Source organism: Stenotrophomonas sp. PS02298, from assembly GCF_029959445.1.
Taxonomy (GTDB): Bacteria; Pseudomonadota; Gammaproteobacteria; order Xanthomonadales; family Xanthomonadaceae; genus Stenotrophomonas.
Map to the genome: position 1 here is coordinate 1 of NZ_JASCOR010000020.1, position 41,896 is coordinate 41,896.

The 41,896-nt window shown below is 61.1% G+C and carries 32 protein-coding genes, 1 tRNA gene and 2 pseudogenes; 21 read left to right on the forward strand and 14 right to left on the reverse strand.

From position 1 onward, the window contains the following. Window positions 1-195 precede the first annotated feature (195 nt). The 5 genes from QMX78_RS05120 (at window position 196) to QMX78_RS05140 (ending at window position 4,100) form a co-directional block, all read left to right on the forward strand. Window positions 196-269, forward strand: a tRNA-Gly gene (locus QMX78_RS05120). A gap of 147 nt (window positions 270-416) precedes the next feature. Next, window positions 417-1,292: a 30S ribosomal protein S6--L-glutamate ligase gene (rimK, locus tag QMX78_RS05125; RefSeq protein ID WP_282267216.1), complete on the forward strand. Its 876-nt coding sequence runs from the start codon at window positions 417-419 to the stop codon at window positions 1,290-1,292. Between the two features lie 209 nt (window positions 1,293-1,501). After that, on the forward strand, window positions 1,502-1,963 hold the full coding sequence (locus QMX78_RS05130) for a hypothetical protein (protein WP_282267218.1): 462 nt from the start codon (window positions 1,502-1,504) through the stop codon (window positions 1,961-1,963). A gap of 126 nt (window positions 1,964-2,089) precedes the next feature. Continuing rightward, the gene (locus QMX78_RS05135) at window positions 2,090-2,767 is read left to right on the forward strand and encodes a response regulator transcription factor (RefSeq protein WP_057629745.1); all 678 of its coding nucleotides are present in this window, start codon (window positions 2,090-2,092) and stop codon (window positions 2,765-2,767) included. Beyond that, on the forward strand, window positions 2,760-4,100 hold the full coding sequence (locus QMX78_RS05140) for a HAMP domain-containing sensor histidine kinase (protein ID WP_282267223.1): 1,341 nt from the start codon (window positions 2,760-2,762) through the stop codon (window positions 4,098-4,100). Before QMX78_RS05135 ends, QMX78_RS05140 begins: the two co-directional genes overlap by 8 nt. A gap of 359 nt (window positions 4,101-4,459) precedes the next feature. Here QMX78_RS05140 and coaE read toward each other — a convergent pair whose 3' ends face one another. The 3 genes from coaE to QMX78_RS05155 are packed head-to-tail and all read right to left on the reverse strand — an operon-like array spanning window position 4,460 to window position 7,264. Beyond that, window positions 4,460-5,074, reverse strand: a complete 615-nt coding sequence (coaE, locus tag QMX78_RS05145) for a dephospho-CoA kinase (protein WP_282267224.1) — start codon at window positions 5,072-5,074, stop codon at window positions 4,460-4,462. A 56-nt stretch (window positions 5,075-5,130) separates the two neighbouring features. After that, window positions 5,131-5,997 (reverse strand): A24 family peptidase, encoded by an 867-nt coding sequence (locus QMX78_RS05150; protein ID WP_282267225.1) that lies wholly within the window; start codon window positions 5,995-5,997, stop codon window positions 5,131-5,133. A gap of 7 nt (window positions 5,998-6,004) precedes the next feature. Then, window positions 6,005-7,264: a type II secretion system F family protein gene (locus tag QMX78_RS05155; protein ID WP_282267226.1), complete on the reverse strand. Its 1,260-nt coding sequence runs from the start codon at window positions 7,262-7,264 to the stop codon at window positions 6,005-6,007. 477 nt (window positions 7,265-7,741) lie between these two features. Between QMX78_RS05155 and QMX78_RS05160 the strand changes: the two are divergent. The 5 genes and pseudogenes from QMX78_RS05160 to QMX78_RS05180 form a co-directional block, all read left to right on the forward strand. Further along, a pseudogene (locus QMX78_RS05160) lies at window positions 7,742-7,831 on the forward strand (prepilin-type N-terminal cleavage/methylation domain-containing protein); the annotation flags it as partial. Window positions 7,832-8,316: 485 nt separating this feature from the next. After that, window positions 8,317-8,409, forward strand: a pseudogene (locus tag QMX78_RS05165) (prepilin-type N-terminal cleavage/methylation domain-containing protein); the annotation flags it as partial. Between the two features lie 403 nt (window positions 8,410-8,812). Next, the gene (locus QMX78_RS05170; protein WP_282267227.1) at window positions 8,813-10,675 is read left to right on the forward strand and encodes a hypothetical protein; all 1,863 of its coding nucleotides are present in this window, start codon (window positions 8,813-8,815) and stop codon (window positions 10,673-10,675) included. A 150-nt stretch (window positions 10,676-10,825) separates the two neighbouring features. Beyond that, a complete protein-coding gene (locus QMX78_RS05175; RefSeq protein WP_282267229.1) occupies window positions 10,826-12,139 on the forward strand; it encodes a flippase in 1,314 nt (437 codons plus the stop codon). Window positions 12,140-12,280: 141 nt separating this feature from the next. Next, a complete protein-coding gene (locus QMX78_RS05180; RefSeq protein ID WP_282267231.1) occupies window positions 12,281-13,399 on the forward strand; it encodes a class I SAM-dependent methyltransferase in 1,119 nt (372 codons plus the stop codon). A gap of 14 nt (window positions 13,400-13,413) precedes the next feature. Here QMX78_RS05180 and QMX78_RS05185 read toward each other — a convergent pair whose 3' ends face one another. The 4 genes from QMX78_RS05185 to QMX78_RS05200 form a co-directional block, all read right to left on the reverse strand. After that, entirely contained in the window at window positions 13,414-14,169 is a 756-nt protein-coding gene (locus QMX78_RS05185; RefSeq protein WP_282267233.1) for a glycosyltransferase family 25 protein, read from the reverse strand. A 76-nt stretch (window positions 14,170-14,245) separates the two neighbouring features. Further along, entirely contained in the window at window positions 14,246-15,271 is a 1,026-nt protein-coding gene (locus tag QMX78_RS05190) for a glycosyltransferase family 4 protein (protein ID WP_282267235.1), read from the reverse strand. Between the two features lie 64 nt (window positions 15,272-15,335). Beyond that, a complete protein-coding gene (locus QMX78_RS05195) occupies window positions 15,336-16,445 on the reverse strand; it encodes a glycosyltransferase (protein WP_282267237.1) in 1,110 nt (369 codons plus the stop codon). A gap of 76 nt (window positions 16,446-16,521) precedes the next feature. Continuing rightward, window positions 16,522-17,379: a glycosyltransferase family 2 protein gene (locus tag QMX78_RS05200; RefSeq protein WP_282267239.1), complete on the reverse strand. Its 858-nt coding sequence runs from the start codon at window positions 17,377-17,379 to the stop codon at window positions 16,522-16,524. A gap of 174 nt (window positions 17,380-17,553) precedes the next feature. Between QMX78_RS05200 and galE the strand changes: the two genes are divergently transcribed. Together galE and pilB are read left to right on the forward strand one after the other, a co-directional pair. Next, on the forward strand, window positions 17,554-18,528 hold the full coding sequence (gene galE, locus QMX78_RS05205; protein WP_282267241.1) for a UDP-glucose 4-epimerase GalE: 975 nt from the start codon (window positions 17,554-17,556) through the stop codon (window positions 18,526-18,528). 121 nt (window positions 18,529-18,649) lie between these two features. After that, entirely contained in the window at window positions 18,650-20,380 is a 1,731-nt protein-coding gene (pilB, locus tag QMX78_RS05210; protein ID WP_282267243.1) for a type IV-A pilus assembly ATPase PilB, read from the forward strand. Window positions 20,381-20,508: 128 nt separating this feature from the next. On the opposite strand, the gene QMX78_RS05215 is transcribed toward pilB, so the two are convergent. Together QMX78_RS05215 and QMX78_RS05220 are read right to left on the reverse strand one after the other, a co-directional pair. Beyond that, window positions 20,509-21,909, reverse strand: a complete 1,401-nt coding sequence (locus QMX78_RS05215; RefSeq protein WP_282267245.1) for a sigma-54 dependent transcriptional regulator — start codon at window positions 21,907-21,909, stop codon at window positions 20,509-20,511. A gap of 58 nt (window positions 21,910-21,967) precedes the next feature. Beyond that, the gene (locus tag QMX78_RS05220) at window positions 21,968-23,593 is read right to left on the reverse strand and encodes an ATP-binding protein (protein WP_282267247.1); all 1,626 of its coding nucleotides are present in this window, start codon (window positions 23,591-23,593) and stop codon (window positions 21,968-21,970) included. 261 nt (window positions 23,594-23,854) lie between these two features. Here QMX78_RS05220 and sucC point away from each other — a divergent pair, with 261 nt between their 5' ends. The 5 genes from sucC to QMX78_RS05245 all read left to right on the forward strand — a co-directional run bounded on the left by sucC (window position 23,855) and on the right by QMX78_RS05245 (window position 31,653). Beyond that, window positions 23,855-25,024, forward strand: a complete 1,170-nt coding sequence (gene sucC / locus QMX78_RS05225) for an ADP-forming succinate--CoA ligase subunit beta (RefSeq protein ID WP_057629765.1) — start codon at window positions 23,855-23,857, stop codon at window positions 25,022-25,024. A gap of 21 nt (window positions 25,025-25,045) precedes the next feature. After that, entirely contained in the window at window positions 25,046-25,921 is an 876-nt protein-coding gene (gene sucD / locus QMX78_RS05230) for a succinate--CoA ligase subunit alpha (protein ID WP_282267250.1), read from the forward strand. Between the two features lie 594 nt (window positions 25,922-26,515). Further along, a complete protein-coding gene (locus tag QMX78_RS05235) occupies window positions 26,516-26,896 on the forward strand; it encodes an endonuclease domain-containing protein (RefSeq protein WP_282267252.1) in 381 nt (126 codons plus the stop codon). A 1-nt stretch (window position 26,897) separates the two neighbouring features. Continuing rightward, window positions 26,898-28,535, forward strand: coding sequence for an NAD+ synthase (locus QMX78_RS05240; protein WP_282267254.1), 1,638 nt, complete (start codon window positions 26,898-26,900; stop codon window positions 28,533-28,535). 508 nt (window positions 28,536-29,043) lie between these two features. Further along, the gene (locus QMX78_RS05245; protein ID WP_282267256.1) at window positions 29,044-31,653 is read left to right on the forward strand and encodes a TonB-dependent receptor; all 2,610 of its coding nucleotides are present in this window, start codon (window positions 29,044-29,046) and stop codon (window positions 31,651-31,653) included. Window positions 31,654-32,244: 591 nt separating this feature from the next. On the opposite strand, the gene QMX78_RS05250 is transcribed toward QMX78_RS05245, so the two are convergent. After that, window positions 32,245-33,129 carry an outer membrane protein assembly factor BamD gene (locus QMX78_RS05250; RefSeq protein ID WP_282267258.1) on the reverse strand — a complete coding sequence of 295 codons (885 nt, stop codon included), beginning with the start codon at window positions 33,127-33,129 and terminating at the stop codon, window positions 32,245-32,247. A 117-nt stretch (window positions 33,130-33,246) separates the two neighbouring features. Between QMX78_RS05250 and rluD the strand changes: the two genes are divergently transcribed. Genes rluD through QMX78_RS05270 form a run of 4 tightly spaced genes read left to right on the forward strand, consistent with a single transcriptional unit; the run spans window position 33,247 to window position 35,945 of the window. Further along, complete coding sequence (rluD, locus tag QMX78_RS05255; RefSeq protein WP_282267260.1) at window positions 33,247-34,236, forward strand: 23S rRNA pseudouridine(1911/1915/1917) synthase RluD; 990 nt, start codon at window positions 33,247-33,249, stop codon at window positions 34,234-34,236. Continuing rightward, the gene (pgeF, locus tag QMX78_RS05260; RefSeq protein ID WP_282267262.1) at window positions 34,236-35,015 is read left to right on the forward strand and encodes a peptidoglycan editing factor PgeF; all 780 of its coding nucleotides are present in this window, start codon (window positions 34,236-34,238) and stop codon (window positions 35,013-35,015) included. Before rluD ends, pgeF begins: the two co-directional genes overlap by 1 nt. After that, complete coding sequence (locus QMX78_RS05265; protein WP_282267264.1) at window positions 35,012-35,551, forward strand: DUF4166 domain-containing protein; 540 nt, start codon at window positions 35,012-35,014, stop codon at window positions 35,549-35,551. Before pgeF ends, QMX78_RS05265 begins: the two co-directional genes overlap by 4 nt. Beyond that, window positions 35,544-35,945 carry a thiol-disulfide oxidoreductase DCC family protein gene (locus QMX78_RS05270; RefSeq protein ID WP_282267265.1) on the forward strand — a complete coding sequence of 134 codons (402 nt, stop codon included), beginning with the start codon at window positions 35,544-35,546 and terminating at the stop codon, window positions 35,943-35,945. The genes QMX78_RS05265 and QMX78_RS05270 overlap by 8 nt, the downstream gene beginning before the upstream one ends. A gap of 259 nt (window positions 35,946-36,204) precedes the next feature. Here QMX78_RS05270 and otsA read toward each other — a convergent pair whose 3' ends face one another. From otsA to QMX78_RS05290, 4 genes are all read right to left on the reverse strand, one after another. Continuing rightward, window positions 36,205-37,572: an alpha,alpha-trehalose-phosphate synthase (UDP-forming) gene (gene otsA, locus QMX78_RS05275; protein ID WP_282267266.1), complete on the reverse strand. Its 1,368-nt coding sequence runs from the start codon at window positions 37,570-37,572 to the stop codon at window positions 36,205-36,207. Then, complete coding sequence (locus QMX78_RS05280; protein ID WP_282267268.1) at window positions 37,569-39,347, reverse strand: glycoside hydrolase family 15 protein; 1,779 nt, start codon at window positions 39,345-39,347, stop codon at window positions 37,569-37,571. The genes otsA and QMX78_RS05280 overlap by 4 nt, the downstream gene beginning before the upstream one ends. A 54-nt stretch (window positions 39,348-39,401) precedes the next feature. Beyond that, complete coding sequence (gene otsB, locus QMX78_RS05285; protein WP_282267270.1) at window positions 39,402-40,148, reverse strand: trehalose-phosphatase; 747 nt, start codon at window positions 40,146-40,148, stop codon at window positions 39,402-39,404. Between the two features lie 215 nt (window positions 40,149-40,363). Continuing rightward, on the reverse strand, window positions 40,364-41,695 hold the full coding sequence (locus tag QMX78_RS05290; RefSeq protein ID WP_282267272.1) for an OmpA family protein: 1,332 nt from the start codon (window positions 41,693-41,695) through the stop codon (window positions 40,364-40,366). Between the last annotated feature and the right edge of the window lie 201 nt (window positions 41,696-41,896).

Consider the following 41,896-nt stretch of genomic DNA (forward strand, 5'->3'; position numbering starts at 1 on the left):
GGTAAGCGCAGCGCACCCGGGGTTGTTGTCGCGTTGATCGAGTTCCCGGGTGCGCTGCGCTTACCCGGGCTACGGCCTTGTAATCGGCATTGGTCCGCATGCAGAAGCGCCGGAGAAGGCTTTCTTGAGCCGGAAACGCGCAGTCGTGGACATTGCTTTGTCCCAGCGTGGCGCATAGACTTCAGCCTCGCCAAAGCGGGCGTAGCTCAATGGTAGAGCTGTAGCTTCCCAAGCTACTGACGAGGGTTCGATTCCCTTCGCCCGCTCCATTCCTGGCGGTTTTTCGGGAATGCGTGTGGCACGGTGGCGGGTCTCGCGTAGCCTGTCGATGAAGGCCCTTCCAACGGCGCGATCAAGATCATCCGGGACCGGTTACGCCGCGATATGCTGCGCGCCTACCGACCACTCCCGCCGCGATGAAACTGGCCATTCTTTCCCGTAACACCAAGCTGTACTCGACCCGTCGTCTGGTCGAAGCTGCACGCAGCCGCGGCCATACCGTGCGCATTCTCGATCCGCTGCGCTGTTATATGCGCATCACCTCCAGCGGCTTCGGCATGCACTACAAGGGCAAGGCCCTGACCGGGATAGACGCGGTGATCCCGCGCATCGGTTCCTCCATCACCCGCTACGGCACGGCGGTGCTGCGCCAGTTCGAGATGATGGGCGCGCGCACCCCCAATCCGTCCGATGCGATCCTGCGCGCGCGCGACAAGCTGCGCGCGCACCAGCTGCTGGCGGCCAAGGGCATCGACATGCCGGTGACGGTGTTCGGTGACAACCCGGACGATACCGATGACCTGCTGTCGATGCTGGGGCCGCCGCCGCATGTGGTGAAGCTCAGCGAAGGCACGCAGGGCAGGGGGGTGATCCTCACCGAGAAGCTCAGTGCCTCCAAGGGCACCGTCGAGGCCTTGCGAGGGCTGTACGCCAACTTCCTGGTGCAGGAATTCATCGCCGAGGCCCAGGGCGCGGACCTGCGTTGCCTGGTGGTGGGCGACCAGGTGGTGGCGACCATGCGCCGCCAGGCACAGGAAGGGGACTTCCGCTCCAACCTTCATGCCGGCGGCGTCGCCGAGCGGGTGGTCTGCAGCAAGGCCGAGCAGCAGGTGGCGATTCGTTCGGCCAAGGCACTGGGGCTGGGCATTGCCGGCGTCGACCTGATCCGTTCCAAGCGCGGGCCCCTGGTGCTGGAGGTCAATTCGACCCCGGGACTGGAGGGCATTGAGGGAGTCTCGGGGGACGATATCGCCGGGCGCATGATCGAGTACGTGACCAGCCTCAAGCGCTGAAGCCGGGATGCGATTTCTTTGCATGGTTTTAACAAGCCTTTAATCCGGCTGGTCCTAGCCTGTTTCCACTGTACCCAGCCCTCCTCAGTGGGTCCGGTGATCGGGAATTTTTAAGGCCCTGGCGGTTTCCGTCGGGGCCTTGTTTTTGCGTGAGTATTGTTGACTTGGAGGGCTGGGGTTAGAGTGCGAAAGATCACATGGAGGCGGTAATGGTGCGGAAGCTGATATTGGTTGGCCTTATCCTGGTTCCTGTTGCCGCGCTTGCAGCCAAGCCGGACCAGAGCTTGAGGCCAGACGTGCCTTTCCAGGTGCAGCAGGCCAACGTGCGCTCGGATCTCTCTGCTGGCGAGGTGTATTCAGAGATTGCCGCGGCCGACCGCGACAAGGTGCTGGCCGCACTGGACCGTGTCTCCGCCGTGGTGGGTGAGGGCACCGTCGATGCACTGCCGCCGGAACACAAGGAGTCAGCGCTCAAGGATCAGGAAATGGTCAATGCGGTTCTGGACAAGGCGCGCAGTGACAGCCGCTTGATCTGTACACGTGAGAAGCCCATGGGTTCGAACATGCCTGTACGACAGTGCCTCACGGCTGCCCAGCGCGAACGCAATCGCCAGAACACGCTCCAGTGGCAGACGACGGGTGGTGGGCGAAACGCTACTCTGGGTAACTGACCGGTTGCTATGGGTGTATGTTCGGGCAACGGGGTCGTGGGGCGTTAACGCGACCTATGTTGTAATTCTTGGCATACACAGGCATCCAATGCCTGCTATTCCTACAAATCGAAGGTAATCGCACACGTGCGCATTCTTGTAATCGAAGACAACAGCGACATTGCCGCCAATCTTGGCGACTACCTTGAGGACCGTGGCCATACGGTCGATTTCGCCGCCGATGGCGTGACTGGCCTGCATCTGGCCGTGGTGCACGAGTTCGATGCGATCGTGCTGGATCTCAACCTGCCGGGTATGGACGGCATCGAAGTCTGCCGCAAGCTGCGCAACGATGCGCGCAAGCAGACGCCGGTACTGATGCTTACTGCGCGTGACTCGCTGGACAACAAGCTGGCCGGTTTTGATTCCGGCGCCGATGACTACCTGATCAAACCGTTCGCATTGCAGGAAGTCGAGGTGCGGCTCAACGCATTGTCGCGCCGCGGCAAGGGCGCGCATACCCGCGTGCTGGAAGTTGGGGATCTGGAATACAACCTGGATACCCTGGAAGTCCGCCGACAGGGCAAGCTACTGCAGCTCAACCCGACTGCGTTGAAGATCCTGCAGGCGCTGATGGAGGCGTCCCCTGCGGTTGTTACCCGGCAGGAGCTGGAGACCCGCGTCTGGGGCGAAGAGCTGCCGGACTCGGATTCGTTGCGCGTGCACATCCATGGCCTGCGTGCGGTGGTCGACAAGCCGTTTGAAGTGCCGATGATCCAGACCCGTCACGGCATTGGTTATCGTATCTCCGCACCCGATGCCTGAATCAGCATTACCTGAGCCTGTTCGCAAGCGGGGGCGGTACCGTCGCCGCCTGCGCAGCCGCATCATCGTCTCGTTTGTGCTGTTGGGCTTTTGCCTGACGGCACTTTTTGCGTTTGCCACGAACTGGGCGCGGATGCGCGTGGAGAACCAGCTCGTCGAAGAGGTGATGAATCGCAACATCGATGAGTATGCACGTCGTTACTACGTCGACCCGACCCGCAATCCTGATTTTCCCGTGCAGCAGATCCGCGGGTTCTTCTATCCCAAGGATAAATTCGAGCGGGTGCGCGAGGAGCGTCCGGAATGGGCGGCGCTGCCAAACGGCAACCACAACGTAAGCGGTATTGACGAGACAGGTGTGCCGTTTGCCTACAAATTAGCGGTTCGCAAGGCGGATGATGCGTGGTTCTTCCTTGCTTACGACATGACAGAGAGCATCCGTGGCGAGCAGCAGCTCAAGCGCGCGTTGTTCTTCTCGGTAGTTGTGTTCAGTCTGCTTTCCTGGGTGTTGGGATGGTGGTCTGCTTCGCGGGTGATGCGGCCGGTGTCCGACCTGGCGGCGCGCCTGCGCGCCTATCGTGGTGGCAACACGCACCCCGAGCCGCTCGCACCACGCTTTCCCGATGATGAGGTGGGGCAGCTGGCCGAGGCGCTTGATGATTATTCTGCACGCCTGACCGAGGTGGTCCAGCGCGATCGCGAGTTCAATGCTGACGTCAGCCATGAACTGCGCACACCGCTGGCGGTCATCCGCGGGGCTACCGAACTGCTGTTGGCGCGCCCCAATCTGGATGACAAAGTGCTGCAGCGCCTGCAGCGTATCCAGCGTGCAGAGCAGCAATGCAGCGATCTGATTGGCTCGCTGCTGCTGTTGTCGCGCAATGAACGTGCACAAGGCAGCAGCAACGTCGCCCGGGTTGCCGAGCAGTTGCTGGAGTCACACCGTGCCCAGCTTGGTGGCAAGCCGCTGGAGCTGGCGCTGGAAGGATCACGCGAGCTGGTGATCGACGCGCCGGAGTCGGCGCTGTCGGTGGCGTTGGGTAACCTGATCGGCAATGCCGTCAAGTACTCGCAGGAAGGCCGGGTGCTGGTGCGGGTGGGTAGCAATGCCGTGGAAGTGATCGACAACGGCCCGGGCTTGAGCGAGAAAGATGCTGCCAGCCTGTTCCAGCGCGGCTATCGCGGGACCCATGCAGGGCATTCGCAGGGCGGCGGTATCGGTCTTTCCATTGTCAGCCGACTTTGCGCGCTCTACGGCTGGCAGGTGGATATCCGTCCGGGCACGGAGCGCGGTGTGATTGCGACGCTGACATTCTCGCCAGAGCAAGCCTGATCAGTGGGATCGCGGAGATGTCGGCCCATCTTCAGCTAACGGGGCGGCGAACCGCTGGTTCGCTGCTACTCGAATGGCCTTGCGGTGTTGCAATGCTGCTCACTTCAGCATTTGAGTCACCCGGAAGCCGATGTCAGGCCGCTGGTATTGGCGTTTTGTGGGAGCGGCGTAAGCCGCGAAGCAAACACATCATCAGACGATGGTGTGTTGGTAACGCCAGTTTCGCGGCTTACGCCGCTCCCACATGCAGACAGTGGGCCGCTGCATCGACTGCTCTGGATGCTGGCAACGTGGTGGCGCCGAAGTGAACAGCATCAGCTACGCAGAGCGGTGGCTCGCTCCTCAGTTGGTTTGAGTCATCACCCTGCCGTGGCAAGCTGCCGATAGTGTGCATCCAGTGCTTCGATATGTGCCTGGAGCGCATCCGGATGTCCATCGTTGACGATCACATCATCAGCCAGGGCCAAGCGCTGCGCGCGGCTGGCCTGGGCCTGGATCATGCGCTCGGCCAGTGCGGCATCGATGTTGTCGCGACTAAGCAGGCGCGCGTGCTGTACTTCTTCAGGTGCGTCCACTACCAGAACACGTTGCAGCCAAGGGTAGGTCGCCCGCCCGCCGGCTTCAGTGAGCAGTGGAATGGCCGCAATCGCATAGGGGCTGGCGGCTGCTTCGCAGATGCCGCGTACACGGGCGCGGATGGCGGGGTGGGTGATGGCTTCAAGCGCGCGGCGTTCGTCGGGGTTGGCGAACACGCGTTGACGTAGGTAAGCCCGGTCCAGGCTGCCATCGGCCTGCAGGACCTCGCTACCAAACAGCTCGCCAATCGCCGCAAGACCTGGGCTGCCAACTGCAACAACCTCTCGCGCTGCGATATCCGCATCTGCCACGGTAATGCCCAGGGCCTCGAAACGCCGGCTGACTTCACTCTTGCCCGAAGCGATGCCGCCGGTCAGTCCAACGATGAAGCTGCTCATGCAATGACTCCAAAACGACAATGGCCCTTGAGGGGGCCATTGTCGCTTGTGCCTGCTTATTGCTGTAGCCCAGCCAGGCGCATGTATCCGCCGATCATCTGGTCGCCCCACATGAAGACCAGCCAGCCAGCGATGGCCAGATAGGGGCCGAACGGGATAGGCGTGGCGCGGTCGCGACCGCGCGTGTACAGCCAGATCGAGCCGATGATGGCGCCGACCAGCGACGACAGCAGGATGATCGGCAGGATGCCCTTGAGGCCACACCAGGCCCCCAGCGCTGCAAGCAACTTGAAGTCGCCATGGCCCATGCCTTCCTTGCCGGTAATCTGCTTGTACAGCCACCAGACTGTCCACAACGACAGGTAGCCAAGCGCGGCGCCTATCAGTGCGGGCTTGGTGGGCATGTAGAGGTTGTCCATGCTGCCGATCAGGCCCAGCCACATCAATGGAATGGTGAGCTGGTCGGGTAGCAGCTGCGTGCGCAGGTCGATGCCGGATAGCGTTACCAGGAAGCAGCTCAGAACGATCGCGCCAAAGCCCTGCCAGCCGAAGCCGAACTGCCAGACACTGGCCAGCACCATTAACGCGGTGACCAGCTCCACGATCGGGTACTGGATGGAGATGGGTGCTTGGCAATGGCGACACTTGCCGCGTTGGATCAGCCAGCTGAACAGCGGGATGTTCTCGTACCAGCTGAGCTTGTGCTTGCAGTGCGGGCAGTGCGAAGGCTCGACCACGATGCCGGGCGGTGGCGGCTCATAGATATCGGGTTGCTCGAGGATTTCGCGCGCATCGCGCTTCCACTGCCACTCCATGCGCTTGGGCAAGCGCAGGATCACCACATTGAGGAAGCTGCCGATCAGCAGTCCCAGTCCGGCCGCGGCGGGGTAGCCGAGGCCGGGATGCTGGTCGAGAAATGCCATTTGCTAATTATCCAACAACAGATGCGAGCTTGAAGATTGGCAGGTACATGCCGACGACCATGCCACCAACGACCACGCCGATGAACACCATGATCAAAGGCTCCAGCAGGCTGCTCAGGGCGTCCACCGAGTTGTTGACCTCCTGCTCGAAGTACTCGGCCACCTTGAACAGCATCGTGTCCAGGGCGCCGGCTTCTTCGCCGATGGCTGTCATCTGCACCACCATGTGCGGGAACAGGTTTACCTGCTTCATCGCCATGTTGACCGGGTAGCCGACCGATACATCGTCACGCATTCGCAGGACGGCGATTTCATATGTTTTGTTGCCGGTGGCGCCAGCAACAATGCCCAGTGCTTCCACCAGCGGTACGCCAGCCTTGAAGGTAACGGCAGTCGTGCGGGCAAAACGGGCGATGGAGCTGTTATGCATGATCTGGCCGATCACCGGCACCTTGAGGATCAAGCGATCAAGCGTGTGCTGCATCTTGGGTGAGCGCTTGTAAAGGAAGGTCGTTCCGCCAACAACAATGATCACAAGCAGCAATAGCGCCCACCACCACTTCACCATGAAGCGGGACGCCGCGACGATCATCTGGGTGAATACGGGGAGGTCGGTGCCGAAGCTCTTGAAGATGTCCTCGAACTGGGGGACAACCCACAACAACAGAACGGAGCTGACCAGAAGGGCTACAGCGATCACCATGGCGGGGTAGAACAACGCCTTCTTGATCTTGCCTTTCAGCGTCTCCAGGTTCTCCTGGTAGTTGGCGATCGTCTCCAGCACGGTTTCCAGTACGCCGGCCCCTTCGCCAGCGCGCACCAGGTTGCGATACAGCTCATCAAACTGCACCGGGTGCTTGCTGATGGCTTCGTACAGGGACGAGCCGCCCTCCAGGTCAGCCCGGATCGTGCCAACCAGTTTGGCCATCCGCGGGTTTTTGTGGCCGCTGCCGATGATCTCCAATGCGCTGACAATGGGTACGCCGGACTTCATCATCGTCGCCATCTGGCGACTGAAGAACGCAATGTCCTTCGCCTTGACGGGTTTTCCGGCGGCCCCGAACAGCGGCTTGGGCTTGGGTTTGACCACGGTTGGGGTGATGCCCAGACGACGCAGCTCGGCCTTAAGCAGGTTCGCGTTCTTGGCGTCCTGTTCGCCCTTCATCTTCACGCCGCGCTTGTCTGTTCCCTCCCAGACGAACGGCAACATCTGGCTGGTGTTACGTCCAGCCGGCTCTTTATTGATCGCGTTGCGGGTAACGGCCATTTTTTCTCCCCGTCCGGCCATCCCCAGGCCAGACAACATCGGCATGGTAGCTCGTCAAACGGCTGTAGGCACAGTCTGGGGCAAGCTTTTTTTGGGGGGGGGCACATTGCAGTCCGCCGCCAAATGTTGAGCTGGCATCGACTGGTATCCCGGAGGGCGATTGTTCCCTCCGTGGATATGAAGTGGTGCTCCTTTTCCTGGGTCTGCTGCGGCACGGCCACTTCGAGCGAAGGGCCGGGACCCGGTTTGGCAGGTAGGGTTGTGCAATTGCGTCACAAAGTGACGCAGCGGGTCACCTTGTGGTGCCGTTCCTGAATCGCGGTCGCGGGGCTTCCTTTCTTCGGCGATGCTGCCATCATTGTCCATGGGGAGCAGGGGGCTGTTGGAAGGTTGGCACGCAATCTGCTTTGTAACCCCATGCGAGCAGGCATCTGTCTGCAACCATGTTCACAATCCAAACCTCTAGGGGATGTACTCATGAAGAAGCAACAGGGCTTTACCCTGATCGAATTGATGATCGTGGTTGCGATCATTGCCATTCTGGCCGCCATCGCGCTGCCGGCTTACAATAACTATCGCGTGAAGTCGGCTGACGGCGCCTGCCAGGCAGAAGCCAAGGCCTACATGAACTCGGCCGTTGCTGCTGCCCAGTCCGACATGACCGTTGAGGCTCCGAAGGTCAAGGCTTGCAGTTCGCCGTCCGCTGCTCTGACCGCCGCCGATGTCAGCAATGCTTCTCCGATCACCTTTGTGCCGAAGGCTCCGGGCAAGGCTTCGACCATCTGTATGGCTGACACCGCTACCTGCGGCAAGCCGGGTGCTGCTGCGCCGTAATTGTCTGCGCTTGCAGTGATGCCGAGAGACCCCTCCGTAAAGGAGGGGTTTTTTTTGAAGAGTTGCCAAGCTTGGTGAACCTTGCGATTTTGTGCCAGAAGCACGGCAATCTGCTTGCTGTGAGCTTGTCATGGTGGTTGATGCGACATCATCACAATCGCGGCTGTCAGGTTACTTGTTGACTGGGGTTTCAATGCGTCTTTTTGGGGGAAGAGGCTATGTCTAGATCCGTGAAAGGTTTCACCTTGATCGAGCTGATGATCGTCGTGGCGATCATCGCGATCTTGGCTGCAATCGCGTTGCCGGCATACAACCAGTATCGGATCAAGTCGGCCGAGGGTGCGTGCCAGATGGAAATGAAGAATTATGCAAACTTTGCGCTGGCGGCGCTATACAACGAGCTACCTCCCAGCGCGCCGCCGCAAAGTGCCTGCTCTGCTGCTGATACTGCCACCAACATGACTACGCCGATCATTGGCACCCCGAAAGGTCCTGGCAGCCGGCAGACCCGTTGTGATATGCAGACGGCCAACTGCGAGATCATTCGCTAGTTGCCAATGTGTTCGATTGGGTGATTCGTCCGGAGCCGCTGGCTTCGGGCGTTGAGTTGCAATTGCTTTCAAAGAGCATTGGTCCGGCATGCGGGTGGCTATCGGTGTACGCTGTCCAATCCTTATCTGCGGGTTCAGGCTGCCTGTGCGCTTTTTCAACACCATGACCCCGCGCCGTTTCATTCTCCTGGGCTTGATCTGCGGTTTGCTGGCGGGGCTGCTGTTCGTGCCGGGATTAAGTGGCAGTTTCATCCTAGATGATGGTTCCAACATCGTCGACAACCCTGGGGTGCATCTTCAGGAGCTGAGTATCCCTGCAATTCAAGGCGTGATTCTCAGTCCGCAGCCCGGTGGTCTAAGCCGGATTATGCCGACGCTTACATTTGCATTGGATTACTGGCGCGGCGGCGGTGAGCCCGGGGCGTTCAAGGCCACCAACATCATCATTCATGTGGTGACGGTTTGTGGATTGGCCTTGTTCCTGCACCTGCTCTTGCTGGCGGCGGGAGCGCACGACAGTGTTGCCAGGCTTGTTGCATTGCTGGTTGCCCTGGCATGGGCTGTTCATCCACTCCAAGTGTCGTCCGTGTTGTATGTGGTGCAGCGTATGCAGACGCTCGCAACACTGTTTCTGGTGCTAGCGATGTGGTGTTATCTGCGCGGCAGGTTGGCACAAGTACAAGGGGAATCAGGGCGCCGGAGTTTTCTGGTCAGCTTTATGCTGTGGCTGTTGGCACTGGGGTGCAAGGAAGATGCGGTTCTTTTGCCCGTCTATTGCTTGCTGATGGAGCTGACGGTGATGCAGTTCCGGTCGGCCAGCCCTGTTTTTTCACGTCGACTGCGGAACTGTTACCTGATGGCGGCCGCAGCGGGGTTGCTTTTCTATGCGCTTGTAGTCGTGCCGCACTATTGGGAATGGGGTAACTACCCGGGGCGGGACTTTTCCAGCTACGAGCGTTTGTTGACCCAGGCGCGCATCCTGGTGATGCACCTCGGGCAGATTGTAGTTCCGCTGCCGGCCAGCATGCCGTTCTACTACGACTGGGTTGTCCCATCACAGGGGGTGTTGCAGCCGGTGACAACCTTGCCATCAGTACTTTTGATTGTTGCTCTGTTGGGTGCAGCTTGGGGGTTACGTTTGCGGCGGCCGTTGTTCGCATTCGGTATTCTGCTTTTCTTCGCCAGCCACTTCGTTACCAGCAATGTCTTGAATCTGGAGCTGGCATTCGAGCACAGGAACCACCTCGGCCTAGTTGGTGTCGTGCTCGCGATGGCTGACATGCTGATGGCTTTGGCGCGGCGCCTGCGGATCACTCCAGCGGTTGAGCTGGGTCTCTGCGGCTTACTGCTTGCGTTGATGGCTAGTGCTACCGCGATGCGTGCCCATGACTGGGGTAGCAGGCTAGGTTTGGCGTTGGCCAGCAGCGAGTTGGCGCCCCATTCGGCGCGTGCATGGAATAGCCTCTGCCTGACCTACTATGCGATGGGTGGTGGCAAGCTGACGGATAACCCAAGGCTGGACGATGCGATCGATGCATGCGGTAAGGGAGCGGAAGCGGCTCCTTATTCGCTGACAAGCTTCACGAATCTGGTTGTTTTCAAGAGCGCGCGCGGCGACATTGGAGGGCAGGACTGGTCGAACTACTTGGAGCGCTTGCGCTCAGTGAGCATGGGGCCGGAAAATCGACAGTCGCTGTGGATTATTGTCAATAACGTACGCGCCGGGGTGCGTTTGGACGAAGATGGGCTCTTTGAGGCCCTGAACATCTTTCAGAAGCGGTTGCCATTGGGAAGTGGAGAGTTGACCGCGCTTGGTTATTTCGTACTTGGCCATACTGGGCAGCCGGATCGGGCTCTCAGCTATTTCCTGCTCGCGATGCAGGTGGCTGCACCTTCCGATCTGCTTGCTGCTGAGACCATCGTGGAGATGAGGCTTCAAGGGCGGGACGACTGGGCTGATAAGCTTGAGGATGTTTTGCGGCAGCGTGCGGTTAATATGCACTCGCTTGCTACGGAAGGTCGGTGAGGCGACGGGGGGCGCAGCCCCGCCGCTTGTGTCTGAGCGGATGTCTTGACGAGTGTTTCATGCGGTCTGTGTTGTCTGCCCAATAGCCGCGGGTTGCGCGGATTGCTAGTCCAGCCGGGAGGCAGCGGTTCCAGTATGTTGAAGGGAGTGATGGTCAAGTTGTTTGAAGGGGCTGGTGTGCTGCGGCGAGGGCTGCACCAGGGTCCTGAGCGCGGATCAGTTTTACGTTCAGTGCTAGCGACAACGTTGATCAGGCTTGCGAGCATTTTTCTGTCTTTTGTGGCAAGCCTGGTGATGGCAAGGGTCTTGGGAGTGGCGGATTACGGCATCTACTCATATGTGATGGCGATAGCCGCACTGCTTGGAGTGGCTGTGGCGCTTGGCTTTCCGCAGTATCTGGTGAGAGAAGCGTCCGCTCGGCCTGAATGGGTGCTTGGGCTGTGGCGCTGGGCGGATCGCGGAGTGATGCTTGCCGGCGTTGGGGGGGCGGCTCTGATGTTGTTGCTGGCATGGCGCGAGGATAGTGCGCGTCGTGGAATGGCTCTTGCGCTGGCAGCAGTGATACCGATGCTGACTGCTTTGTCTGAAGTCAGACGGGGTCTGCTTCAGGCCAGCGGCTTGGTCGTTCGCAGTCAGGCTGCGTTGCTGCTTATCGCGCCTCTATTTATGTTGACTGGTGTCTGTTGGCTTTGGCAGGTTGGCAGCGTGGTTGATGTTTGGCAGGTGATGTTACTGGGTGTGGCTGCCTGTGCAGTATCATTGGTGGTTACTAGTGTCCTGTTGCGGAGATCAGTGCGTGGGACAGAGCCGGTAGATATTGGCGACTCACGTGTTTTGAAAGTGGCGACGTCCATACGCTTCATGTGGCTTGGAGCGTTGTACATGTTGCTCAGCCGCACGGATCTTATAATGCTTGGGTTGCTGTCGAATGATGAGGACGCAGGCGTCTACGCGGTTGCTTCGCGGGCGGCTGATCTGGTTCCATTGTTATTGATGGCGGCGAACATTGTGATGGCGCCCCGTATCGCCAGCCTTTACCGTGACGGGGAATTGAGTCGTTTGCAGGAATTCCTGACTTCGATGATGAGGGTGGTTGTGTTGTGCTCGCTGCCACTTGCGTTGTTTCTGTTCATTGGCGCCAATTGGCTGCTGCGTTTCTTTTATGGCGACGCTTACTTGGACGGGGTTCCGGTGCTGAGGTTGTTGGTGGTCGCGCAGTTCGTCCTTGTGCTCGGGGGGCCATTGGGAACTATGTTGGAGATGACTGGCAATGAAAAATCTAGCTTGGCGGTCATGACCTGGGTTGTGCTGCTCAACGTGGTCTCTAACGCTGTGCTGATCCCTCCGCTCGGAGCAAGTGGGGCTGCTTTTGCTACATGCATAAGTGTGGTGCTTGGGCGGCTGTTGCTTTTGCGCAAGGTGCGGGCGCTACTTTCGGTGCGCGTCACGGCGCTGGGTTTTTAAGTGATGGCTGTCGAGGCAGTTCTTATCCGAGGGCACGTCTGCGAAGGTCGAGGTCTGGCAAGCGGCCACCTCGCCAAATACCTTGAGCAAATCCATTGCATGCTATCGGCGCAACCCCGGCCAGGCTCCTTGAACATCATCATGGAACGCCCTATCAAACTTTCCAGCCTGGCTGGTACGTGGTTGGATAGGAATGAAGGGCGAATGGTATGGAAGGCGCGAATCAATGGGTACGACGTGTTGTTGTATCGTTGGCTGGATTGTCCGCTATCAGTGGTTGAGGTCATCAGTGATTTACATCTACGTACTGCCTTGAATCTCAACGAGTCTGCTACGGTGACATTGGATATAGCCTCCGATAGCCTTGATGATATCGAGATGCGCGAGAGGATTGGGTGGCTGTTCCTCTGGTGGGGGCGATCCAAACTGTACTACCGTGGGAACTATCATGACTGGACTGTGTCGCTGCAGAGATATTTTGATGGAAAGCTGGGTGCTTGGGGGGTGATGAAGGTGATGATCAAGAGAGTGATTAATTTATTTTCGCGCGGGATTGGGCGGCTCTACGCCAAGCCCAACGCGGATCAGTTCGGCTCCTTTGTCCGGAAGGTTACAGGCGAAGGCCCAGTTGGGCGGCTTGATCGTTTGCTCAACCTTCTCGCTTATACCAAGACTTCGGGGAGCCCATACTCTGCCCAGCAGTACCCGGCTGGTTATCACACGTTGACCTTGGGGGATGTTGTGGTAGCTGGTCAGCGGCTACCCGCGGCGCGGCTCGATTTGTTGCCATTATCATTGAGCGGTATGACGGTGCTCGATATTGGATGCAATCAAGGTGGCATGCTTTTCGAGGCACAACAGCGCGGCATCAATTGGGGGGTTGGTGTCGACTATGATCCACGGATGGTGAATGCGGCTAGCAAGGCGGCTCAATACCGCAGTGTCACCAACTTGGATTTCTTCGTCTTTGACTTGGAGAAGGAGCAGCTGTCCCTGCTGGCCGATTTTCTTCCCGAGGCGAAGGTCGATTTGGTTTTTTTGCTCTCGGTATGTATGTGGATCAAGAACTGGCGGGAAGTGATCGAGTTCTGTTCACGGTTCGCGCCTTATATGCTTTTCGAAAGCAATGGTAGTGACCAGCAGCAGGATGGGCAGTTTGATTGCCTGAAGAAGAACTTTAAAACGGTTACCACTCTGCAGGATACGTCCGAAGATGACAGTGGGCAGAAGAAGCGAAGGCTCTATTTCTGCGCACAGTGATTTAGCGTTTGCATTTATTCTATTCGTGTCAATCCAAGTTTGCGGTGTAGTGTTCTTAGTAGAATTTTTGAAAAGAGTCGATGCAAAATGGTAACGATTCCATCCTGGTATATTCTTGATAGTTCGGTTGCTGGCGCGGATCGCGCTCGTTCCCTTTCGATGTTGCTGTCGGATAGGTCAAGTGGGTGGGCAATGCGTTTGATGTAGTAGAAACTGGTCCAGGCGTGGAAGTATCGTCCCCAGTTGTCGGAAAGGTGCAGAGACTTGCGTTGCGACGTGAGTATTCTCTGTGCTGACGGTCTGGTGACGCAGTAGCAGCAGGCACGTGTAAAGAATTTCTTGGCTATACTTGGGATTTGATAGACGCTGGCAATCTGGGTGGATCGGCCATAGTTGTATATTTGGCCTCTCAATCCCTCCTGTCCGCCGCAGAGTAGGAAAGTATCGCTTGGAAGCTGCTTTATCGCGTTGGCTATCGCTGCGATATCGCTGTCATCTCCAATGGCGTCATCCTCCAGAATCAAGGCGTAGGGGGCTCCGGACGCAAGAAAGGCCTCAAGAGCCTTGGTATGGCTGATTGCACACCCCAATTCAGGTGTCGTGAGATTGTCATCGAAATTGCGGATGTCATAGATTTGCGAAAGCACGTTCCGGTTCGTGAGGCGGATTCCTTCTATATGCTCGAAATCCTCATAGCTGCAAGCAAAGCGCTTGCGCATCTGCTCGCGCCGATGCTGATCTTCTGCGAGTGAGATGAGATAGACCTTCATGACCTGCGATTCCATCTTCTAAGCGGCGCCTCGGTGCGCGTGCGTGAATTCATCGATTCTTGGCGAGTTGCCTGTTTTATTGACTGAAGTTATATTTCGATATCACTCGCGCGTAGATGTCAATGTAGGCATCCAGGCTGTGCTTATTGAACCGTTGTAGAATCTGCTCACGGCGACACTTCATTTGCTCTAGTGTGGGCGGGCTCTGCGAACGTAGATTTCTGGCTGCGTTCGCCAAAGACGCTACATCATCAACTGGCACAAGCGTTCCGGCGCCGGCCATTGCGACTTCGGTTAGGGCGCTGGTGTTGAAGCCCAGGAATGGCTTGCCGCAAACCGCCGCCTCCAGAGCGGTATAGCCGAAACCCTCGTAGCGTGAGAGTGAAACAACGGCGTCGCAACGCTGGAACTCGCCGACCAGTTGTTGATCGGTGACCCTACCCAACGGGTACAGGTTCGGTAGGGATCGGCAATTCGGTGGTGATCCCGTGCACCTGATCTGAAAGTCGGAGCCCAAGGATTTGGCGAACGTCGGGAGAAGGTCGGCGCCTTTGCGCCGGGAGTGGCATCCTGCCATGAAGAGGATAAATGGCTGGTTGTGCGCCGATGGCGCCAGTTCAGGGAGGCAGAAAGTCTCTTCCTCGATCCAGTTTTCTATAACCGAGACGTCGGCGCGTTCGGAGAAACTCTTCAACGTTTTTTTTACGTAGTTTGAGACGGTGGTCACCGCATCGGCACGCAATATGGCGCGGCGCTCTCTGGGGAGGATAACAAGTCGATGGTAGGCGGCTTGCGAACGAGAGCGGAAAGGGTCGTATGCTGCGTCGTGTACTAGATGATGGACGGTTGCGACGACTGGTAGTGCTTTGGGCCAGAACCGTTGGGGTAGCCAGCTGTTGATATGGCTCACGTTCGCCCATGCTGGTGGTTGAGCGATAGCTGTAAGCATAGGGAAGTATTCCGAGTGCAAGGGAAACCAGGTAATTTCGGTACGAATTCCTCTGGAGTTTAGTCCGTTGCACAAACGCAGGGTGAAGGTGTCAGAGCCTGTGCCGGTACGAATCGTTGGTAGCCACACCGCTGGAGTTGAGGTGGTACTCATGGTTGTCGCTTGTAAAAGGGCGGGCGCTGATGAAGCGTGGTTGAGTTCGATGGAGGCTTACTTTCTATTTGGATCTTTCGAGGCCTTCGAGGATATCGCCGTACCTGTGTGCTATGTTTTCCCAGTCGAAATCTCTCATTATTTGCTTGTGCCACTCAGGCTTGGTGTGCGTGAGGGAGGGGGGGCGCTGCAGGGCGGCCAGTAGAGCGATGGAAAGGGCGTCGATGCTGTCATTTGCGGCAAAATTGATTGGTGCTGTTGCCGGTAGAGCAACTTGCAGGGCAATGTTTGGGGCTGAGGCCACTGGGCAGCCGCAACCCAGCGCTTCTATTGCCACCAAGCCAAGGCCTTCAGGGGCGGCATCACTTCCTGACGGGCAAATCAAGGCGGCGGCTGCCCGGAGCATTGTTGCGATTTCTGTTGAGCCCCTTCGGCCGTGGAAACGTATTTTTGACTGAATCCCGAGCTGGGCGGCTATTCGTTCAAATCCTACCCGTGCGGGCCCATCGCCGACGACATCGAGTGTCAGTTCCGGGACTATCTGCAGTGCTTTGGAGAATGCGAGTAGGGCGTGATCTGGTCGCTTGGAATCAATGAGTCTGCCGACATAAATGACTCTTGAGGACCGGGGAATATGTGCGTCTGCGTGAAACGTGCGTGCCAGATCCACTCCCATCGGCAGTATTTTTACGCTTTGGATTCCTTCGGCCAGAAGGGTATCTCTTACACGGGCACCTACTGCGGTTATCGCATTCGCGTCTTTCGCGATAAGTCGTCTTAGACGCTGCCAGCAGAAGCCTCGCAAGCCCAGTACATCAGTGCCATGTGCGGTAATGCAGTAAGGGACGTTGCCGTGGGTAAGTGCTGCAACCAGTGCGCCTGGAACCAGCCAGTGAGCGTGGATGATGTCAGCGCCATGCCTACGCCTGAATCCCCAAACCTGCCACATCCAGGCAATTAGGTAGCTTGGGAGCAGTAACATTTTCCATGGTCTTGCCTTGATGTTAGCGACCAGACCTCCGCCGTACACCAGTGTCTGCAATGCCGATGGCGCGTAGCGGTAGCGAAAAACCTTGACGCCATCCATGTCTTCAATTGCTTTCGCGCCGGGGGCCATTGAGGTTGATACCACCACCTCAAATCGATCGGTCAGGCGAGATGCCAGTTGATGCACGAACGATGGCTCGGCATCTCCCCGCCACCGCGGATAAGTTGATGTCAGTACCAGTAGGCGAGGTTTGATCCTGCTCTCAGTCATTGCGGCGATAGGTCAGATTGGTGATCTGCTCTGAAATGAGCCCAATCATGAAGATGATTACTGCGGCGCTGAATAGCAGCGCGCTCATGTTCGTAAAACGATGCTCTACGGCGAAGGTATATGCGTAATAGCCGAGGCCGATAAAGAAGAAGGTCATGGCTACCGGCGCAAACAACTTGAGCGGCGAATAAAGCGTTGCGATCTTGAAAATGATCAGCAGGAACCGGATGCCATCCTTGATCGGGCGAATATGGCTGCCATTGCCCATCCGCTTGGCGACTGGAATCGGCACATAGGCAACAGGGTAGGCGCTGCGGAAGAATGCCATGGTGCTGGTGGTCGGGTAGCTGAAGCCATTGGGCAGCAGGTGCAGGAACTCGCGGAACCGGTCGGCTCTTACCGCGCGAAAACCCGAGGTCAGGTCGAGGATCTTGTGGCCTGTCATGTGACTGGCAAGCTTGTTATAGAACGCGTTGGCCAAACCGCGGTGGCGGTTGGCCTGGCCGGTGCTGTCGCGGGCGCCCACCACCATGTCGTAGCCGTCGTCCAGCTTTGCCAGCAATTGCTGGATATGCTCAGCACGGTGTTGGCCGTCCGCGTCCATGAATACCAGGATTCTGCCGCGTGCGGCGCGTGCGCCACGTTTGATGGCGGCACCATTGCCCATCGAGTAAGGGCTACTGAGTACGTTGGCCCCCAGTTCTGCCGCGATGCTGGCAGTAGCGTCGGTCGAGCCATCATTCACCACGATGATCTCCGCCGCTGGATACGCCGCTCGCAAGTCAGGCAAGGTGCGTTTCAGCCCCTCGGCCTCGTTCTTGGCAGGCAGGATGATGCTCAGTTCTTGCACGATTGTTTACCGGTAGTTCTCCCCGCGGCCATAGTAGCCGGGTTCGTGCCGCGTGGTGTGGCTTCGGCTGGGGTTGGGGCATGGGTAGTGCGTACAATTGGCTTGTTGGTCCGCTCTGGCGTGGGTTTGGCGCTGCGGGTCGGTTTGATAAGGGTGACCGCCCTGGGAGAGGCAATGCAGGTTCTGGTTTGTGGTGGGGCGGGATACATTGGCAGCCATATGGCTCGCTTGCTGGCTGAGCAGGGGATCACGGTGGTGGTGCTGGATGACCTGTCCACCGGGCATCAGCAGGCCGTGCAATGGGGTGAGTTGATCCAGGCCGATCTGCTGGACCAGGCTGCAGTGGACCAAGCCTTTGAAGGGCGCCGGTTTGAGGCGGTGTTCCATTTCGCCGCTCGTTCGCTGGTGGGCGAGTCGATAGCACAGCCGTATGGCTACTATCGCAGCAACGTGGTCGGGACATTGAACCTGCTCGATGCCATGCGGCGGCATGATGTGCGGAAATTCATTTTTTCCTCCAGTGCGGCGGTGTATGGCCGGCCGCTGGCTGGGCTGATCGACGAAGATCACCCGCGACAGCCGATCAACCCTTATGGCAGCAGCAAGCTTATGGTGGAGCAGGTGCTCACCGACGCCGCCCATGCTTACGGCCTGCGCTCGGTTGCGTTGCGTTACTTCAACGCGGCCGGTGCGGCGCGCGATGCGCGGATTGGCGAATCGCACGCCTGCGAAACCCATCTGGTTCCCAATGTGCTGCGCTCGGTGCTGGGGACGGTACCGCCGTTGATGGTATTTGGCGATGACTACGAAACCATCGATGGCACCTGCGTGCGTGATTACGTCCATGTGGAGGATCTCGCTCAGGCACACCTGACGGCGTTGCAGTTCCTTAGCTCGGCCGAAGGGGCACATGTCTTCAACCTGGGCAACGGGCAAGGTTTTTCTGTGCGACAGGTGATTGATGCGGCAGCTGCCGTCGTGGGCCGGGCGGTGCCGTACACGGTGGCCGCACGGCGTGCAGGGGATCCGGAGGTGCTCGTGGCTTCCAGCCGGAAGGCCAGTGATGTGCTGGGTTGGCAGCCGCGCTACACGGATCTGGCCGAGATCATTGAATCGGCTTGGCGCTGGCATCGGACCCAGCCGTGGTGAGCTGCTGACCGGGTGACTTCCTCGGCAGGCTTCGCTCCGATGACGTGTATTGGCTGGGGATGCGTGCATGAACGGCGGCTCTGGGTACAATTGACCCGTTACCGTCCGGCCAGGGGAAACCATGAATACTGCTGTCACCGCCAACTTGGTTGGCATCACCGGCATCGCCCGTCGTCTGGTCCAGGACGGGGCGCTGGAAGAATCGGTGGCTCGCACCGCCATGGCCCAGGCGGGTGAGGCCAAGGTGCCGTTGGCGCAGTGGCTGGCTGACAAGAAGCTGGTGAGTGCCTCGCATATGGCCGCTGCCAATGCGATGGAGTTCGGTATGCCGTTGCTGGACGTGTCGGTGTTCGATCCCAACCAGAATGCGATCAAGCTGGTCAGCGAGGAATTGCTGCGCAAGCATCATGTGTTGCCGCTGTTCAAGCGTGGCGGCAAGCTCTTCATCGGCACCAGCAACCCGACCCAGCAGCTGGATGAGATCAAGTTCCAGACCAACCTGGTGGTCGAGCCTATTCTGGTCGATGAGGAGCAGATCCGACGTACCTTGGGTCTTTGGTTGGCCAGCAACGAGTCGCTGGGAGAAGGTCTTGGTGGCGACGATGAAGGCATGGGCGACCTGGATATCGCTGCCGGCGATGAGGACATGGGGGGCGGTGGCGACACCGGAGTCGATGCCAAGGGTGATGACACTCCGGTCGTCAAATTCGTCAACAAGGCCCTGGTGGACGCGATCCGCAAGGGGGCCTCGGATATTCACTTCGAGCCCTATGAAGATGACTACCGGGTACGTTTTCGTATCGATGGCCTGCTCAAGACCGTAGCCAAGGCACCGGTCAAGTTGAACCAGCGCATCGCCGCGCGTCTGAAGGTGATGTCGCAGTTGGACATCGCCGAGAAACGCGTGCCGCAGGACGGGCGCATCAAGCTCAATCTGTCCAAGACCAAGCAGATCGACTTCCGTGTAAGTACCTTGCCGACCTTGTTCGGTGAGAAGATCGTGCTGCGTATCCTCGACGGCAGCGCTGCCAAGCTCGGTATCGACAAGCTGGGTTACGAGCCGGATCAGCAGAAGCTGTTTCTGGATGCCATCCACAAGCCTTACGGCATGGTGCTGGTCACCGGCCCCACCGGTTCGGGTAAGACGGTGTCGCTGTATACCGCGTTGGGCATCCTCAACGACGACACCCGCAATATCTCCACCGCCGAGGATCCGGTTGAAATCCGCCTGCCTGGCGTGAACCAGGTGCAGCAGAACAACAAGCGCGGCATGACCTTTGCGGCGGCGCTGCGTTCGTTCCTGCGACAGGATCCGGACATCATCATGGTCGGCGAAATCCGTGACCTTGAGACCGCCGAAATCGCGATCAAGGCCGCACAGACCGGCCACATGGTGCTGTCCACGCTGCATACCAACGATGCGCCGCAGACCATCGCGCGCCTGATGAACATGGGCATCGCGCCCTACAACATCACCTCGTCGGTGACCTTGGTGATCGCCCAGCGTCTGGCGCGGCGCCTGTGCAGCAACTGCAAGCGTCCGCAGCAGTTGCCGGAGAACGCGCTGCTGGCCGAAGGCTTTACCGCCGAGCAGATCGCCAAGGGTATAAATCTCCATGAGCCGGTCGGCTGCGAGGAGTGCACCGAAGGCTACAAGGGCCGTACCGGTATCTACCAGGTGATGCCGATGACCGACGACATTGCGGCGATCGTTCTGCAGGGCGGCAATGCGATGGATATTGCTGAAGCTGCGCAGAAGATCGGCGTCAATGACCTGCGGCAATCGGCATTGGTGAAGGCGGCGCAGGGCATTACCAGCCTGGCCGAGATCAACCGCGTCACCAAGGACTAAGCCCTGCATTGCCGAGCCATGCTCGGCAATGTTTGGCATTTGTAGTGCCGAGCCATGCTCGGCAGAGGCGTTGCCAGTGATGCTCTTGCCGAGCATGGCTCGGCTCTACCTGGCTTTCAGGGGCTTGCTTATTCCATGCCCAGCTTTTTCAGCTTGTAGCGCAGGGCGCGGAAGGTGATGCCGAGTTGGGCTGCGGTCTTGGTCTTGTTCCAGCGGTTTTCTTCCAGGGCCTTCTGGATCACCGTGCGCTCCATCTGCTCGATGTAGGAGGGCAGGGCAGCGCTGGCCGGGTCGATGTCGACAACGGCTTCCTGGGGGACGGCAGCAGGTGCCGGGGGCTCGCTGCTGGGAAGGCGTGGCGTGGCGCTTTGCGACTGTGGCAAGCGCAGGTCGCTGGCATCGATGCAGTCGCTGTCGGCCAGGGCCAGCGAGCGCTCAAGGATATTCTCCAGTTCGCGGACATTACCCGGGAAGGAGTAGGCATCCAATGCTTCCAGTGCCGACGCCGCCAGTCGCGGTGGTTTTTGCCCCTGTGCCAGCGCCAGGCGATTCAGGATGGTGCTCGCGAGCTGCGGCAGGTCACCGCGGCGTTCGCGCAGCGGTGGCACCCGCAATTCAATGACGTTGATGCGGTAGTACAGGTCGTGGCGGAAGCGCCCGTCCTGCACCAGGGTGCCCAGGTCTTTGTGGGTGGCTGAGAGGATGCGCACGTCCACGGTGACTTCAGTGGCGGCGCCTACCGGGCGTACCGATTTTTCCTGGATTGCGCGCAGCAGCTTGACTTGCATCTGCAGGGGCAGCTCGGCGACTTCATCCAGGAACAAGGTGCCGCCACTGGCTGCCTGGAACAGGCCGGGCTTGTCGGCGTGGGCGCCGGTGAAGCTGCCCTTGCGATGGCCGAAGAACTCGCTCTCCATCAGTTCGCTGGGGATGGCGCCGCAGTTGACCGGGATGAACGGGCCGGCTGCGCGCGCGCCCTGGTCGTGGATGGTACGGGCGACCAGTTCCTTGCCGACGCCTGATTCGCCCAGGATGTAGACCGGTGCCTGACTGCGTGCGACTTTGCTGATGGTCGCGCGCAACTCATCCATTGCCGGCGAGCTGCCGAGCAGGCGGGTGGCGTTTTCCGGCGGTGGCGGGGTGCTGGGACGGGCTTCGTTGTTCAACTCGATGGCATGCCGGACCAGGCCGCGCAGCACATTGATGTCCACCGGCTTGCTGACGAAATCGAAAGCGCCGGCTTTCAGGGCTTCCACCGCCAGGTCCATGCTGCCAAAGGCAGTGATCATCGCCACGGGAGTGGAGGGATGGTCGCGGTTGATCTCGGTGACCAGCTCGATGCCATTGCCGTCGGGCAGGCGCATGTCGGTCAGGCACAGGTCGAAATGGTTGCTGGCCAGCAGTTCCCGGGCTTCGGCGAGGTTGGCGGCGGTACTGATCCGTAAGCCCATCCGGCCAAGGGTAAGGACCAGCAGCTCACGGATGTCGCGTTCGTCATCGACGATCAGGGCGCTATGTGTTGCGTTCATGAATGGAACGATAGCCGAGGTGGAGGTATGTCTACAAACGATTGCATCCAGAAACCGCTCATTGGCGCTCGCCGCGGGTGAATGCGGTTTTCGGGATGCTCAGGGTCAGCCGGAAGCAGGCTCCGCCAGCGGGAATCGACACATAGTCCAACTGGGCCTGATTGGCCCGGCAAAGCTCGCGGGCGATGTACAGGCCCAGTCCGGTGCCATGTTCGGAGGTGGTGTAGAACGGCCGGAACAGCTGGCTGGCGATGGCATCAGGAATGCCCGGACCGCGGTCCATGATGTCGATGACCGCGTTGCGTTCGGCCGAGGCGACACGGATGCGGATACGTGCCGCTTCATCGGCGATCCGGCCATATTTGAGGGCGTTGTGGACCAGGGCCGTCAGTACCTGGTGCAGGTGCCGGGGGTCGATCATCGCTATCACCGATGGCTCGCGGATCACCGCTTCCAGACTGTCGTTTTCAAGTGACAGGGTCTGCCGGTACTCGATCACGAAGCGGCGGACGAAGGCGGCCAGGTCCAGATTCTCGGGATTTGCCCGTTCGCGTCGGGCCAGCGCCAGCACGCTCTCGACGATGCCATTGGTGCGCTGGCATTGCTGGTGGATGATCTGGAGCAGGCGCCGGTCGGCCTCGCCTATGTCCTCGGACTCCTCCAACAGCTGGGTGGCATAGTTGATGGCCGCCAGCGGGTTGCGTATCTCATGGGCAAGACTGGCGGAGAAACGGCCCAAGGTCGAGAGGGTCAGTGATTCGGCCCGGCGTGAGACCACCGTAGTGTCGTCGAGGAAGATCAGCGACATGTCGCTGTCGGCCAGCAGGCGCGCAAAGCGCGGCAGCACTTCGGCCTGCTCGGGGGCGAGCTGTAGCGGTTGTTCGTCTTCATGCCAGCCATTGCGCCAGCGCTGCAGGCGCCGCGCCAATTCAGGCGAAGCAATGCTCAGCGCGACACGCTCGGTGGCCAGCGCGCCCTCCATGTCACCGAGCAGGGCGGTCGCCGCCTCGTTGGCCAGGGTGATCTGGCCACTGGTGTCCACCACCAGCACGCCGGTACGCATGCGGCGGATGATCAGCTCGTTCACTTCGAACAGGTTGGCTACTTCTGCGCCACGTTGATCCGCCAACTGCTGGGTGCGGCGGGTGCGGCTGCCGATCTGGTAGGCGATGAAGGCCAGTGCAAGATAGCTGGTGACGAACATCGCCAGCTCGGCCAGCGTACGCAGGTTGTCGCTGCCTTCGAAAGCCTGCCACACATACTCGGTGACGCTGGCGGCAGCGGCCAGCAGCGCCAGCAGCATGGCGCGTGACAACGGCAGCAGGAGGGCGGCCGCGGCGATGTTGAACAGCAGCGACATCGAGATGCCGGCACTGGCGCCGGGCAGGGCATGGCTCAGCAGGGTGGCTGCGGTGATGTCGACCAGCAGGCTGCCGAACACGATCGGTTGCAACCAGCGCTCGTTGCGGCCCCAGGCCAGTAGTGCGAGGGCTACCAGCAGATAGAGGATGGTGACGGTTTCGGCCAACCGCAGCTGGTGCGCCTCACCTGCGAACGGGGTCAGCGGGCTGAAGACCAGCGCGGCCAGCAGGGTGGCGATCAGCACCCGGTACAGGGCGAAGAAATACAGCTCGCGACGCGGTATCGATTCGATGCGGTCTATGAGCGAGGTGCTGGGGGCCAAGCCGGAACTCCTATCCAAGCGTTAACCCACCAAGTATAGGTGCGCACGGGCTGCTGCACGACACGCGCGCGGCGCCCCCTATTCAGAGGCAAGTTGCTGAAAAATCGCCAGAAAACATGCCGGACTTGGCCATTTGTACAGACTTCTTTGCGCCCCGGCGCTGGCTCGGCCACAATAGTGGGCCCGCCGCAGTCCTTGCCGGCGCCCCCAAGCCGGGGCCCGAGGAGATGCGTGCGGTCGTTCCTATTCCCACGGTGACGCATGAATTTCCACGAGTACCAGTCAAAACAACTGCTTGCCGAATACGGCATCCCGGTCCCGGCCGGCAAGGTCGCTGCGACCCCGGACGAGGCTGTAGCTGCTGCCCAGTCGCTGGGCCAGGGCCCCTGGATGGTCAAGGCTCAGATCCACGCTGGCGGCCGCGGCAAGGCTGGCGGCGTCAAGTTCTGCAAGACCACCGACGACGTCAAGGCCGCTGCGGCCAAGATGCTCGGCACCAAGATGGCCACCTACCAGACCGCAGGCGTCGAGCTGCCGGTCAACCTGGTGCTGGTGACCACCGCCGGTGAGATCGTCAAGGAGCTGTACCTGTCGGTGCTGGTTGACCGTGGCACCAAGACCATCACCTACATCGCTTCTTCGGAAGGCGGCGTGGAGATCGAGCAGGTTGCTGCCGAGACCCCGGAACTGATCCACTCGCTCAACGTCGATTTCGTTGAAGGCGTGCAGGGCTACCACGGCCGTGATTTCGGCTTCAAGCTGGGCCTGACCGCCAAGCAGGCTGGCCAGTTCGCCAGCATCATGGTCAACCTGTACCGCCTGTTCAACGAAAAGGACCTGGCGCTGGTTGAAATCAACCCGCTGGCCATCCTGGACGACGGCAACCTGTACGCGCTGGACGGCAAGTTCGACAGCGACGACAACGCCGCGTTCCGCCAGAAGGCGCTGGTCGCCATGCGCGACAAGACCCAGGAAGACCCGACCGAAGTGATCGCTTCGGAGCTGGACATCAACTACGTCACCATGGACGGCAACATCGGCTGCATGGTCAACGGCGCAGGCCTGGCCATGGCCACCATGGACGTCATCAAGCTCAACGGCGGCGAGCCGGCGAACTTCCTGGACGTGGGCGGCGGTGCCAACAAGCAGCGCGTCATTGAAGCCTTCAAGCTGATCCTGTCCTCGGACAAGGTCGAAGGCATCTTCGTCAACATCTTCGGCGGCATCGTCCGTTGCGACATGATTGCCGAAGGCATCATCGCCGCCGTGAAGGAAGTTGGCGTCAAGGTTCCGGTGGTGGTGCGCCTAGAAGGCACCAACGTGGAAGAAGGCAAGCAGCTGCTGCGTGACAGCGGCATGGCCATCATCCCGGCTGACAACATCAACGATGGCGCCAAGAAGATCGTTGAAGCTGTCAAGAACGCCGCCTGATCCGACACCGAAGGAAATCCAATGTCAGTTTTGATCAACAAGAACACCAAGGTGATCGTGCAGGGCTTTACCGGCCAGCAGGGCACCTTCCACGCCACTCAGATGATCGAGTACGGCACCCAGGTTGTCGGCGGCGTGACCCCGGGCAAGGGCGGCACCACCCACATCGACCTGCCGGTGTTCAACACCGTGGCCGATGCCGTGCAGAGCACCGGCGCCAATGCCTCGGTCATCTACGTGCCGCCGCCGTACGCGGCTGACGCGATCCTGGAAGCCGCTGCTGCCGGCATCAAGGTCATCGTCTGCATCACCGAAGGCATCCCGGTGCTGGACATGCTGCGCGTCAAGAACGTGCTGACCCGTTCGCATCCGGACACCGTGCTGATCGGGCCGAACTGCCCCGGCGTGATCACCCCGGGCGAGTGCAAGATCGGCATCATGCCGGGCCACATCCACATGCCGGGCAAGATCGGCATCGTGTCGCGTTCGGGCACCCTGACCTATGAAGCGGTCAAGCAGACCACGGAAGTGGGCTTGGGCCAGTCGACCTGCATCGGTATCGGCGGCGACCCGATCAACGGCCTGAACTTCGTTGACTGCCTGAAGCTGTTCAACGAAGACCCGCAGACCGAAGGCATCATCATGGTTGGCGAAATCGGCGGCGACGCTGAAGAAGCCGGTGCGGAGTACATCAAGAACCACGTGAAGAAGCCGGTTGTCGGCTTCATCGCTGGTGCATCGGCTCCGGCCGGCAAGCGCATGGGCCACGCTGGTGCGATCGCATCGGGCGGCAAGGGCACGGCTGAGGGCAAGTTCGCAGCGATGGAAGCTGCTGGCGTTGTCACCGTCCGTTCGCCGGGCGACCTGGGCGCTGCCATCGCGAAGCTGGTCAAGTAAGACTGCGCTTCAGTGATTTGAGAAAGGCCACCTTCGGGTGGCCTTTCTTATTTCTGGGGGGCGGGGGTAAAAGCCAAGAACAAAAGCAACATCTAAGAGCCTGCCCTCACCCCTACCCCTCTCCCGCAGGCGGGAGAGGGGCCAGCCCAAGCCACACCCACAGCCAAAGCCAGAGCCCAAGCCAGAGCCCAAGCCAAAGCCAAAGCCTAAGCCTAAGCCTAAGCCACAGCCACAGCCACAGCCACAGCCGGGGCCAGGGCCAGGGCTGAATTCCAAGTCGACGTTAGACCACTGACTAAAGCTCATCTTTTGCACTGGCTGTAGCTTTGGCTTTGGCTTTGGCTTTGGCTGTGGCTTGGGCTTGGGCTCTGGCTCTGGTTCTAGCTCCGGCAGTTGCTTTCCCCTCTCCCGCCTGCGGGAGAGGGGTAGGGGTGAGGGGAAGCTCTGGCTTTTTGCCGTGAGCCTCTCCCATCGTTATCTGCCCGCTCGAAGGCAGCGCCCCAAAAGCCCAAAATCGTTACATCCAAAAGCGCGCTTTCCCTGATTTCAGCCGCCGCCTTGCCAGGTAATCGTCTCTTTGCAAAGGAGGCAACCATGCGTAAAGGCAGCAAAACCAACAGCGCCCGAGCCCTGCGCCGGCGTATGACCGATGCCGAGCACCGTATCTGGTATTTCCTCAGGGGCCGCCACCTGGTCGGCTTCAAATTCCGGCGGCAACACCCCATCGGGCCTTATGTCGTGGATTTCGTCTGCCTGGAGCAAAAACTGGTCATCGAACTCGACGGCGGCCAACACGCATCCGACCCCAACGACCCCCATCGCGACGCCTTCCTGCAACGCAACGGCTACCGCGTGCTGCGCTTCTGGAATAATGAGGCCCTGAGCCATACCGCCGCGGTCTGCGAAAGCATCCTGCGGGCGGCATCGGTAACACCAAGCCCCCGCAGGGTGCGGGGCCAAGCAGAAGGTTGTTGATATGTCCGAATCGCTACGCATCGCCCTGGCCCAGTTCGATTTCCCGGTCGGGGACGTGGACGGCAACGCCAGCCGCATCATCGAACTGATGCAGGAGGCGCGTGACGAATACGGTGCCGATGTGGTGCTGTTCCCGGAACTTGCCATCAGCGGCTATCCGCCGGAAGACCTGCTGATGCGCCCCGGCTTCCTGACCAGCTGCGAGCAGGCTTTGGCGCGGGTTGCCGCCGAAGTGCAGGGCATCGTCGCCGTGGTTGGTTGGCCGCAGACTGCCGGTACGGTGGTCTACAACGCCGCCAGCTTGCTGCGTGATGGTGCCGTCGCCACTACTTACCGCAAGCGTGAGCTGCCCAACTACGCCGTGTTCGACGAACGACGCTACTTCGACGTGGATCCGGACGGTGGCAACTGCGTGTTCGAGGTCAATGGCGTGAAGCTGGGTCTTGTGATCTGTGAAGACCTGTGGTTCGCCGAACCGCTGGCCGCCACTGTCAATGCGGGCGCCGAACTGGTGCTGGTGCCCAATGCCTCGCCATATGAACGTGGCAAGCACGCCCAGCGCGATGCGCTGCTGGCCGAGCGCAGCCGTGAGAGCGGCGCGGCCATCGCGTACGTCAACACTGTTGGCGGCCAGGATGCGGTGGTGTTTGATGGCGCTTCGGTCGTGGCCGATGGCGATGGCACCGTGCATCCGGCTGCCGTGGCGTTCACTGAAGAAATGCTGGTGGTCGAGTACAACGTCGCTGGGCGCAATTTCATGCCGCTGCGCTGGATCGATGATGGCGATGAAAGCATGGATGCATTGGCCTGGCGGGCGGTTACCCGCGGCATCCAGGACTATTGCGGCAAGAACGGTTTCAGCAAGATATGGCTGGGGCTGTCAGGGGGCATCGACTCTGCGCTGGTACTGGCGATGGCGGTCGATGCGCTTGGCGCCGACAACGTCACCGCAGTCAGCATGCCGTCGCGCTATACCGCTGACCTGTCCAATGATCTGGCGGTGGAGCAATGCCGTGCGCTCGGTGTGAAGCTGGAGACGGTGCCGATCGAGCTGGCGTTCCAGGGCTTGATGCAGTCGTTGTCGGCCATGTTCGAAGGGCAGGCGGCCGATGTCACCGAGGAAAACCTGCAGTCGCGCAGCCGGGGCGTGATTCTGATGGCGCTGAGCAACAAGTTCGGCGGCCTGGTGCTCACGACTGGCAACAAGAGCGAGTACGCGGTGGGTTACGCCACCATCTACGGCGACATGTGCGGCGGCTATGCGCCGCTGAAGGACTTGTACAAGACGGAGGTCTACGGTCTGTCCAAGTGGCGCAATACGGTGGGTGGCGCGCCGGTGATTCCGCCGGCGGTGATAAGCCGCGCACCCTCGGCCGAGCTGCGGGAGAACCAGACTGACCAGGACTCACTGCCGGCCTACGATGTACTGGATGGCATCCTGTACCGCTTCATTGATCAGGAACAGTCGCGCGAGGACATTGTTGCTGCCGGTTATGCGCCGGACGTCGTGGACCGGGTGCTGAAACTGGTGCGGATCAGCGAATGGAAGCGCCATCAGGCTGCACCGGGACCGAAGGTGTCGCGGCGTGCTTTTGGCCGCGAGCGCCGCTATCCCATCACCAATGGCTATCGCGGCTGATCGTCTGGCCGCCGGCAGGTGTAAACGGAAGGGGCCAACAGGCCCCTTCCGTCTGTTTCGCATTGGGGCTGTGACCTCCCTGGCCGCGTTGAGTGCGCGCTTTCCTCGGTGCGGATGTGGTGGTCCATGTCAGTTTGGGTTGGATGGCGCCTGACGTGTGGCAATCCAGCAATCTCTTCACGAAACAACGTCGGTTTTGGACAAATTCTCAACATGTTGGGGATGCAGGATGGAGCCACAAGAAAACACTGGTTCATCTCTCTCTCCTTGCCACTGCCCTGTCAGTGGCATTTTTTATGCGCGTGTGCGCCGCACATGGCGCGTTTGAGGCCGGCTGACACGGCATGACAAGAATCACCGTGCCTGCTGCCACGCAGCGAAAAACAGCGGCGAAATTCGATCGTTAATTTTCCGTCAGGCCGATGCGATTGGTGTCATCCAGCGCAGCGTCCCAGTAACGGTTCTGAGCGATCAGGACGTGTCCTTCTTCATCTGGAACACGCTAACAATGAAAAAGAATAAGTTGAACTCCGGCCTGCGCCGGGGCGCCCTGGTTGTTGCCATTGGCCTGTCCATCAGCGGAACAACGCTGGCGCAGGAAACTCAAGCGAACGGCAACGCCACCACGTTGGACCGCATCGAGATCACCGGTTCGCGCATCAAGCGTGCAGACGTGGAAGGTGCATTGCCGATTACCGTGATCGGTCGCGAAGACATCGAAGTAAGCGGAAAGGCCACCGTGGCCGACATCCTGCAGAGCTCCAGTTTCAACTCCTTTGGTTCGTTCGTGCCGAGCTCTGGCAGCTCGGCGCAATCGTTTGCTGGCCTGAGCCTGCGCGGGCTGGGCGAAGGTCGTACCCTGATCCTGATCGACGGTCGCCGCGCAGCGGTATCGCCGTTGACCGGTGAAGGGCAGGACCTGAGTTCGATTCCGGCGGCAGCAGTGGAGCGCATCGAAGTGCTGACCGACGGCGCATCGGCGATCTACGGCGCCGACGCCATTGGTGGCGTGGTCAATGTGATCACCCGCAAGAACTACGAAGGGTTCCAGGTCAGCGCTGGCATCACTGACAACAAGTATGGTGGCGATGCGTCGGAAGGCTCGGTGCTGTTTGGTGCCGCAGGTGAGCGCGGCTCGGTGATGGGTGGTATCTCCTACACCAACCAGAAGATCAGCTTCGTGCGCGATTACCCCTGGTCGGATACCGTGGCCGGCTCCTCGTATTCCAACAATTACCTCAATGTGCTGACTGCCGCCGATGGCAGCACCATTCCCGGTTCCAACCTCTACACCAAGAACAGCTCGGTGGTGCCGGGGGGTTGCTCGGGCACCAATTTCTACGAGAGCACCAGCAGCACTGGCCGCACCAGCTGCCTGTACAACTATGTCGGCGACATGGCTGATACCGCCAGCATCAAGAACAAGAACCTGTTCCTGCGCAGCGAATACAGCATCGACGATGTCTGGACCGTCAACGCCGATATCTACGTCAACCGGAAGAACAGCGACAGCGTCTACGCGCCGGTGCCGGAAAGCATCTTCGTCAGCGCCGACAGCCCGAACAACACCACCGGCCAGGATGCTTACATCAAGCACCGCTTCGCCGCCTTGGGTAATCGCTTCACCTATACCGACGAGAACAGCCATGACGTCAACCTCAGTCTGCATGGCCAGCTGACTGACAGCACCGCGGTTGATTTCGGCGTGCGCAGCAATGAGTCGCGCGCAACCATCACCGGCTACAACTACGTGAACATCCCGGTGGCGGAGAAATATTTCGAATCGGGTGAGTACAACGTTTTTGATCCGTACTCCAACTCGGCTGCGGTGCTGGATGCCATCGCCACCACCATCAACCGCAATACCTACTACAAGCAGCAGGAGGTCAATGCGCAGTTGACCACGGATCTGTTCGAGTTGCCCGGCGGCGTGTCGGCACTGGCGGTCGGCGGCGAGTACAGCAAGCACGACTACTCGGACATCTACGACCAGCAGTCTGCCGCCGGCAATGTTGGTGGTTCCTCGGGCAACTCGGCCTGGGGTGATCGCACACTGAGTTCGGTCTATGCTGAGTGGAGCCTGCCGATCTTCAACAACTTCTCGGCGGACGTGGCGCTGCGTTACGACCATTATTCCGACTTTGGTGACGCTACCTCCCCCAAGCTGTCGCTGCGCTACCAGCCGTTGCATAACCTGACCTTCCGTACCTCCTACGGTGAAGGCTTCCGCGCGCCCACCTTGCAGGCGCTGAACCAGCAGACCGCCTTCTCTGCCGATACGGTGACCGATGAAGCCACGGCGCTGGCTTACGGTCTGGCGGCTTCAAGCTCCATCCAGATCAACGGCTACCATGTCGCCAACCCGGACCTGAAGGCCGAGACCTCCAAGCAGTTCAGCTTTGGCGTGGTGTATGACCCGTTCTCCTGGGCCAACATCACCGTGGACTACTGGAACACCAAGATCGAGAACCAGATCAAGTGGTATTCCGCGCAGACGGTGATCAACCGTACCGAGCTGGGCCAGTTCCTGCCGGACAACCTGTCGGTGGTGCGCAATACCGACGGTTCGATCCAGTCGGTATATGCCGGCTACGGCAATGAAGGCCTGGTCAAGACCGATGGTGTGGACCTCAACATCCGCACCCAGTTCGACTTCGACAACTGGGGCAAGCTGACTTCATCGTTGCAGGGTTCCTGGACACACAGCTACAAGGTCGACAGCCGCTACGGCTCGGACGAATACGTGGGCACCAGCGGTTATCCGGAATGGCGTGCCAACCTCAATACCCGCTGGGAGCGCGGCGATTGGAGTGTGGCCTGGACCATGAACATGATCGGCTACGAGCCGGGTTACTACGTGGACTACTACCAGGGCGATTACAGCTGCTCGGAGTTGAAGTCCGAGGGTTACGTGAAGCGTTGTGGTGGGGCCTACATCACCCATGACCTGCAGTTCGCGTACAACACCCCGTGGAAGGCGAGCATCTCGCTGGGCGTGCGCAACCTGACCAACAAGGCGCCGGTGTACGACGTGGCGTACTCGCCGACCAACTTCAACAACTATCTGTACAACGGCTACGGCCGGCAGTTGTATATGCGTTACACGCAGAGCTTCTGAGTTTGAGTTGGTTTGAGTGATGTGAGCGGCCCCGGCGACGGGGCCGCTTTCTGTTTTGGCGCACTGCCAGTGCGCGCATTGCTAGCCCCTCTCCCGCAAGCGGGGTGAGAGGAGCAGCTTGCGAACCACTGGTTCGCTGCTCCTTGAACGACCTTGCGCCAGCGCAAGGGCCGGGGCGCGGAGCGGGGGGGGAGGGCTGGGCGAAGCCGGGATGGTGAACCTGGGCAACGACTGCCGGAGTTCCAAGGCACAAAGCACAAAGCACAAAGCACAAAGCTCCCCCCATCCGCCCTTCGGGCACCTTCCCCCGCAAGCGGGAGAAGAAGGCCACAGCCCAAGCCACAGGCCACAGCCCAAGCCACAGGCCACAGCCCAAGCCACAGGCCACAGCCCAAGCCACAGGCCACAGCCCAAGCCACAGGCCACAGCCCAAGCCAAAGCCAAAGGCCGAAGCCAAAGGCCGAAGCCAAAGGCCGAAGCCAAAGCCAAAGCCAAAGCCAAAGCCAAAGGCCCCAGCTTCCTGTTGCCGAATCGCAGAAACACGAAAGGGGCCCCAAGGCCCCTTCCTGATCACCACATTAGCGCAGCAGCTTACTTGCCGCGGTTCATCGTGGCGTTGCTCTGGCCGGTGGCCACCGAGCGCTCACCCGCGAACGGATTCAGCTTGCGGATCATCCACGGGTACTTCGGCCAGTTGCCAGCCAGCCACGGGTGCTCCGGCTGGTTCAGCTGCAGCACGCGACGGGCGTCGTCGGCCAGGGTCTTGTTGCCGAGGTTGGTGTAGGCCTCGCCGAGCAGCGCGACGGCGTCGTACTGGAAGGCGCTCTGCGGGTAGGTCTCCAGCAGGTAGTTGGCGCGGCCAACCACCGACACCCAGGCGCCGCGACGGGCGTAGTACAGCGCATCGTCCAGCTCATGCTGGGCGAACACGTCGCGCAGTTCGATCATGCGCTGGCGTGCATCGGCGGCATAGCGGCTGTTCGGGTAGCGCTCGGTGACGATGTTGAAATCGGCATAGGCTTGGCGCGGGGTCGACAGATCGCGGCGGCTCGGGTCCAGCGACCATACGCGGCGCAGGAAAACCGTATCGCGGTTGCCGTTGGCAAGACCGCGCAGGTAGTACAGGTACGCGATGTTGCGGTGGGTCGGGTAGGTACGGATGAAGCGGTCGATGCTCGACACGGCGTCATCGTTCTTGCCGGCCTTGTACTGGGCATAGGCGCTTTCGATCATCGCCTGCTCGGTGTACGGGCCGTAAGGGTACTGTGCAATCAAGCGCTTGAAGCTGGTTTCGGCGCCGGACCAATTGCCGCCCTCCATCAGCTTGTGGCTCTTTTCAAACAGTTGTTCGACCGGCGCGCCTTCGTCGGCGTCCTTCTTGGCGCCGCGGTGGCAACCAGTGGCGACGAAGACCAAAACCAGCAGCAGGGCGGTGAGGCGGACGGGCGCGGACAGCAGCGAAGAGCGTCGGATCATGGGTTCAGGGCAGGACGCGGCAGGAATACGAAGGGGCGATGATAGCCTAGTGGCCTGTCCTGCGACTGACTGTTGTCGCCTGGACCCCATAATTTCGTCTTTAGCCGGTCTTTGCCCATGTCCGAGAACATCTCTTCCAGCCCGCGCCACGCGCAGGTTCCCGATTCCGCCGCCGGTCGTCGCTTCGACGCGGTCCTGGCCGAATTGTTCCCCGAATTCTCCCGTTCGCGCCTGACCGAATGGATCAAATCCGGCGCAGTTCTGCTTGATGGCGAGCCCGTGCGCCCGCGCGACCCGGTCCGCGGCGGGGAGATCGCCACCCTGAATGCGGTGCTGGAGGTCGAAGTCCATGCGCTGCCGGAGGACATCCCCTTGTCGGTCCTGTACGAGGACGAACACGTGTTCGTGATCGACAAGCCGGCCGGCCTGGTGGTCCACCCCGGCGCCGGCAACCCCAGCGGCACCCTGCTCAACGCGCTGCTGTTCCGGGACCCGGACATCGCCAAGGTGCCGCGCGCCGGCGTGGTCCACCGCCTCGACAAGGACACCAGCGGCGTCATGGTGGTGGCCCGTACCGTGCAGGCGCAGACCGCGCTGGTTGAGCAGCTGTCCGCGCGTGAAGTGCATCGCCAGTATCTGGCGGTGGTGGTCGGCGCATTGGTCTCTGGCGGCACCGCTGATGCCCCGATCGACCGCCATGCGCGCGACCGCCTGAAGATGGGCGTGCGCGAGGACGGCAAGGAAGCGGTGACCCATTACCGCCTGCGCGAACGCTTCCGCGCCCATACCGCGCTGGAATGCCGCCTGGAAACCGGCCGTACCCACCAGATCCGCGTGCACATGGCGCACCTGAAGCACGCCATCGTCGGTGATCCGCTGTACGGCGGCTCGCTGAAGCTGCCCAAGGGCGCCACCGACGAGCTGGTCGCGGCACTGCGCGGCTTCAAGCGCCAGGCCCTGCACGCCGAGACGCTGGAATTCCAGCATCCGATCACCGGCGAGACCATCAGCAACACCGCGCCGGTGCCGGCCGATCTGCTGGCGCTGATGAAGGCGCTGCGTGAGGACTCCAAGGCTTTCGCCGAGCGCGAGCGAGGCCGCTGGTAATGGCGGAGGCGAGCCCGCTGTGGCTGGCCGACTGGCCTGCGCCCCCAGGGGTGCGGGCCTTCACCACGATGCGCCATGGCGCCGGCGGCTCGCAGCCCCCGTTTGACAGTTTCAACCTGGGTAACCGGACCGCCGCCGATGGCGACGATCCGGCCCAGGTGCAGCGCAACCGCGATGAACTGCATCAACTGGCGAAGCTGCCGTCGGCGGCGCACTGGTTGCGCCAGGTGCACAGCAGCGTGGCGCTGCGTTTCGACGCACCACCACAGGCGCAGGGGCTGGACGCCGAGCCAACCGCCGATGCCTCGGTGACCTCGGTGCCTGGCGTGGTGCTGGCCATCCTCACCGCTGACTGCCTGCCGGTGGTGTTCGCGGCCCGCGACGGCAGCGAAGTGGCGGCTGCCCATGCCGGCTGGGGTGGGTTGGCGCGCGGCATGCTGGAGAACACGCTGGCCGCGATGCACACGCCTGCCGAGGCGCTGGTAGCGTGGATAGGCCCTGCGGCCGGTCCAGCCCTGTACGAGGTCGGCGTGGACGTGCGCGAGGCCTTCCTGGCGCATTCCAGCGCCGCTGAGAGCCACTTCGCAGCGACCCGGCCCGGCCACTGGAAGGTGGACCTGCCTGGGCTTGCGCGACAGCGGTTGGTGGCTGCAGGCATGCAGCCGGCGGCAATCCACGGCGGCGACCTGTGCACCATGGCCGACCCGCAGCGCTGGTTCTCGCACCGTCGCGACCAACGCAGCGGCCGTATCGCCACCCTGGTGTGGATTGAGCCTTGACCAGGCCGCTGTTCGCACAGGTGCTGGGTCCGGCGTTTGAACGTTTGGCCCCGCAGGTGCGTGCATTGCACTCGGTCGCCGCGCGCCAGCGCTGGAGCGGGCAGGGCGAAGTGCTGCGCGGCAGCCATTGGCTGGTAGCGCCCTGCGCCTGGTTGGCGCGGCTGCCGCCAACCTCCAGCGTGCCGGTGACGGTGGAGTTCGTGGTTGATGCCAGCGGAGAACGCTGGAACCGCCGATTCGGCCCCGCGCGCATGGCTTCGCGCTTGTGGCAGCGCGATGGGCAGCTGTTCGAGCAGCTTGGCGCGGTGCGCTTCCGTTTCGGATTGCGCGAGGAGGCTGGCCAGATCCTGTGGCGGGCCGAGCGTGTCTGGGCCTTCGGTGTGTTGCCGTTGCCGACGCGCTGGTTCGCGCAGGTGCATTGCCGCGAGCGTGAGCAGGCTGGGCGCTATGAATTCCTGGTGGATGTGTCGATGCCGCTGATCGGGCGGCTGATCCGTTACGAAGGCTGGTTGTTACCGGAGGGCGCGCATGGCTGAGCCGGCGGTGATCGTGTTTGATGGCGTCTGCGCGTTGTGCAGCCGCTGGGTGCGCTTCCTGCTGCGGTTCGATCGTGCCGGTCGCTACCGGTTCGCGGCGATGCAGGGCGGGCAGGGGCGTGCTTTATTGGCCGCGCATGGGCTGGACCCGGACGATCCCTTGTCGTTCCTGTTGGTCACCGAGGGTGTGGCGTATACCGACACCGACGCGATTCTGCGGGTGGTGACCGGATTGGGCGGGGCTTGGCGGCTGGCTGGGCTTGTGCGGGTCTTGCCGGCTTCTGTGCGGGACCCTGCGTATCGCTGGTTGGCGCGGAATCGGTACCGCTGGTTTGGGCGACATGAGAGCTGTTTTCTGCCGAGCGCTGAGCAGCGTGGGCGGTTTTTGGATTGAGTGGGTTTGATCAGGGGCCGCGCTAGAAGCTTCCCCTCACCCCAACCCCCGCTCCGCGCCCCGGCCCTTGCGCTGGCGCAAGGTCGTTCAAGGAGCAGCGAACCAGTGGTTCGCAAGCTGCTCCTCTCACCCCGCAGGCGGGAGAGGGGCTAGCAATGTGTCGGCTGCTAGTGCACTACGAGTGCAAGCGATGCGAGCCCCTCTCCCGTTTACGGGAGAGGGGTTGGGGTGAGGGCAGGCTCTTGCCTTCGCTCCAGCCCTAATCCCCCTCCAACGCCAACAGATAATCCCGCCGCCAGCGGTGGATGTCATGCGTACGCAGGTGCTCCATCATCGCGCGCCAGCGCTCGATCCGCTCTGCCCGCGGCATGTTGGCGGCTGTCGCTATCGCATCGGCAACACCATCCAGATCGTGCGGATTGACCAGCAGCGCCTGCTTCAATTCATCCGCCGCGCCAGCCAATAGTGACAACACCAACATGCCTGGATTCTCTGGGTCCTGCGCAGCGATGTACTCCTTGGCGACCAGGTTCATGCCGTCGCGCAACGGCGTTACCAAGCCTACTGCCGCTTGCCGATAGAACCCGGTGAGGGTGCTGTGCGCATAGTTCTGGTTGACGTAGCGCAGCGGTGTCCAATCGGCTTCGGCATGACTGCCGTTGATATGCCCGGCCAGACGTTCCAGATCGCCACGCAGTTTGCGGTACTCGTTGACGCTGCCACGGGATACCGGCGCGATCTGTAGGTAGGTCATATCGCCTTTCTGCTGTGGATAACGCTGCAGGTAACGCTCGAAACCGTGGAAGCGTTCTGGCAGGCCCTTGGAGTAATCCAGCCGGTCCACGCCGATTACCAGCTTGCGGTGCTGCAGGCTCTGCCGCAGGTCGCGCACCGGCTTGTTGCTGGCCGCGCTGCGGGCCTGCCGCGCGATGTGCTCGGTATCGATGCCGATCGGGAATGCGGAGGTACGCACGCGGCGACCGTCGGGTGCCTTGATCCAGTCGCTGTCGATCAAGGTGCCGCCGCCGAACAGGCGCACATAGGACTGGAAGCGGTCCACGTCACGGCGGGTCTGGAAGCCGAGCAGATCGTACGAATACAGCGCCGAGAACAGTGAGCGGTGGTCGGGCAGGGCCTGGATGAGGTCGGCCGAGGGAACCGGCACGTGCAGGAAGAAGCCAATCCGGCAGGCGATGCCGCGCTCACGCAGCAACGCCGCCAATGGGATCAGGTGGTAGTCGTGGATCCACACCGTGTCGTCGTCGCGCAGCAGTGGAGCCAGCGTATCGGCGAACAATCGATTGACCTTCCAGTAGCCCTCGCGCTTGCGCCGGTCGTAGTCCACCAGATCCAAGCGGAAGTGGAGCAGCGGCCACAAGGCGCGGTTGGAAAAGCCGTTGTAGTAGCTGTCCAGATCGCTCTTGGACAGGTCCATCGTCAAATAGCGGATCGGCCCATCCTGCGCTTCATGCAGGGCACCGCTGTCGACATTGACGCTGCGTCCACTCCAGCCAAACCACAAACCGCCGCGTTCGCTGAGCGCCGCCAACAGGCCGGTGGCCAGTCCGCCGGCGCGGGTCTCGCCCGGCAGTGCCACCCGATTGGACACCACGACCAATCGGCTCACGACGCCTCCTGCCAGCTGCGCGACAAGCGCATCGCGGCGATCACCAATCCCACATGCGAGTAGGTCTGCGGGAAATTGCCCCAGGCCTTGCCGTCGAAGGCGAGGTCCTCGGATAGCAGGCCCAGGTGATTGCGCTGCTGCAGCAGGATCTCGAACATCTCGCGCGCTTCATCCATGCGCCCGATCGCGGCTAGTGCATCGATGTACCAGAACGTGCAGATGGTGAAGCTGGTTTCCGGTGTGCCGAAATCGTCCGGTGCGGTGTAGCGGTACAGCGCATTGCCGTGCTTCAGATCGCGGCCGATGGCCTCGACCGTGGCGATGAAGCGCGCGTCCTTGGCATCGATGAAGCCGATGTCGGCCAAAAGCAACAAGGACGCATCCAGCCGATGACCACCAAAGGTGTCGGTGAAATGGCCAAGCTGCTCGCTCCAGCTTTCGTGCATGATCCGTGCGTGGATCTGGTTGGCCCGTTCGCGCCAGTAGACGGCGCGGCCATCGAGTTTCAAGCGGGTTGCGATCTTCGACAGCCGGTCACAGGCCGCCCAGCACATCGCGCTGGTATAGGTATGCACTTCGGTGCGGCCACGGAATTCCCACAGTCCCGCATCCGGCACGTCATGCAGGGCGAAGGCCTGCTCGCCAAGAGGCTCCAAGCGCGCGTAGGTATGCGCATCGCCCGGGTCCTGCAGGCGCTGGTCGAAGAACAACTGGGTGGAGGCCAGCACCACGCTGCCGTAGACATCGTGCTGGCGCTGCACCCATGCCAGGTTGCCGCGGCGCACCGGCCCCATGTTGCGGTAGCCGGACAGAGTCGCCACCTCTTCCTCGTCGAGCTTGGCCTCGAAGCCGATGCCGTACAGCGGCTGCAGGCTGCCGTCGGTGCTGGCCAGGTTGAAGATGTAGCCGAGGAACTGCTCCATGGTGCGGGTCGCACCGAGCCGGTTGAGCGCGCGCACCACGAAGGCGGCATCGCGCAGCCAGCAATAGCGGTAGTCCCAGTTGCGGCTGCTGCCGGGGGCTTCCGGGATGGAGGTGGTCATCGCCGCGATGATCGCGCCGCTGTCCTCGTACTGGCACAGTTTCAAGGTGATGGCGCTGCGTATCACCGCGTCCTGCCATTCCAGCGGCACCGACAGGTAACGCACCCATTCGCGCCAGTAATCGCGGGTGCGCTGCATGGCTTCCTGTACGTAGCCGCTGAGCGAGCGGTTCAGCGATTCGTCCACGCCCAGCACCAGGTGCACGCGATGATTGAGCACGAAGGGCAGGGCATCGCGGACGAAGCGCACCGGTACATCGGTAGTCAGCCGCAGCACCAGATCCGGTAGCAACCAACGGATATGGTTGCTGCCCCAGGTGGTTTCCGGTTGCCGCGCACCCCAGTCGGCCAGCGGTCGTGCGCGCACGGTGATGCGCGGATTGCCGGACAGCGGCGTGACCTGGCGGATCAGGCTGACCGGCCGGTAGAATCGATCGTTCTGGCGCCAGCGCGGGGCGAAGTCGAGGATTTCCACCGCGCCGCCATGCGTATCGCGCAGCACGGTGCGCAGGATCGCGGTATTGGTGAGGTAGGACTGCTCGCTGTCGAGAAAGTCTTCCAGCTCGATGCCGAAGTCACCGCCGGGGTGCTGGTTGGGATTGAGCAGGGCGCAGAAGGCCGGGTCGCCATCGAAGCTGGGCAGGCAGCTCCAGACCACGCGCGCCTGCTTGTCTATCAGTGCACCGAAACTGCCATTGCCAACTACGCCAAGATCGAGGGTGGCGTCTTGCATTGCATTCTCCTTGTTGCGCGAACGCCGCTGGCGCCGCTGTTTCCTCCGGGTGGGTCAGATAATGGCTGCGCGCAGCCAAGCGTGTACGGCGGTGATGTCGGGCAGTGCTGCAACGGCCACGCTTTCGTTGCGCTGGCCGACAAGTACGCCAATGCCGCCGAGCTGCTGCGCGGCGTGGAAGCCGTGCTCGTCGGTCAGGTCGTCGCCGATGAAGACCGGGCGCCGGCCTTGGAAAGGCGGGTTTTGCATCAGTTGCTGCAGGGCGCGGCCCTTGTCGTGGCCGCTGCCGACGAACTCGATGACGTGGTTACCGGGTTGCAGGCGCACGTCATGGAGCTGCGGTAGTTGTGCGTTGGCGAAAGCGATCACGGCCGCGCCAGCATCCGGCGCATTGCGCCAGTGCAGGGCCAGCGCTTGGCCCTTGTTTTCGATCATGACGCCGGGATGGGCGTGTGCCAGTTGCATCGCGCGCTGGTGCAGTGTGTGCAACCAAGCTGCGGTGTCTGTCTGGGCGAGCTCTGCATCGAGGGAAGTGAGTAATTGCGCGCCGTGCAGGCCGGCCATGGGCAGGCGCAGCGGCGCGAACATGGCCTGCAGTTGGCTGACAGGACGGCCACTGAGCAGCGCCAGCGCGCCGCCGAGACGTTGCTGCACGCTGGCCAGCAGCGTGAGCAGGGACGGGGCGGGCGCCACCTTGTCCGGGTGGTCGGCAAAGGCGAGCAGGGTGCCGTCTACGTCGAGAAACAGTGCGTCGTCATCTGCCAGCGCCGGAGGGGGCGGTCGCTGTAGGTCATCAAGCATGCGGACACTATGCCGTAGCGGTTGTTACAGGAAGGTCATTTGGGGTGAATGGGGCTTGCTCTACGTGCTTCAAGAGCGCCCTCACCCCAACCCATCTCCCGCTTGCGGGAGAGGGGCTCACATTGTTTGCGCTCGTAGTGCACTAGCCCCTCTCCCGCCTGCGGGAGAGGGGTTGGGGTGAGGGCAAGCTTCTGCTCTTCACCCAATGCAAAGCATCACTTGGTAACCGCAAACTCGATCCGACGGTTCTGCGCACGCCCTTGCTCGGTGTCGTTGCTGGCACGCGGCTTTTCCTGGCCATAGCCCTTGGCGCTGAGCGTGTCGGCAGCAACACCGAGCTCGGCCAACTTGGCAACCACCGCATCCGCGCGCTGTTGGCTCAAGGTGACGTTGGCCGCTGCATCACCGGTGTTGTCGGTGTGTCCGCCTACCTCGATCTTCGTGCCTGCAGGTGCCTGCTTCATCGCATTGGCCGCGCTGGTCAGCGTTTCCAGACTGTCGCGGGTGATGGTGGCCGAACCTGTGTCGAAGTAGATGTTCATCAGGTTCAAGGCCTTGACCAGATCATCGCCGCTGAAGCCGGCTTTGAGGCCTGACAATGCCGCTGCCGCACGATCCCACAAGCCACTGATCTCGAAGCCGCCGAACAGGCTGCGCAGCTTGTCACTGACCGTGAAACGATCGGCTTCTGCCATGCCGCTGGTATCAATGCTGAGCTTGTCGCCATCGAAACCGAACTGCAGGCCCTTGGCTTTCAATTCCGGCAACGCAGCGATCAGCTTGTCCAGCCAACCCGCTGGCAGGGTCGCCTGATCAACGGTGATGTTGCCGGCCAGATTGCCTTCGCCGAAGTTGGCTTTCAACGCATCCCACAAGCGGGTCTTGTCGGCCTCGCTGGCGAGCTGGCCACTGACCGTGATCTTGCCGTCGGTGTTGTCGAAACCGAAGCGTGGATTGGCCTGGACCACGGGGGCTGCGGGCTGTGTGCTTGCAACCGATTCGACCGGCGCTGGCGCAACCACTTCTTCTTTCTTGCAGCTGCGGAACAGCAAGAAGGCTACAAGCAGGAGAATCAGCGGGATCAACCATTTCCAGAAGCCGCCCGATGCCTTGGCGGGTACCGTGCCACCACCGCTGTAGCCAGCGGCAGGCGTGGTGGTGTCGAACCAGCGGTCGTAATCCGCTGGACGGGAACTGGGGATGCTGCCGCCGGGCGTCAATTGACCAACGATCTTGGGGAGGAGCCATGCGCCGGCCATGTTGACTGCTGCGGCCGGAATGCCGAGTTTGCTGGCAATGCCGCCGGCAAGGTTCTGGCCGAAGCCGGCGCTGAACTGGTCCGGTTGCAGGACGTTGTCGCCTGGCGTGGTACCTATCCACGACGAGAACAGGCCATCGAGACCTGCGTCGGTAAAGCGCTTCTGCAGTCCGGCGAAGCCGCCGTTGGCTGGATCGAAAATATCATCGACAAGCTGGCGCACGAGGCGCCCTGCATTGTCGCCGAGATGAAAGCGGCTGGCCGCTTCGCGAATCAACGACTCGAACATATACGCCTCCGCAAGGGATGAACCGGGCTGGAATGTGCCGGCAGGCGTAAGGAGCGCCCAGCGCTGTTAAAGCTGGATGAATTCGGGGGTTTTGGGGCTCTTTAGCTAGAAGCTTCCCCTCACCCCAACCCCTCTCCCGCTTGCGGGAGAGGGGCTCGGAACGCTTGCGCTCGTAGTGCACTAGCCCCTCTCCCGCAAGCG

What these genes read in the sequence shown, in the direction of transcription:
- rimK (WP_282267216.1), top strand. Translation starts at nt 417, where the DNA reads ATGAAACTGGCCATTCTTTCCCGTAACACCAAGCTGTACTCGACCCGT.
- QMX78_RS05130 (WP_282267218.1), top strand. Translation starts at nt 1,502, where the DNA reads ATGGTGCGGAAGCTGATATTGGTTGGCCTTATCCTGGTTCCTGTTGCC.
- QMX78_RS05140 (WP_282267223.1), top strand. Translation starts at nt 2,760, where the DNA reads ATGCCTGAATCAGCATTACCTGAGCCTGTTCGCAAGCGGGGGCGGTAC.
- coaE (WP_282267224.1), bottom strand. Translation starts at nt 5,074, where the DNA reads ATGAGCAGCTTCATCGTTGGACTGACCGGCGGCATCGCTTCGGGCAAG.
- QMX78_RS05150 (WP_282267225.1), bottom strand. Translation starts at nt 5,997, where the DNA reads ATGGCATTTCTCGACCAGCATCCCGGCCTCGGCTACCCCGCCGCGGCC.
- QMX78_RS05155 (WP_282267226.1), bottom strand. Translation starts at nt 7,264, where the DNA reads ATGGCCGTTACCCGCAACGCGATCAATAAAGAGCCGGCTGGACGTAAC.
- QMX78_RS05170 (WP_282267227.1), top strand. Translation starts at nt 8,813, where the DNA reads ATGACCCCGCGCCGTTTCATTCTCCTGGGCTTGATCTGCGGTTTGCTG.
- QMX78_RS05175 (WP_282267229.1), top strand. Translation starts at nt 10,826, where the DNA reads ATGGTCAAGTTGTTTGAAGGGGCTGGTGTGCTGCGGCGAGGGCTGCAC.
- QMX78_RS05180 (WP_282267231.1), top strand. Translation starts at nt 12,281, where the DNA reads ATGGAACGCCCTATCAAACTTTCCAGCCTGGCTGGTACGTGGTTGGAT.
- QMX78_RS05185 (WP_282267233.1), bottom strand. Translation starts at nt 14,169, where the DNA reads ATGAAGGTCTATCTCATCTCACTCGCAGAAGATCAGCATCGGCGCGAG.
- QMX78_RS05190 (WP_282267235.1), bottom strand. Translation starts at nt 15,271, where the DNA reads ATGAGTACCACCTCAACTCCAGCGGTGTGGCTACCAACGATTCGTACC.
- galE (WP_282267241.1), top strand. Translation starts at nt 17,554, where the DNA reads ATGCAGGTTCTGGTTTGTGGTGGGGCGGGATACATTGGCAGCCATATG.
- pilB (WP_282267243.1), top strand. Translation starts at nt 18,650, where the DNA reads ATGAATACTGCTGTCACCGCCAACTTGGTTGGCATCACCGGCATCGCC.
- QMX78_RS05215 (WP_282267245.1), bottom strand. Translation starts at nt 21,909, where the DNA reads ATGAACGCAACACATAGCGCCCTGATCGTCGATGACGAACGCGACATC.
- sucC (WP_057629765.1), top strand. Translation starts at nt 23,855, where the DNA reads ATGAATTTCCACGAGTACCAGTCAAAACAACTGCTTGCCGAATACGGC.
- sucD (WP_282267250.1), top strand. Translation starts at nt 25,046, where the DNA reads ATGTCAGTTTTGATCAACAAGAACACCAAGGTGATCGTGCAGGGCTTT.
- QMX78_RS05235 (WP_282267252.1), top strand. Translation starts at nt 26,516, where the DNA reads ATGCGTAAAGGCAGCAAAACCAACAGCGCCCGAGCCCTGCGCCGGCGT.
- QMX78_RS05240 (WP_282267254.1), top strand. Translation starts at nt 26,898, where the DNA reads ATGTCCGAATCGCTACGCATCGCCCTGGCCCAGTTCGATTTCCCGGTC.
- QMX78_RS05245 (WP_282267256.1), top strand. Translation starts at nt 29,044, where the DNA reads ATGAAAAAGAATAAGTTGAACTCCGGCCTGCGCCGGGGCGCCCTGGTT.
- QMX78_RS05250 (WP_282267258.1), bottom strand. Translation starts at nt 33,129, where the DNA reads ATGATCCGACGCTCTTCGCTGCTGTCCGCGCCCGTCCGCCTCACCGCC.
- rluD (WP_282267260.1), top strand. Translation starts at nt 33,247, where the DNA reads ATGTCCGAGAACATCTCTTCCAGCCCGCGCCACGCGCAGGTTCCCGAT.
- pgeF (WP_282267262.1), top strand. Translation starts at nt 34,236, where the DNA reads ATGGCGGAGGCGAGCCCGCTGTGGCTGGCCGACTGGCCTGCGCCCCCA.
- QMX78_RS05270 (WP_282267265.1), top strand. Translation starts at nt 35,544, where the DNA reads ATGGCTGAGCCGGCGGTGATCGTGTTTGATGGCGTCTGCGCGTTGTGC.
- QMX78_RS05280 (WP_282267268.1), bottom strand. Translation starts at nt 39,347, where the DNA reads ATGCAAGACGCCACCCTCGATCTTGGCGTAGTTGGCAATGGCAGTTTC.
- otsB (WP_282267270.1), bottom strand. Translation starts at nt 40,148, where the DNA reads ATGCTTGATGACCTACAGCGACCGCCCCCTCCGGCGCTGGCAGATGAC.
- QMX78_RS05290 (WP_282267272.1), bottom strand. Translation starts at nt 41,695, where the DNA reads ATGTTCGAGTCGTTGATTCGCGAAGCGGCCAGCCGCTTTCATCTCGGC.